Raw genomic sequence first — 56,275 nt, 5'->3', positions numbered from 1 at the left:
TTCACAGCAAAATCTACTTCTCGCCGCTTCACTACGAAGTATGGGAACTTGCGACACCGCCAACCCGGGCCGGCCGGACACTGCCGAAGCAGTTGGACGGTCCTTACGCAAGCCCCTGGTTCTGGATCGTCGACGTCACGGCGTCGAGCTGAGTGTCCAGTTTTCCGCCGGCACGCGTTGCGCCACGCTGGTTCGTGGGCTTGCCGGCGGAGCCCAAATCGTCTCGGCAACGACAGCCCAATGCCGCATCGCGGTACAATACGCGGTTAGTCCGGGAGGCGGCGCGTCAATCCTTGCGCAAGATTTGGCCGCCCGGCGTCATTGCCATTCGCTGGATCCATCTCATGCCGCACACTCCCTCTCCCGTCGCGCCGAGTTCAGCCGCGGCCGCGCCTGCCGCGCCCAAGGTCGGTTTCGTCTCGCTCGGCTGCCCCAAGGCGCTCGTAGACTCCGAGCAGATCATCACGCAGCTACGCGCCGAGGGCTACGAAATTTCGGGGACCTATGACGGGGCCGATCTAGTCGTCGTCAACACCTGCGGCTTTATCGACGAAGCCGTCCAGGAAAGCCTCGACGCGATCGGCGAGGCGCTCACGGAAAACGGCAAGGTGATCGTGACCGGCTGCCTCGGCGCGAAGAAAAGCGCGAGCGGCTCCGGCCTCATCGAGGAAGTGCATCCCAAAGTGCTCGCCGTCACGGGCCCGCATGCCGTGGGCGAGGTGATGCAGGCCGTACATAGCTATCTGCCCAAGCCGCACGATCCGTTCGTCGATCTCGTGCCCGCCGCCGGCATCAAGCTGACGCCGCGCCATTACGCCTATCTGAAGATCTCCGAGGGCTGTAACCATCGCTGTGCGTTTTGCATCATCCCGTCGATGCGCGGCGATCTCGTTTCGCGGCCCGTCGCCGAAGTCATGCTCGAGGCCGAAAACCTCTTCAAGTCCGGCGTCAAGGAACTGCTCGTCATCTCGCAGGACACGAGTGCTTACGGCGTGGACGTCAAGTTCCGAACGGGATTTTGGAACGGGCGTCCCCTCAAAACGCGGATGACGGAACTCGTCGGCGCGTTGGGCGAACTGGCGGCGCAGTATGGCGCATGGGTGCGGCTCCATTACGTCTATCCGTATCCGCACGTCGACGAAATCATTCCGATGATGGCGGAGGGCCCCCTCAAGGGCCACGTGCTGCCGTATCTCGATATCCCTTTCCAGCACGCCGATCCCGAGGTGCTCAAACGCATGAAGCGGCCGGCCAATGCCGAGCGCACGCTCGAGCGCGTGGCCGCTTGGCGCCGGATGTGCCCGGAGCTGACGATCCGCAGCACGTTCATCGCGGGCTTTCCCGGGGAGACGGAAGCGCAATTCGAAACGCTGCTCGAATTCATCCGCGCGGCGGAACTCGATCGCGTCGGGTGCTTTGCCTACTCGCCGGTCGAAGGGGCGAGCGCCAATGAACTCGACGGCGCATTGCCCGACGAAGTGCGCGAAGCACGTCGCGCCCGCTTCATGGAAGTCGCCGAGGAAGTCTCCTCGCGCCGCTTGAAACGCAAGATCGGCAAAACGCTCAAGGTGCTCATCGACGAGGTCAACGCCGATGGTGGAATCGGCCGAACGGCGTCGGACGCGCCGGAAATCGACGGTGTGGTCTACGTGGCCCCCGCGTCGAAGGCGTCCAAGCGCTACAAGGCCGGCGATTTCGTATCCGTGCGGATCACGGGGGCGGACGGGCACGATCTGTGGGGCGAGGTCTGAGCACCCCCCACGCGCGGCCTTGCGCGATTGGAGCGCGCCCGCGTCCGCAGAGGTACGGAGCAAGATGCGTGGAACAAGGAGCAACGCAACAATGAGCGCGGCCTATCGAGTTCGGCACGGACGTTTCGGTGCGGCGTGCCGCGCGCCGCGGGCTCGGGCGTTGTTCGTGGCGGCGCTTGCCGGCCTTTCGCTTCAATGCGCTTGGGGCCAGCAGGCGACGCTACCGGCCGCGGCGCTCGTCGAGCAATCCGACGACGCGGCCGCCTCGATCGCCACGGAGGCCTCGGATGCCGCCGCCGGCATCGCGCAGCAATCCGCCGATGCGGCGGCCTTCGCCGTGCCGCAGTTTCCGCGGCGCCTCGCTCCGAATCCCGAGTTCGCCCGTTTTCCGGCGTATGCAGGCATGCTAGGTGCACGGCGCATCGTGTTGCGTCTGGGCAGAAAACCGGGCGATCCGACGGGCGTCCATGGCGAATACCAATTTGCCGATACCGGCCAAGTCGTGCTCGTGGCGGGCGACTGGGACGGCGACGTCCTGGAGATCGAAGATTCCGGTGACGGTAGTTCGATCGCGGGCAACTGGGTTGGGCGCTTCATGAGCGACGGCTCCCTTGCCGGCGACCGCATGAATGCGGACGATTCCAACCCGCAGCCGTTCGTCCTCCATCCGTTGGCAGGTTCCTTATCCACTCGTTGACCATGACCGATTCCGCATCCTCTCGCGCACGCCAAACCCGCATCGTCCATCCGCAACTCGACCTAGCCCCTGGCTTCGAATCGTTCTCGACGCCCGTGATGCGGGCGTCCACGGTGGTCTTTCCCGATCTGGCCACCATGCGTCGCGCCGATTGGCGCAACGATTCGCAGTGGCGCTACGGACTGCACGCCACGCCGACGTCGGCCGCGCTCATGCAGCGGCTCGCCGACATCGAGGGCGGCAAGTACACGCTGCTGCAACCGTCGGGGTTGTCGGCGATCTCGAACGTGTATTTCGGCGTCACGAAATCGGGCGACGACGTCCTGATTCCCGACAACGTCTACTCGCCGAATCGCGAACATGGCAATTGGCTGGCTCGCGACTTCGGGTTGTCGGTGCGGTTCTACGATCCGATGATCGGTGCGGGAATCGCCGAACTGATCCAGCCGAACACGCGCTTGATTTGGATCGAGGCGCCGGGTTCGGTGACGATGGAAGTGCCGGACGTACCCGCGATCGCGGTGGCGGCGCGCGCGCGTAATGTCGTGACGGCGATCGATAACACCTATTCGGCGGGGCTCGCGTTCCGTCCGCTCGAACATGGCGTGGACATCTCGGTGCAAGCGCTGACGAAATACCAGTCAGGCGGCAGCGACGTGCTGATGGGCGCCACGATCACCGCCAGCGATGAATTGCATCAGTTGCTCAAGCTCGCGCGTATGCGCCTGGGAATCGGCGTATCGGTCGACGATTGCTCCCTCGTCTTGCGCGGTCTGCCGAGTATGAAGGCGCGCTTCGAGGCGCACGACCGCAGCGCGCTCGCGCTGGCGCATTGGCTCAAGGCTCGTCCCGAGATCGCGGCCGTCTTGCATCCGGCGTTGCCCGATTGTCCTGGGCACGCCGAGTTCATGCGCGATTTCTCGGGGGCGGGCGGGCTGTTCTCGGTTATCTTCGACGCGCGCTACAGCGCCGCGCAGGTCGATGCGTTCGTCGAAGCGCTCGAGTTGTTCGCCATCGGCTGGAGTTGGGGCGGCGCGAATAGTTTGGCGATGCCCTATGACATCGCTTCGATGCGGTCCGCGTCGAGTTGGCCCCACCGCGGCACGCTGGTGCGCTTTTACGTGGGGCTCGAGGAGGAGGCCGATTTGCGCGCCGATATCGAGCGCGCGATGGGGCTCGCGCTGCGCTAAGCGGCCCCGGTGTGCATGCGAGCGCAGTGGCCTGCGCTTGCTTCGAGGCCGGGCGCGAAGCCGCGCCCATGACGCGCGATTCGCGCGCGGTTCAGAATAGACGCAGCAGGCCGTCCAAACCGACGTAGTTGAATGCGACATCCGCTGCCGCGCGCACGACCGGTTTCGCGCGGAAGGCGACCGAGAGACCGGCTTCGGCCATCATGTCGAGATCGTTCGAGCCGTCGCCCATGACGATGGCTTGCGACGTGGCGATTCCGAGCTTGGCGCACGTTTCTCGAACGGTGCGCGCCTTGACGCTCGCATTGACGATTTCGCCCGTCACTTTGCCCGTCAATTTTCCGTCGACGATCTCGAGCGTGTTCGCATGCGCGAAATCCAGACCGAGCTGCGCTTTGAGCCGCTCCGTGAAAAACGTGAAGCCGCCCGAGACGAGCAACGTACGCAATCCCGCTGCCTTCGCACCAGCGAGCATCGCCTCGGCGCCGGGCGATAGCTTGAGCCGCTCGTTGAAAACGTGTTCGAGCGCCTGCGCGTCGAGCCCTTTGAGCAGCGCGACGCGTGCGGTCAAGCTCTCGTTGAAGTTTTTGATCTCGCCGCGCATCGAGGCTTCGGTAATCGCGGAGACCTCGGCTTTGAATCCGCAGAAGTCGGCGATCTCGTCGATGCATTCGATCGTGATCAACGTCGAATCCATGTCCATGGCCACGAGGCCGAAGTCGCGCAACGCCCGGCCCGGCTGCATGTACGCATAGTCGAGGGCGTGCGTCCCGCAGTAGACCTCGATATCGGCGCGCTGGGTGGGATCGGCGTCGGGGATGCGAAGCGCGCGAGGATCGATCGACTGCGCTTGCCCACCGCGCGCGAGCGCGACGAGCGGCTTGACGTGGGCGGCCGCTAACGGCTCGGGGCTTTGTACGACGAGATTCATGAACGATGCGCCAAGGAGTGCCGCCGGAGCCGGCGGGCGAAAAAATGCGGCTATTGTAGCCGGTCCGATCGACGGCAAGACGGGGCACGCAGCTTGCCGCGTCGTTGGGAGCGCCGATTTGCGCGATCGGTTGGCGCGTCAAATCGAGATGCAACCCTATAACGATGCCGTGCGCAAGCGGGGCAACCCCCGACAGGCGAACGCAGTCTTACGCGCGAGTTGGGATTAGACTGGCAGCGCGTCGTCGATATTGCTCCCATGCCGCGAAGGGCATGGGACGGCTAGCCAGGAGGTGCAGATGAGGGCTCGTTTGAAACCTGTAGCCGTTTTGGTTTCCGTTGCCGCTTTCGCGGCCGGGTTCGCGGGGCTTGCGCAAGCCGCGCCGCCTATCACCGTTACGTCGAAGACGCCGGCCGACGGCCCGATCAAGTACACGGTCAAGGTTGCCTCGAAAACGTACGGCAACGCACAGGACACGCGCACGATCCGTTCCGGCCAGACGGACGACTATACGTGGAAAAGCACGCCGCCCGGGAGCGCGGTGAACGCATCGGAGCAATGCCCCAACTATGCCTCGATGTCGCTCGACGCGAACGGCGTCGTGCAACGGCAGATGCGGATCCGGCTCGCGCCGACGGTCGATGCCGACGGAACCGCAGCCGTGCAGATGAGCGTGCAGGCGAGCACGCCGCATGGCAAACCGACGGCGGTCAAGGTGCACGGCAAGACGCTTCAATGTCCGAGCGTCGCGACACTGAGCCAAGTGGTGCGCTTCACCATGCCGACGAACGGCAGCGCGAAGACGGTCGGCCTCAGCGACGGCACGCAGGTGACCGTTTCGGCGCAGCGATAGCCGCGATGGCGTAGCCGATCGGTGGCGCTAGCCTCGGTCAGCGCCGGCCAGCGCGCTCGACGAGCCTTCCCGCGAGGAACATATGGTCGGCGCTGAACAAGCGCCGATACGTCAGCAACACAGCCCCGACCGTTCCCAGCGCCGATGCCGCGGCGATCAAGAACATGATGACGATCTGATAGCGCACGGCTTGCAGCGGCGATTGTCCCGCGAGCACCTGTCCGGTCATCATCCCCGGCAAGCTGACGACGCCCACCACGGCCATTTGATTGAGGGTCGGCAGCATGCCCGCGCGCACGGCTTGGCGCGCCGGGCCACGCGCAGCCTCCCAGCGCGTCGCGCCGAGCGCAAGCGCCATTTCGACGCGATCGCGGCGCGCGGTCAATTCCTCGCTCATGCGTTCGATGGCGAGCGAAACGCCCGTCAGCGTATTGCCCAGAATCATCCCGAGGATCGGAATCGCGTACTGCGGTTCATACCAGGGATGGATCCGCATCACGGCGAACAAGCCCACGGCCGCGATGAGCCACGCGCTGATCCAGATCGACACCAGCGCATCGGTGCGTTGTCCCGCGTAGGTATGCGCGCCGCGCGCTGCGCCGGCAAACCCCGCGATGATCGTCATCAGGGCCATCAGTGCAAGCACCACATACCAGCGATTGACCGCGAACACCCAGCCCAGGACATAGCCGACCAGCAACAATTGGATGACCGTGCGCACGGCGGCCAAGGCAAGTTGCCGGCCCAGCCCGAGCGCGAGCGCCATGGAGATGGCACCGTTGACGACGATGAGCAGCGCGGCGATCGCGACGTCGAGAAGGCTCAATTCATGGAGGGCGGACGTCACTCGTTGGCCTCCTCGTAAGCGGCAAGGGTGCCGGCGCGCATCGTCAGGCGCCGGTTGCCGACGCGTTCGGCTTGCGCCGGGTCGTGCGACACCCAGACGGAGGCGCGGCTCGCGCGGTCGGCATCGAACCAGTGGGCGACCAGCGCCTCGACGGCGCGGGCCGATTGCGGGTCGAGCGAGGCGGTGGGCTCGTCGAGCAGCAGCACTTCGGGGGCGAGTTGGAGCACGCGAATGAGCGCAACGACTTGTCCTTCGCCGCCCGATAGATCGCTTGCGCGTTTCGCGAGAAAATCCTCGCGCTTGCCGGCCGCATGGGCGAGCCGGGCGGCGCGTTCGCGATCGAAGCGGACATCTCGGTAGACGCGCAGCGTGTAGGGGTAGCGCAAATTCTCTTCGACGGTGCCGTCGATCAGCGCGGGCCGCTGCTGCACATAGACGACGCTGCGCCGGTAGCGTGTGATCGCTTGACGCTCGATGCGCCGGCCGTGCCACGAGAGCTCGCCACCGTCGATGGGATCGAGCCGAGCGAGCGCGCGCATGAACACGCTTTTGCCGGAACCCGACGGTCCCGTCAACGCAATGCGTTCGCCGGCGCACAGCGAGAAATCGACTGGGCCGACGAGCGTTGCCGCCGCGCGTGCATCGCGCCTGAGCAGGGCGCGTGCTTGGAGAAGGATAGGGCCGGTCATGGATTGGATCGATCGAGCGATGAAGCAAGCACGGCATTAGAACGGATGCGCGTCCGTTGCCGCAAGCCCGGGCCGGCGGGCGCGCAGCGCGAATCCGCATCATAGGTCAAGAGGCGATGCGGGGCACGGGGATTGCTTGGGCTTTGACCAGAAAGGCTGCGCTCGCCGCCGTCGCGGTGTCGCACCGCGCCGCTCAACGAACGATCGAGATCCTTTGCATGCCGTATCCCGCCACTGTCGCCCGTACCGTCGGCAAGATCCTCGCCTGGATCGTCGTTGTGGTGCTCGTTCTATGCGCCGCGCTCGCCGTCTTCATCATGACGTTCGACTGGAACCGGGCTCGTCCTTGGGTCGACGACAAGGTCTCTCAAGCCATCGGGCGGCCGTTCGCGATCAACGGCGATTTGCGCGTCGGCTGGCAACATCCGACGAACGAACATGGATGGCGCGCATGGGTGCCGTGGCCGCGCTTTTCCGCTTATGACGTGACGATCGGCAATCCCTCTTGGGCGGCCTCGGGGACATTCGCGAAAGTCGATTCGATCAGCTTCGACGTCGAGGTGTTGCCGCTGTTGACGCATGTGATCTCGATTCCGTCGATCGATCTCGCCAATCCGTCCATCGACCTCGAAAGGCTCAAGGATGGACGCGCGAACTGGATCTTCAATCTGCCCAAGTCGACGAGCCCGTCGCGCTGGACGCTACGCCTGGCCGATCTCGGCTTCGCCAAGGGCCATATCGCGCTGTCGGACGAAATGCAGCAGATCGCGCTGCAACTGGACGTGGACACGCTCGGCAAGCCGTTGCCGATCGGCGACGTCATGAAGCAGCAGGAGGCGGCCTCGCGCGGCTCGGCCGCCCAGGTCATCGGCGAGCACGGCGCGCGCAGGCTCGCAGTGCAGGAGCGGGCGGCATCGGGCGCGCGGCAAGCGTCGGCCGAGATTGCCGCCTCGAGCCCGCAGCCGGCGTCCAATGCGTCCGCGCCGGCCGCGCCCGCGTCGGCAGCCTCGGGGAGCGAGACGCGCGCACGCTCCTCGCTGACCTATTCGCTAGGCTGGCAAGCGAAGGGCCGTTATCGCAAGACCGATATCTCGGGTACCGGCAAACTCGGCGGCGTGCTCGCGCTGCGCGATGCGGCGCGTCCGTTCCCGATGCAAGCCGACGTGAAAATCGGCGATACGCGCCTCGCGCTCGTCGGCACGTTGACCGATCCGATGCATTTATCCGCACTCAATTTGCGGCTTTGGCTGCAAGGTCAAGACCTCTCGCATCTCTACCCGATCCTCGGCGTGACGCTGCCGCAAACGCCGCCTTACGCGACCGACGGGCACCTCGTCGGCCATGTGCAAACAGGCGCGAGCGAGTTCACCTACAGCGACTTCACGGGGCGCGTGGGCGGCAGCGACTTGGAGGGTACGTTGACCTACGTGTCGCGCAAGCCCCGGCCGTCTCTCACGGGTCATGTCGCCTCCAACTTGTTGCAGTTCTCCGATCTCGCGCCGATCGTCGGCGCCGATTCGAACGCCGACAAGGCGCGCCGCGAGGAGAGCGTCAAACAACCGACTGCGCGCGCGCTGCCGGTGGAGCCGTTCCATACCGACCGCTGGAAGGCGATCGACGCCGACGTGACGTTCAAGGGGCGGCGCATCGTCAAGGATCCGGCGCTGCCGATCACCGATTTGGACACGCACGTCATCATGAAAGACGGCGTACTGACGTTCAAACCGCTGAACTTCGGCGTCGCGGGCGGGACGTTGGCTTCCGATTTTTATCTCGACGGCTCGAAAGCGCCGCTGCAGGCGCGTATGAAGCTGTCGGCGCGCCACCTGAAGCTCAAACAGCTATTCCCGACGCAAAAGACGATGCAATCGGCGATGGGCGAGATCAACGGCGATGCGAGTTTGTCGGCGACGGGCAATTCGCCGGCCGCACTGGCCGGCACGCTCGACGGCGAGGTCAAGGCGCTCGTGACGCAAGGCAAGTTGAGCCGATTGATCATGGAGGCGGCGGGCTTGAACGTGGCGAACGTCGTCTACGAGAAGCTGTTCGGCACGCACGACGTCGACATCAACTGCATGGCGGCCGACTTCACCTCATCCGGGGGTGTGCTCGATACGCGCACGTTCGCGCTCGATACCTCGGATGCCGTCATCGGCATGGACGGCAAGATCAATCTGCAAGACGAGTCGATGGATTTGACGATCCATCCTCATACGAAGGGTTTCCGCGTTTTCACGCTGCGCTCTCCGTTGTACGTGAAGGGCACCTTCAAGCAGCCGGACGTGGGCGTGAGCAAGACCTCGATCGCTTTGCGGGCGGGGGCGGCGGTGGGACTCGGGTTGATCAATCCGTTCGCGGCGTTGATCCCGCTGATCGCGCCGAGCCACGCGAAGGCCACGCCTTGCGACACGCTCGTGTCGCAAATGCTCAAAGCCCCGAAGGCACCGCCGCCGGCTGCTGCCGCGGCGCACTGATCGGGTGCGCCGACCGTGGGCGCACGCCCCGATGCCGCTCGGGGTCGGAGCAGCGCATGGCTTCCGGCAGGTGGGATAGACGAAAGCTTGGTAAAATGCCAGGTTTTTCGCCGATCACCATTCGAAGGGACGCGCCGTGCTGTCTACCGCCAATATCACCATGCAATTCGGGCCGAAGCCCTTGTTCGAGAATATCTCGGTCAAGTTCGGCGAGGGCAACCGCTACGGTCTCATCGGCGCCAACGGCTGCGGCAAGTCGACGTTCATGAAGATCCTCGGCGGCGATCTCGAGCCGAGTTCTGGCAACGTCATGCTCGAGCCGAACGTGCGCCTCGGCAAATTGCGTCAGGATCAGTTCGCGTATGAAGACATGCGCGTACTCGACGTCGTCATGATGGGCCATACGGAAATGTGGGCCGCCATGACCGAGCGCGATGCGATCTACGCGAACCCGGAGGCGACGGACGACGACTACATGCATGCGGCCGAGCTGGAGGCGAAGTTCGCCGAGTACGGCGGCTACACGGCCGAGGCGCGCGCGGGCGAGCTGTTGCTCGGGATCGGCATTGCCATCGAGGACCACAACGGCCCGATGAGCAATATCGCGCCGGGCTGGAAGCTGCGCGTGCTGCTCGCCCAGGCGTTGTTTTCGAATCCCGACGTGCTGCTGCTCGACGAGCCGACGAACAACCTCGATATCAACTCCATTCGCTGGCTGGAGAACATCCTCAACGAGTACAACTCGACGATGATCATCATCTCCCACGACCGGCACTTCTTGAACCAGGTCTGCACGCACATGGCGGACATGGATTACGGCACGCTGAAGATCTACCCAGGCAACTACGACGACTACATGCTTGCGTCCACGCAAGCGCGTGAGCGGCAGGCCGCGGCCAACGCGAAAGCGAAGGAGCGTATCGCCGATCTGCAAGACTTCGTGCGCCGCTTCTCGGCCAACAAATCGAAGGCCCGTCAGGCGACGAGCCGTCTGAAGCAAATCGACAAGATCAAGATCGAGGAATTCAAGCCGTCCTCGCGCCAGAACCCGTTCATTCGCTTCGAATACGAAAAGAAGCTGCACAACATCGCCGTGGTGGCCGAGCGCATCACGAAGCGTTACGAGCGCACGATCTTCGAGAACTTCGATTTGAGCGTACAACCGGGCGAGCGCATCGCGATCATCGGCGAGAACGGCGCGGGCAAGACGACGCTGCTGCGCGCGCTGTACGGCAATATTGCGCTCGACGGCGGCACGATCAAGTGGGCAGAGAACGCGAACGTCGGCTATATGCCGCAGGATACGTACGAGGAGTTTCCGGACGACGTCACGTTGACCGATTGGATCGACGCCTACCGCAAGGAAGGCGACGACGATCAAATGGTGCGCGGCACGCTCGGACGGCTGCTGTTCAATGCCGACGACATCAAGAAGTCGGTCAAGGTGCTCTCGGGCGGCGAGAAGGGACGCATGATCTGGGGCAAGCTGATGCTCGGCCGCCACAACGTGCTCTTGATGGACGAGCCGACGAACCACATGGATATGGAGTCGATCGAGTCGCTCCAGATCGCGCTCGAAAAGTACGAAGGCACGCTGATCTTCGTCTCGCACGACCGTGAATTCGTGAGCGGTCTTGCCAATCGGATCATCGAAGTGCGTACGGACGGCACGCTGTACGACTTCGGCGGCGGTTACGAGGACTTCCTCGCTAGCCAGGGCGTGCAGTAACCTGCCTCAGAGCGGTCCGGACGGGGTGCATGGCGGATTGAGCAGGTGATCCGCCATCAGATCGAGTTTGACGATCGCCCAGCCGGACTCCTCGTGACGCAAGGTCAAGTAGTAACGCCCGGTGGCAATGACGTCGGCACGCCCTTCGGTCGGGAACGCGTCGCGCGTCTGAACGAGATTGACCGCCGTCTCGGGGGCGATCGCCGTTCACGTCGATTAACGGCGAGACGAGGTTGTGCCGCACGGTCCCGGTTTGGCTGGCGCTGAACAGCAGCGTCGCGAAACGCGCCAACTGATTCCGGCCATGAACGACGCGAACCGGATTGTTGTAATCCGGCTTGCCACCGTTCCAAAGATGCTCGGTCCCAGCCGCCCGCATCGAGCAACTTTTTGATCATCGACGATATAGTCGTACACAACTAGATCGCATGCGATATTAATTTTCGAAAGTGAGGCTAGGTTGCTTTCTGCACAGGAATGCGAAATGTTTAATCGCAATGCGCAATAAATAGACGTCCGCGGATCGAGACGAGGAAGAGGACGACGAGGGCGTGCGAACATGCTCGCGGCGAAGGCCGGCGGCCGTGGGTCAACAAAGGGGAAGGGGAGCGCGGTGAGGTCGGGCGCGCAGGCGCCCGTGGGGCAGGCGGCAGGACTTAGGCTTCTTCGGCCGAAGCGACGATCGAACTGAGGACGGCGTCGACGAGCGCCAGTTGTTCGGCCGATACGTCGTGCAGCAGCTTCGCCTTGATGCCCTTGACCATCGTGTCGATTTGTTGGCCGACCTTGCGGCCGCTTTCGGTCAGATAGAGCGTCTTGGCCCGGCGATCCGACGCGTCGTCGCGGCGCACGACGAGTCCCGCTTCTTCCAGTTGATCGAGCAATCGGACGAGCGAATGGCCCTCTAGACCAAGGTGTTCGGCCAATGTGCGCTGGCGTAGACCTTCGCCGAGCTTATAGATCAGCCAAAGCGGCGTGGAGGTCGCCTCCGACAGGTTCAGCTTGCTCAATTCGATGTCCGCGACTTTGCGCCACATGCGCGCGGCGCGCTGCAAGCGCAGGCAAAACGTATCTTCGGCGAGGGATAGCAGACTGGCAGACATTAAATTGGCGTAAGTAAAAATCGTGTCTCGATCGTTAGTATTCGATCGGCTCTTCCGCCCGCTTCGCGGAGAGGCGATCGGTCGTACGCTGCCGAATATGCGGCCAATATAGCACATGCTTTGTTGAAGATAGCGTCATTTGGCTGCGGCAATACCCCCGTCGGATAGCGATCCGGCGGGGACGGTTTCGGCTTTCCTGTCCATGCCCCCACTCGCATGCGCGCCGCGACTACGGTGCTCAGCTTATGAATCTACATGGATTCTCGAGCGCGCGTGGAAGCCCGCTTCGGGGGCGCTCGGGGTTGATGAATGTGATTGACGCCGCGTCCGTTCTTGCAATAATAGATCCCGTGCGAGTTATTGTCGTGAGATCTATTGGTGCCGCGCCGCAGAGCTTATGACGCGCCGCGGGTCAGGGTTCGCGCGTTCAGGAGCGGCAATGGAGCACCTCGGCGAGACGACGTGCAAGACAGGTACGGACAGAGTCATATTGGGCGAGCTGACGCAACGGCTCCTCTCGTTAAACGACGCATCGGACCGGCCGGCTGTCGGCCATGACGGATCGTTGCGGTGCCGATCGGACGTAACGCGACGCCATCCGATCGCGCGGCAAGCCGGCCCATCACGATCGTAGAAAGCTAGTGATATGCCAACCCATTCGTAGGATAGGAGCGCACCGTGTCCAACATTACCGCTGAACGCCAGTTTCGATCCCCTTATCTGCAGTCGTTTCGCTCGTATTCGACGCCGCTCACCGTCCTGTGCACGCTGCTCTCGCGCGCGGACGGTACGCCCTTGAACGAACGCCGCCGAGATCCCAATCTACTGCTGGATACGAAGGGCGAGTTGCTGAAGGATCCCGCCGCCGCGCCCAATGCGTTCGAAAACGACGCCAATATCTCCTTCGAGAAATGGACCGAATACTGGCGAAAGGTGCATGGGCCGCGGTTCATCTATGCCCAACCGCCGGAAGAAGGGGGGATTCGGCAGTTGCTGCGCTACGACCAGATCCACCGGTTGCCGGCGGGCCCCTCGAGCGGCTCGCCGTTGCCGTACGCCGCGCCTGTCGATGCGCACGGCAAGTTGTTCGATACCGTCATCGGGCATATCCCGGAGTATCGCCGTCCGCAGTGGGACGGCATCGCGTATCTCGGCTTCGAGAACGCGGACGGCATCAAGGCCGTCTTCAGCCAGCCCGATATCGCGGCCAAAATCATGCCGGAAGACCAGGCGATTTTCCGTGAGCTGTGTCCGGTGCTCGCCAAGCAACACATTATCGTGCCGAGCGCCACGCAGCGCGATCCGATCCTGCTCGTCAAGATCGTCAAGCGCAATGCGGATCTGTCGCGTGCGCAATTCCATGAGGCCTGGCTGAACCGGTACGCGCCGCTCGTGCTTCAGCAACCGGCGACGAGCCGGTATGTGAAGCGCTACGTGCAGTTGCATAACATTGGTCCGGTCGAGGCGGGGGAGCCGTTTTTCCATCCGGTCGCGCACACGATCGACGGTGTGTCGATTCAGGCGTTCGACAGCGTCAACGACCTCGAGGACTATTTGCTCGATCCGGGCGTGGCGCGCCTCATCGAGGAAGAAGCGGCGCTGGTCGCGGCCGATAGCGTCGAATATTGGTCTGCCGTCGCCTATCAGGTCGTCAATCAGATCTTCCCGGAAATCTCGACTACGTCGTAACGCGCGGCGATTCGGCGGATCCGGCACGCTCGGCACATTCGCGGCAACGCCCGATCGACGTGTACGTAGAGAGACGGCCGTTGCGCCGGCCCGCGTCGCGGGCGCTTGATGAACGCTTCGCGTTCAGAAATGGAACGAAGGGTTCGTCGCCACCGCGCCGCAAGGTGTGCGCTACCGCCAGATCGCGTGCCGCATCGTGCAGGCGCTGCGCTTTATGAATGCGTGCGGGGTGTCGCCCGACGCGGTGCAGCCGTTGCGCGAGACCGAACTTTATACGAGTCACGACGCCTTGTTGCTGCACTACGAGGAAGCCTTGACGCGACAAGACGCGCTCACGCGCGACTGGTACGACTGTTCGGCCCATATGCTTTGGATCGGCGAACGGACCCGCGGCGCGGACGACGCGCATGTCGAGTTTCTGAAGGGGGTGGCCAATCCGATCGGGCTCAAGTGCGGCCCGACGCTGGAGCCCGATGCGCTTCTCGAGCTGATCGACGTGCTCAATCCGGACAATGAGCCGGGCCGGCTCACGCTGATCGCGAGGATGGGCGCCGATACGTTGGCCGAGCGGCTGCCGCGGCTCTTGCGAAGGCACCTATGCCGGCGGCTTGCATCTGGAGATGACCGGGACCGACGTCACCGAATGTACCGGAGGCGGACAACGCATCAGCGACGACCAGCTAGGCGAGCGATATCACACGCATTGCGATCCGCGGCTGAATGGGACGCAGGCGCTGGAGCTCGCGTTCCTCGTATCGGAGAAGCTGGCGGCGCAACAGGATCCCATCGAGGAAACGCGCGCTGAGCCACTCGTCGAGAGACGTCCTGAGACACAGGTCGAGGCACACGCGTAAAACACCCGGTATGCATTCATTAATCAGCACGTGGGAATGGCGCGCGTTGTTTTTGGCGATCGCGGCGGCGTCCCTGTCGATTCTTGCCGTGGTGTTCAACAATATCGAGGAATCGCGCAACCCCGAGGCACGGGGCGTGGATCTGGCCGGGACCGTAAACTTCACGGCCGCGCTCGCGGTGATCTTCGTCAGTATCGTTCAAGGCCCCCACTTCGGCTGGGGCAGCGGCATGACGATCGGATTGATTGCCGCCGGTTGCTTGCTCCTATTGTTATTCGTCGTCGTCGAATCGCGGATCCGCGCGCCCATGCTCGACTTGTCGTTATTCGGCAATGCGCGCTTTCTCGGCGTGTTGCTGCTGCCGGTCGTGACGGGCTTCAGTTTCATCGCGCTGCTCGTCTATCCGCCGATCTGGTTCATCGGCGTCGAGGGCGATGACGAATTCCATGCCGGCCTGGCCATCTTGCCGTTGACCGCGCCCATGCTCATCGTGCCTTTTCTGGCCGGTATCCTATCGAAGCGGTTCTCCGCCGCGAGCCTGTGTAGCACGGCCCTGGCGTTTGCCGCCGTCGGCGTGTTCGGGCTCTCGAGGGTCACGGCCGCGAGTGCTTTCGTCGACGTGGCGTTGCCGATGCTCGCGATCGGGATCGGTAACGGCGTGCCATGGGGGCTCATGGACAGCTTGGCAATGAACGCGATCCCGAAGGAGCGGGCCGGGATGGCCGCCGGTATTTTCTCGACGATGCGCGTCACGGGCGAAGCCATTGCGATCGCGATCATCGGCGCGGCATTGGGGTGCTCTGGGTGACGCTGCGCAAGCCGGCTCCCGTCGAATTGGCGATGCCCGAGCCCGAGTCGGGTATCGATACCTGAGCGCTTTCCGTGTCTTGCGATCGGTAGCGGCCGGACGCTGAGTAAAATGGGCGAGTCGAAACCCACAAGGTGAACACTCGCATGAAAATCTACGATCGGCTCTACATCGGCGGTCAATGGCTGACGCCCTCGGGCACGGGCACCATCGACGTCATCGACTCGGGCACGGAAACGGTCATGGGCCGCATCCCGGAAGGCGCGACGGCCGACGCCGAGGCGGCCGTCGAGGCGGCGAAGCTCGCCTTCGATGGCTGGGCGGCGACGCCGGCGGCCGTACGCGCCGATTACCTCGAAAAAATCGCGGCGAACCTGAAGGCGCGTACCGACGCGCTGGCGGCCTCGATCTGCGGCGAAGTGGGGATGCCCCTCAAGCTCGCGCGCGCCATTCAAGTCGGTAGCCCGGTCTACAACTGGAATCTTTATGCCAAGCTCGCGCGCGAATTCGAATTCGAAACGCGCGTGGGCAATTCGCTCGTCGTGCGCGAGCCGGTGGGCGTGGTCGCGGCGATCACGCCTTGGAACTATCCGCTCAACCAAATCACGCTGAAGGTCGCCGCCGCCCTGGCGGCGGGCTGCACCGTCGTGCTCAAGCCTTCCGAAGTCGCGCCGCTCAATGCGTTCATGCTCGCCGAGGCGATCGACGAGGCAGGGCTGCCGGCGGGCGTGTTCAATCTCGTGAGCGGCTACGGTCCCGTGGTCGGCGAGATCATTGCCAGCCATCCGTTCGTCGACATGGTGTCGTTCACGGGTTCGACGCGCGCGGGCAAGCGCGTCGCCGAACTGGCGGCCGCCAGCGTCAAGCGCGTCGCGCTCGAACTCGGCGGCAAATCGGTCGCGTTGGTTCTCGACGATGCCGATTTGGCGACCGCCGTCAAAAGCACCGTCGCGGCGTGCTATCTGAACTCGGGTCAGACCTGTTCCGCGCACACGCGGCTGCTCGTGCCCGAATCGCGCTATGAAGAGGTGCGAGCGCTGGCCAAGGCCGCGGCCGAGGCATTCGTCGCGGGCGATCCGCGCGACGAGGCCACGCGGCTCGGGCCGCTCGCATCGGGCGCCCAGTTGGCCCGCGTGCGCGAATACATCCAACGCGGTATCGCCGAAGGCGCCGAACTCGTGACCGGTGGTGCCGATATGCCGGATGGTTTGATCAAAGGTTATTTCGTGCGGCCTACCGTTTTCGGCCGCGTCCACCCGAAGGCGACGATCGCGCAAGAAGAAATCTTCGGTCCGGTTTTATCTATTTTGACCTACAAGGACGAGGAAGAAGCCATCCGCATCGCCAACGATTCGATCTATGGTCTAGGCGGCGCCGTGTGGGCCGGCAGCGACGAGCGAGCAATCGCCGTGGCGCGCCGCATTCGGACGGGGCAAGTCGATATCAACGGCGGCGCGTGGAACATGCAGGCGCCGTTCGGCGGCTTCAAGCAGTCGGGCTATGGCCGCGAGAACGGCGTGTACGGCTTGGAGGAGTACCTGGAGTACAAGTCGATGCAGTTGAAGGCGCCGAAGCCGAACTGAAGCGTTGCCGGTGCGTTGGCCCAATGCGCGACCGGCTGTCGCACCGCGGCATGTGTTGGGCCCGGCTTGATTCGGGTCAACCCCTTTCGTCTGAAAGCCCCAAAGAATGTAGGGGTTTAGACGAGAGGGAATCGATATGCAAACCACACGCTGCACAAAAATCAAGCAACTCACTAGCGCGGCTTGCCTGATCGGCGCTTCGTTGGCCGCGTCCGGCGCGTTCGCGGCCGACGACGCATCGGCGGGGGCCGCGCCGGCCGCTGCCGCGCCCGGCTATTCGAGCAACGGCGCGCTGCATGCCGGCGATTGGCTCGTCCGGCTGCGCGCCATCAGCATCGAGCCGGCGGCTCGGACCACCGAAACGCTGTCGGCCCTGAACGTAGGGGTCAACAATGCGATCGTGCCCGAGCTGGACTTCACTTACATGATTCGCGACTACCTGGGCGTCGAGCTGATCCTGGCGACGTCGCGTCACCAACTGACCTCCAGCCTCGGCAACTTGGGCGGTGTGGGCGTGTTGCCGCCGACGCTCCTGCTGCAATACCACTTCAACCACCAAGGGCGCATCCGGCCCTATGTCGGCGCCGGCATCAACTACACGCTGTTCTACAACAACGGTCTCAACGCGGGCGGGCAGTCGATTTCGATCGATAACCATAGCTTCGGCCCGGCCGTGCAGGCGGGCGTCGACGTGCAGATCACGAAACGGCTCTACGTGAATGCCGACATCAAGAAAATCTGGATGAAGACTGGGGCGTCGCTGAACGGTCAATCGCTCGGGACGCTGCATATCGACCCGCTCGTCGTCGGGGTCGGCGTGGGTATGAAGTTCTAAACGGAACGCGGCGCGTGCCGCATCGCGTCTCGTCAGTCGAATCGGAACGCCGGGCCCGCCCGGCGTTTTTGCATTTCGGGGACCGCTTCAGAGCTTGTCGTTGCGAAAGCGCATGGCTGTGCCCTCGCGCTCGATGCGCGCCCAGACGGCGCGTTTTTCCGTGTCGGACATGAAGACCCAATTCGAGACTTCCGCGGCGGTACGGCCGCAGCCTTTGCAGACTTCGTCGAAAAGCGTCGAGCAGACGCCGATACAGGGGCTATCGGGCAGGGCATGAAGGTTTGAAGCCATGAAACCATTTCTCATAAGCGGGGCGAACCCGGGACGAACCCGGTACGAACCGTATGGTAGCCGACGCCGCGTGCCCCTTGCCGAACCCCATACGGCCCACGGGGCCGGCGCGCGCCGCGTTCGCCGTCCGCCGCAGGCTAGCCGAAAGGCTAACCGAGGTTTTTTTCAAGTGGACAAGGGCCTATAACCCGATAAAATTGCGCCCGATTCCGCAGTAGGCAGAGCGCGCGGTCATCTCGTCCGGAGAAGGCGAGGGCAAGCGTTTGTGCCGTTTGCGCGACAGCGGGTCCGAACGGCTCGTATTTTTGTGCCGCGGGTCAATGTTTGATGGTAGCTTTCGGGTTTTTCAGAGGAGCCGCGGGCATTTCGTCGCGGCACGGGCGGGGTTGAGGCCGGGCGAACCGGTCCGCATCGGAGAACGGGATGAAAAAACAGGTGATGGGCGGGCTCGCCGCACTGGTTTTGTGCGCGGCGCCGTGGGTGGCGTCGGCCAAGGATACGCAGCTCAATGTCTACAACTGGTCGGATTACATTGCCAAGGACACCATCCCGAACTTCGAAAAGCAGTCGGGCATCAAGGTCCGCTACGACAATTACGATAGCGACGACACGCTGCAGGCGAAGCTGTTGACGGGCAATTCGGGCTACGACATCGTCGTGCCGACGAGCAATTACGCGGGCAAGCAAATTGCAGCCGGCATTTTCTCGCCGCTCGACAAATCGAAGATCCCCAACCTCAAGTATCTCGATGCGCAGCTCATGAGCCTCGTGGCCGGCGCCGATCCGGGCAATAAATACGTGGTGCCCTGGGCTTGGGGCACGACGGGCCTCGGCTATAACGTCACGAAGGCCCAACAAATCCTGGGCAAGAACGTGCCGCTCGATAATTGGGACATTCTGTTCAAGCCCGAGAACATCTCGAAGCTAAAGGCTTGCGGCGTGTCCGTGCTCGATGCGCCCGATCAGTTCTTCGCGGCCGCGCTGCACTATATCGGCAAGGATCCGATGAGCACGAATCCGGCCGATTACGAGGCCGCGATGGCGATGATGAAGAAAATCCGTCCGTTCATCACGCAATTCAATTCGTCGGGCTATATCAACGACATGGTCGGCGGCGATATCTGCTTCGCCTACGGCTGGTCGGGCGACGTCGTCATCGCCAAGCATCGCGCGCTCGAAGCCAAGAAGCCGTACAAGGTCGAGTATTACATTCCGAAGGGCGGCGCACCCGTTTGGTTCGACGTGATGGCGATCCCGAAGGATGCTTCGCACAAGGATGCGGCGCTGCAGTGGATCAACTACATCGAGACGCCGCAGGTCAACGCCGCGATCACCGATGCGGTCTACTACCCGACGGCCAACGCGGAAGCGAAGAAGTTCGTCAATCCGAGCATCGCCAATGATCCGGCCGTCTATCCGCCGGCCGACGTCGTCAAGACGCTGTTCCTGTTGAAGCCGCTGCCGCCTGAAATCCAGCGTCTGCAGACGCGGCTGTGGACCGCATTCAAGACGGGCCGATAATTTCGTCGCCGCGCACGGCACGCAGTCATGAAGCCCCCGGAGCCCATGCCGGGGGCTTTGTACGTCCAACGAGTGGAGTCAAGCAGCAAATTATGAGCGATCAGTCGAGCTCGCAGCCGGCCGCCGGCGCGCGCCCCTCAGGTTCAACATCGGCCGAGAACTTTGTGCAGATCGTCGACGTCGTCAAGAAGTTCGGCGAAACGGTCGCGGTCAAGAACGTCAATTTGTCGGTCGCGAAAGGAGAGCTGTTCGCGCTGCTCGGCAGCTCCGGTTGCGGCAAGTCCACGCTATTGCGGATGCTGGCCGGGCTCGAATCGGTCACCTCGGGCAAGATCCTGATCGACGGCGAAGACCTGGCGCTCATGCCGCCGTATCGCCGTCCCGTCAACATGATGTTCCAGTCGTATGCGCTCTTCCCGCATATGACGGTCGAATCGAATGTCGCGTTCGGGCTCAAACAGGAGGGCGTGCAAAAGGCCGAACTCAAGGAGCGCGTGCATGCTGCGCTCGAACTCGTGCAGATGGGGCGTTTCGCCAAGCGCAAGCCTCATCAGCTATCGGGCGGTCAGCAGCAGCGCGTGGCGCTTGCGCGCTCGCTCGTCAAACGGCCCAAGCTGCTGTTGCTCGACGAGCCGATGTCGGCGCTCGACAAGCAGATCCGGCAACGCACGCAGATCGAACTCGTCAATATTCTCGATCGTGTCGGCGTGACTTGCATCATGGTCACGCACGATCAGGAAGAGGCGATGACGATGGCCGGCCGCCTCGCCGTCATGAGCGAAGGCCAGATCGTGCAACTCGGCACGCCGCATGAGGTGTACGAGTATCCGAACTCGCGTTTCTCGGCGGAGTTCATCGGTTCGACGAACCTGTTCGACGGGCACGTCGTCGAGGACGAACCGGATCACGTATTCGTTGAGACGTCCGAATTGCCGTGCCGTCTCTACGTCAATCACGGCATCTCGGGGCCGCTCGGGATGCCCGTCACCATTTCGGTCCGTCCCGAGCGGATCGCGCTGACGCGCAAGCCGCCCGAGGGTGCCTACAATTGGGGCCGCGGCACGGTCGCGAACATCGCGTATATGGGCGGCTATTCGCTCTATCACGTGCAGCTCGATTCCGGCAAGACGGTGGTGGCGAATGTGTCGAGCCTCGCGCTGACGGAAATCGAATCGCCCACCTGGGGCGACGAAATCTACGTGCGCTGGAGCGCGTCGGCCGGGGTGGTGCTGACGGCATGAAAGCGAATTTGCTCTCGCTCGCAACCTGGCCCGCCCGGCGCATGAAGCTGACGGGCGGCACCGCCGTCGTCGCGGGGCCGTTCATCTGGCTGCTGATGTTCTTCTTCGTGCCGTTCTTGCTGGTCGTCAAGATCAGCTTCGCGGAGTTGCAACTCGGCATCCCGCCGTACACGGAACTGGTCGCCCTCAAGGACGGCGTCGTTCAGATCTCGCTGAACATCGCGCACTACGCGTTTCTGTTCACGGACAGCCTGTACTTCGCCACGTACGTCAATTCGGTGCTCGTCGCGGGCGTCACCACGCTGTTGTGCTTGCTGCTCGGCTATCCGATGGCGTATTACATCGCGCGTTCGAATCCCGGTTCGCGCAACATCTTGATGATGGCCGTGATGCTGCCGTTTTGGACGTCGTTCTTGATTCGCGTCTACGCGTGGATCGGTATTCTCAAGAACAACGGGCTGCTCAATAACTTCCTGCTGGCGATCGGGCTCATTCACGCGCCGATCGAGCTCTATCGAACCAATACGGCCGTCTATATCGGCATGGTCTACTCGTATCTGCCGTTTCTCGTCATGCCGCTTTACGCGCACCTCGTGAAAATGGATCTGACGCTGCTCGAGGCCGCTTACGATCTTGGCGCGAAGCCGTGGAAGGCATTCGTCCAGATCACCTTGCCGCTCTCTAAAAACGGCATCATTGCGGGGTGCCTGCTCGTGTTCATTCCGGCGGTGGGCGAGTACGTGATTCCCGAGCTGCTCGGCGGCGCGGACACGCTGATGATCGGCCGCGTCATGTGGAACGAGTTCTTCAACAATGCCGACTGGCCGATGGCGTCCGCCGTCACCTGCGCGATGGTGTTGCTGTTGCTCGTGCCGATGGCGATGTTCCAGCATTTTCAGGCGAAACAACTCGAAACGCGGCGATGATCAAACCGAACCGTACATTGCAAGTGACGGCGCTCGGCGTCGGTTTCGCGTTTCTCTATATTCCGATCCTGAGCCTAATCGTTTATTCGTTCAACGAGTCGCAACTCGTGACCGTGTGGACGCACTTTTCCACGCGCTGGTACGCCGCGCTCGCGCAAGACGACGAGTTGATTGCGGCCTTTTGGCTGTCGCTGCGGATCGCCTTGTTGACCGCTTTCGCGTCGGTGTTCATCGGCACGTGGGCCGGTTTCGTGCTCGCACGGATGGGCCGCTTTCGCGGCTTTACGCTCTTTAGCGGGATGATCAACGCGCCGCTCGTGATTCCGGAAGTGATCCAGGGCATCTCGCTGCTGCTGCTGTTCATCGAAATGGGCAAGTGGCTCGGATGGCCCGAGCGGCGCGGCTTCACGACGATTTGGATCGGCCACGTCATGCTGTGCATGTCCTATGTGGCGATCATCGTTCAGTCGCGCGTGCGCGAACTGAATCCGTCGCTGGAAGAGGCCGCGCTCGACCTCGGCGCAACGCCGTTCAAGGTCTTTTTCAGCATTACGTTGCCGTTGATTTCGCAGGCATTGATGGCGGGTTGGCTGCTCTCGTTCACGCTGTCGATCGACGACCTCGTGCTGTCGGCGTTCTTGTCCGGGCCGGGTTCGACGACGCTGCCGCTCGTCGTGTTCTCGCGCGTGCGGCTCGGGTTGAATCCGGAAATGAACGCGCTGGCGACGCTGTTTATCGGCGTGGTGACCGTCGGCGTCATCGGTATCAACTTCTTCATGCTGCGAGCCGAGAAGCGCAGGCTGGCCGGGCTGGCCTAAAAAGCATTACGTTCGGCTGCGGTGAACGGTTAGCCGCTAGCGCGGCGGCGTCGATCGGCGCCGCCGCGCATCTCACCGTCAGTCGCCGATCATTGCGTGGGCTGGGGCGTTCCCATCGCCTGGTACAGCAGGGCCGTATCGCCGAGCCGTCGTCCCCTCGAGCGAATCGCGGCCAACCGTTCGTTCCAGTATTGCTGCTCGCTCGCGCGCACGACCGTATTGGCCACGGCGCCTAGCGTGCCCCGCGCGGCCGTTTCGTCGAACGCCTGACGGGCCGAGGAGGCGGAGCGCTCGCTTGCCTGCGCGGCCTGAGCGTCGTATTCGAGCGCCGCCAACGTATCGGCGACGTTTTGGAACGCCGATAGCACCGCGGCCTTGTATTGATCGGCAGCCGCTTCGTAGAAATCGATTGCCGCGCGCCGCTGCGCGAACAACGCGCCACCATGAAAGAGCGGCTGCGTGAGCGAGGCGCCCGCACTCCAGATCGCGCCCGCTCCCGATAGCGCCGCAGGCCAATTGAAGCCGGCTTGCCCCATTGACGCGCTCAGCGACAAACTCGGGAACAGTTGCGCCGTGGCCACGCCCACTTCCGCGGCCGCGGCCCTCAGTGCCGCTTCCGCGGCCGCGATGTCGGGGCGCGTATGCAACAGCGACGACGGAACGACGACGGGCACATGCTCGGGCAGTGTCAAGCTCGCGAGCGTGGGGATCTCGGGAACGGCGTCGGGCGTGCGGCCGATCAGCACCGCCAACGCATGACGGGCAGCTTGGCGCTGCTGCAAGAGGGGCGGCAAGCTCGCTTCGATATCGGAGGCGCTTTGTTCCGACGCGAGCGCTTGCGCGTGCGACGCCGCACCGAGGGCATATCGGCGCGCGTCATCGCGCGCCGATTCGCGGGCCAGGACCATGAGTCGCTGTGTGGCGTCCACTTCGTCGTTCAATGCCGAGGCGTTGATCGCCGTGGTCACGATGTTCGCGGCCAAGGTGCGGCGCGCGGCGTCCAGCTCGAACGCCTGCACGTCGACGCGCGCGTTAAGCGCGGCGTTCGCATAGCGCACGGCGCCGAACAAGTCGAACGTATAGTGCGCCTCGAGTTGCCCGACGAACACGTTGTAAAGCACGGTCTGCGGGCCGGCCTCGGGGATGCCGAGGGCGCGGTTGCGTGTGGCCTGTCCGCCCGCGTCGATCGAAGGCAGCAAGGACGAGCCGATTTGCGCGCGCAATTGCTCGCGTGCTCCGGCGAGCGTCTTCGCGGTGGCCGTCAGAGTCGGGCTGTTTTTCAGGCCTTCCTCGACGAGCGCGTCGAGTTGGGGCGAACGATAGAGCTGCCACCAGTTCGGCACCGGCTGCGCGCCCACGTCGAAATGCTGCGCGACGCCACCCGCCGTTGCCGTTTGCTCGGGCAGCGCCGTTTGCCCGTAGTGGGCCGGCGAGGGCATGGCCGGCGGCTGGCCGTTCGGTCCCAGCGAACAAGCGGCCAGACCCAGTGCCGCGGTAAGCGAGGTAAGCGAGAGAACGAGCGTGCGGCGTTCAGAAGCGATACGAGAGCCGTTCATGATTCAATTCCCCGTATGCGCGGTTGCGTCCGGCGGCGGATCGCGTTCGTCGAGCCGCACTCTGAACGACGTCGCATAGAGTGCGGGCAAATAAAAGAGCGTGAGCACGGTCGCGCTCGTGATGCCGCCCATCAGCGCGGTCGCCATCGGCCCGAAGAAGTTCGAGCGCAGCAGCGGAATCAGCGCGAGCACGGCCGCGGCGGCGGTGAGGGTGATCGGCCGGAAGCGCCGTACCGTCGCGCCGACGATCGCGTCGAATCGTCGATGTCCGGCCGCGATGTCTTGCTCGATCTGATCGACGAGAATGACGGAGTTGCGCATGATGATGCCGAACATCGCGATCACGCCGAGCATCGCGACGAAGCCGAACGGCTTGCCGAACAGCAGCAGCGTCAGGACGACGCCGATGAGCCCGAGCGGCGCCGTGAGCACGACCATCAACACACGCGCGAAGCTTTGCAACTGAATCATCAGCAGCGTGAGCACGGCGATGGCCATGAGCGGCATCTGAGCGTTAATCGACGCCTGGCCTTTCCCGCTTTCCTCGACCGAGCCGCCCACCTCGATGCGATAGCCGAGCGGCAGCGCTGCGCGTACGGGTGCCAGCGCGCGGTCGAGATCGTGCGTGACGTCGATGCCTTGGGCGTTGCCGCGCACGTCCGCTTGCACCGTGATGGTCGGCTGGCGATCGCGTTCCCAGATCACGCCGTATTCCAGCGTGTTGCGCATATGTCCCAGCGAGCCCAACGGAACGGGGCCGTTCGGTGTGGGCATCGCCAAGCCGAGCAAGCGGGCGGGATCGACGCGCTCGCGCTGGGGCGCGCGCAGATCGACGCTGATGAGCTTGTCGCGTTCGCGGTACTGCGTGACGGTGTAACCGGAGAGCGTCATCGCGAGGAAGTTCGAGACGTCCTGGGAACTCACGCCGAGCTGGCGCGCCTTGTTTTGATCGACTTCGAACGTCATCGAGCGTTCGGCCGGCTCGTCCCAGTCGAACTGCACGCCGTGCGTGCGAGCGTCCGAGCGTATCGTTGCCGCGACCTTCTCCGAGATCGCGCGCACGGTGCCGATATCGTTGCCGCTTACGCGAAATTGCACGGGGTAACCGACCGGCGGGCCGTTCTCCAAACGCGATAGGCGCGTGCGGACGGCCGAGAAGTCGGTCTCTAGGCGCGTCTCGAGCCACTGCGCCAGTTTCTCGCGCGCCTCGACCGATTTCGCGGTGACGACGAATTGTGCGAAGTTCGGCTGCTGCAACTGCTGATCGAGCGGCAGGTAAAAGCGCGGGGCGCCCGTGCCGACGAAATCGACGAAGTGATCGATTTCGGGGCGGCCGTCGAGCGTTTGTTCGAGCCGCTTCGCTTGGCGTAGCGTCGCCTCGAACGAGGCGCCTTCGGGCAGTCTCAAATCGATGAGCAATTCCGGCCGGTCCGAACTCGGAAAGAACTGCTGCGGCACGAGCGAGAAGGCGGCCATGGCGGCGACGAACAGTGCCGCCGTGATCCCAAGAACGACGAAGCGCCGCTCCACGCACCAGGTGATCCAACCGGCGAGCCGATGATAAAAGCGCGTGTCGTAGATATCGTGCTCGTGGTCGTGCGGCTCGTGGTGCTCTCGCTTGCGTTCCGGTAGCAGGTGGTAACCGAGCAGCGGAATCAGCACGACGGCCGCGAACCAAGACGCGATCAGCGCGATGGCCGACACTTCGAAGATCGAGCGCGTATATTCGCCCGTGCTCGACTTGGCCAGGGCGATCGGCAAGAACCCCGATACGGTCACGAGCGTGCCGGTCAGCATCGGGAACGCCGTACTCGTATAGGCGAAGGCGGCGGCGCGCGTGCGCTTCCAGCCCTGCTCGAGCTTCACCGCCATCATCTCGACGGCAATGATCGCATCGTCGACGAGCAGCCCTAACGCCAGCACGAGCGTGCCCAACGACACCTTGTGCAAGCCGATGTCGAACAGATACATCACGAGCGCGGTCACCGCGAGCACGATCGGGATGGAGATGACGACGACCATCCCCGTGCGCACGCCGAGCGAAACGAGGCTGACGATCAGCACGATCGCAACGGCCTCGCCGACCGCTTCCAAAAAGTCGTCCACGGAATGCGAGACGGCGAGCGGCATGCTCGACACTTGTTCGAGCGTGAGCCCGGCGGGCAGATGCGCCCGCAATTGGACGGCCGTTGCATCGAGCGCTTTGCCGAGGCGAATCACGTCGCCGCCGGGCTGCATCGTGACGCCGATGCCGAGCACCGCGTGACCGCGGCTACGCATCTCGGTGACGCGCGGGTCGTCATAACCGCGCTTGATCGTCGCGATATCGCCGAGCCGTACGCTGCGATGCCCGATCGGGATCAGCGTGTCGGCCAGTGCGCGCGTATCGTTGAACTGCCCGCTCGGGCGGACGAACACGCGATCGTCGGAGGTCGTGACCGTGCCTGTGGAGGCAACGGCATTTTGCGACGCGATGGCTTGCGCCAATTGCTGCGGCGAGATGTTCAGGCGCGTCAGTTGGGCGTTCGTGATCTCGACGAAGATGTGCTGATCGGGATCGCCGAAATAATCGACCTTGGCCACGCCGGGCACGCGCAGCAGGACGGTGCGTAATTCGTCGGCGTAGTCGTGCAGTTGCGCGGGAGAGAATCCGTCGCCTTCGAGCGTGTAGACGTTCGTGTAGACGTCGCCGAATTCGTCGTTGAAGAACGGACCGACCGCGCCGGGCGGCAGCGTCTGCGCGATATCGCCGACCTTCTTGCGGACTTGATACCACGTTTGCGGCACGTCCTTGACGGGCGCCGAATCTTTCATCGTGAAGAAGATCATCGATTCGCCGGGCCGCGAATAGCTGCGCTGAAAATCGATGTAAGGCATCTCCTGCAACTTGCGTTCGATGCGGTCCGTCACTTGATCCTGCACCTGCCGTGCGCTCGCGCCTGGCCATAGCGTGCGGATCACCATGACGCGGAACGTGAACGGCGGATCCTCGGATTGGGCGAGGCGCGTATAGGCCAGGATGCCCGCGAGCGTCGCGAGCGTAATCAAGAAGACGACGAGGGCCTGGTGGCGCAGGGCCCAAGCGGACAGATTGAAGCGTCCCTCTTCGTGCGCGCTCACCGGGGCCGGTGCGGCGGCAGGGGCGTGCGCCCCTGAAGGTTCGGACGAGGCGGCCGGATCGCGGCGATCCTGGCCACTCATGATGCGAAGTCCTCGGGGTGTAGCGGAGGCACCACACGCACGCGTTCTCCGGCGCTGACGGTATGCACACCTTGGTAGACCACGCGATCGCCGTCTTGCAGACCTTGCGTCACCGAGAACGTACGTTCGTCGTAACGTCCGACCGTCACGCGGCGCAGTTCGAGCGTGTCGGTGCCCGCGCGCACGACCCAAACGGCCGGCGTGCCGCCGCTATGAAAGAGCGAGGTGACGGGCAGCGTGAACGGGTGCTGGGTCGTCTGTGGCCGGGCGCCGGCAAACGCGATTTGCGCGGTCATGCCGAGCCGTACTTGCGGATCGGGCGCGGCGAGCGTCAGCTTGACGCGATAGGTGCGGCTTTGCGGATCGGCCGCCGGCGCGATCTCGCGCACACGCGCCGTGAAATGCTTGCCCGGCAAGGCGGGCAGCACGATGTCGGCGGTGGCGCCTGCGCTAAGCGAGCCGAGCGCGCTTTCGGGCGCGTCGCAGACGACGTCCACCTCGCCCGTCCACGCCAGGGCATAGACGGCCTGACCGGCCGAGACGTTCTGTCCGGTATCGGCTTGCTCCGCGGTGATGACACCCGCGTGGTCGGCGATGAGCGCCGCGTAGGCCAGTTGATTGCGCGCCAACGCGACCTGGGCCTGCGCCGCATCGCGCTGCGCCGCCGCGGACGCATAGGCGTCTTGCGTTTGTTCGAGCTGGGCGGGCGCGATCAGTTTTTCGTCGGCCTGAGCGCTGTCGCGCTCGAGTTGCTGCTTCGCGTAGACGTAGCGGTGCTGGGCGCTATCGAGCTGCGCCTGCGCATTGGCGAGGCTCTTTTGCAAGTCGGTCGGGTCGAGCCGGGCCAGCACTTGGCCGGCCTTGACCGTGTCGCCAAGCCGCACCTCGCGCTCGATGATCTTGCCGCCCACCCGAAACGAAAGCGGGGTGTTGTAGCGCGCTTCGATATCGCCCGGCAGGCTTTCGGCCGGCGGCGCACCGTCGGGATGAACCGCCACGGCGACGATAGGGCGCGGCGCAGCCGTAGCTGGAGCACGCTCGTGACAGCCCGCAAGCGCGAAGGCCGCGCATGCCGCCGCCGCGGCCGCGTAGCGCCGCACGGCGCCATGAGAGCGGGGTAACTGGAAGCTTATGACCTGCACGCGCGCCTTACTCGGCACGTTTAGACCGGGACGAATCACGATGACCCCACGCAAAAGAGGTGTGCGAACCAAGCAAGCGCGTGAGGCTCGCGAGGCAAGGGCCGCGGGGCGCGCCAAGCGCTCGCCGCCGGACCCGGTTTCAAACTACAGGGGCGGATTCTAATACAGGTATGTATCTGGATGCAAAGTCGGATGAAAATGAACGACGGTGCTAAACTGCGCGTTATGAAACGCAAACGCTTGACCCGTGAAGAGAGTAAAGAGCAGACGCGCCTGCGGCTACTCGATGCTGCTCAGACTATTTTTATGAAGAAAGGGTTCGTTGCCGCGAGCGTCGAAGACGTCGCGGAAGCGGCCGGGTACACGCGCGGCGCGTTCTACTCGAACTTTCGAAGCAAGGCCGAGCTCCTCATGGAGCTGTTGCGTCGCGACCATGAACGGATGCAGATCGACCTGCATTCGATTTTGCAGGACGGCGGCACGCGCGAGGAGATGGAGGCGCGTGCGCTCGCGTTCTATAGCCAGTTTTTTCGCGAGAACGACTGCTGCTTCCCCTTGTGGGCCGAGGCGAAACTGCTGGCGTCACGCGATGCGAAGTTCCGAGCGCACTTCAATGCGTTTTTGCGCGAGAAGCATGCATTCATCGCCGACTATGCACGGATGTTCGCCGAGCGCGTCGGCACCGCCTTGCAGATGCCGGCGGAGGTGCTGGCGCTAGGTCTGATCGGTTTGTGCGAGGGCGTGCAGTCGTTCCGAATGTGCGACCCGCAGTACATCACGGACGATTTGACCGAAGCGGTATTGGCCGGCTTTTTTGCCAAAGCCGTATTCGGCACGGGCACGCGCTGAACGCGCGACGGCCGGCGCCTATGGCTGGGCGGCCGGTCGCCGTGCTCCGGCCGTGCTCCGTTTATAGCCCGAGCCCCGGACCGTAGTTGCTGCCGATCAGCCGCGTCACGTCGTCGACGCCCGCATAATCTTGCTCGGGCAATCCGTCCAGGATCGAGAGCAACTCGTTGCTCGCGCCGGCCTCGCGTGCCGCGTCGACGATACGGTCTTTATTGGCCGGATAGCGAACCGCGGCTAGGACATCGGCGATCTGCAGGTCGATCGTCTCCGCCGGGACGGCCGACATATCGGGTGTCACGGCACCATCGGCGCTCGCGGCCGCCGCGTCGTCCGCCCGTTGCGGGCGTTGCTTGCCGGGCGCGCTCACGTGCGCGCCTGCCGTTCGTGCGCGGCGAAGCGGCTCGCCAACTCGTGCTGCTTGGGCAGCGCAATGCGTCGCCAGTGGCCGCGCAGGGCACTTGGATCAGTGGTGACCTCGGGGGCCGGCGGCGCGACCGGCGCCGCGTTGGCACGTGCCGCGGCCAACGCGGCGTGCGCCGTGGCGCTGTCGAATTTGCCGGTATGTATCGGTGCCGCGAAGCACGAAGCCGAGAGTAGGGCCATAGTTGTCAGTGTCGAGACTTTCATCGCTCGACCTCCTTTCGATAGGGCATGCGTCGATGCGTCCGGACCGGCCGATCGGGTCCGACGTCTCTTGCCTTTCCGACCCACGTCTGAGCACGCCTCGTGCCTAAGCCGCAACCCATGGCGGCCTTAACGCAGCACCTCAAAGCGCGTCCAGGGCCACGAGGGCCGGTCGCGCATGTAACCGTTCAACCAATTCCATTGCGGATGTCGCTTCATGAACGCCTGAGCGTCGAACGGCTTGCCGCATGGGTGGCCCCACCGGGCCCAGAACGCCAGATCGCGCGCCATGTCGCTATCGACCACCTTGCCGTCGCACGCACCCCAAGGATTGAACGGGCCTTGGTCGGCCGCGCCGGGACGGGTGTCGTCCAACTCCAGATGCCCGCAAATGGTGCGCGAAGACGGTGCGTCGTCGCGCTTCAGATAGACGTCGTGATGGTCGGCGATCATCTGTTTCGCCAACTCGAGATCGATCTTGCCGTGATGCAGCTCGGCGAGTTGCGCGAATCGCAGCCGTCGCGCGGCGTTGCTGCGCGCGTCGCTGTCGCTCTCGCCCGGATCGATGCATTCCTGGTCGCGAATCTTCAGATCGGCGGCGGCGTTATAGCCGCTGTAGAAGCCGTCCTTGGTGCTCTCGAACCCGGAATAATGGAGGCCGAGTTCGTAACGCGCGATCTCGCCCGTCTTCGTATCGCCGAGGAGCCAGCTATTGGCGTAGCCGCCGTTATTCGACAACGCGAACATTTCGCACCAGTCTCCGATGCTGTTCGCGTATTGCGTGGCGCGGCGCGAGCGATAGAACTCGGGGGCGCCCGCGCTGTTGTAGCCCGCGAAGTTCGAGACCGTCGTCTCGGTGACCATGAGGCCGGCCGAGGTTAGCCAAAAATCGGTCAAGCTCGAAATACAGCCCGGTAGACCCTGCATCAGGATTCGATTGCCGGAATCGGGCACGATATCGAACACCACGTTGAATGCATCGCCGGCGGCGTAGCGGTCCCACGAGTTGTGCGCCATGACGATGTGGCCGTCGCGCGTTGCGCTGCCCGTCGCGATAAAGGCGCTGCAATGATGCCCGCGTCGGCTGATGGCGGGCTTAGCGCCGAGTTGGGATTGGCGCTGCGCGAGTTGCGCCGGCCACCAGCTTTGCAGCAAATCCATATAGCCGTTCCAAGCAAGCACTTCGTCGAAGCGCAGCTTGGCGCCGTCGGCTATGCCTTGGATCTCGTCGGCGAACTCCGTGTCGAGCTTCGACCCGAATTGCGACACGGCCGCCTTCGTGAAAGTCTCGAAATCCTCCCCGGTCTCCCAACTCGCCAGATACTTCGCGGTTCGGATCGCATTCTTGATTTCGGTGGCGAGCAACTGACCGTGCTGCTCGCCGCGATCGTACGGTTCGCCTTCGATATGCACGAAAATCCAACCCGCGTGATCACGACGCACGGCGTCGAGGGACGGTTCACTCATCTTCGCTCCTGATCGGCTAGCGATCGAAAGGGCTGCGCTGGACGCGCCGGGAGGCGGCGCGCGGCGGGCTCGGCGGCCTGCTTTTCATTGTAGAAAATATGCGGCGCTTTGCCATGGCGGCGAAAACCGGTCGCCCAGCCCCCACGCGCGCGTCAGATAGCGGGATTCATCCGACGGTAGGCATCGAGCAGCGTCGTCTTGTAGACGGCGCCGACCAGCGTGGGTGTGGCCGCGCAGGCGACGACAGGCAAACGCTCGCCCTGAAAGGCGAGGAAATGCTGCAACGCGATGCCGATCGGCATATCGGGCGTCAGCACCGCGAACTCGGGCTGGAGGTAATCGGCCGCGGTGCGCGACGCGGTGTCGCGTTTTTCAAGCAGGTCGGACGTGATGTCCTTGAGTGCGACCACGCCGCGAAAGAGTCCGGCCTCGTCGATCACGTACAAATACTTGACGGGATATTCGAGGAAGACGCGCGCCATCTCCTGCACCGACGCATCGAGGCGAACGACGGTATCCGCGCTCTTGACGAGTTCGCGCACTTGGCTGCCGCGCAACCTTGTGCGTTCCTGCTCCTCCGCGTGGCGGCGCAGCGTCACCTCGTACATCGACGTTTTATTGATCGCGCGCGCGACGAAATAGGCGACGACGCACGAAAGCATCAGCGGCAGGACCACCTGGTAGCTGAGCGTCATCTCGAAGATCATGAGGATCGCCATCAGCGGGGCTTGCGTAGCGCCCGCGAGAAACGCACCCATGCCGACCATCGCATAGGCGAACGCACCGGAGGTGCCGTGCGGCCACCAGCCGTGAACGGCGAGGCCGAAGAGCGAGCCGAGCGTCGCGCCGACGAACAGCGTGGGGGTAAACACCCCGCCGACGGCGCCGGAGCCGACGGTCGCCGCGGTCGCGACGATCTTGCAGCCCAATACCACGAGCAGCGCGCTCCACGTCCAGGGCGAATGCAGAATCGAGTTGACGACGCTATAGCCGTTGCCCCAGACCTCGGGCACCCAGACGGAAACGATGCCGACGACGACGCCCCCGAGCGCAAGGCGCAAAGGCAGCGGCACGGGCAAACGCCGGAAGTACGCGCGGGACAACTCGATGAGATGCAAAAATTGCGGGGCCACGGCGCCGCATAGCAGGCCGAGCGCAACGAAAAGCAGTACTTCGGGACCCGCGATGGCCGGGAACACGGGCATCTCGTACGGCGGCTTATAGCCGGAGAACTCGCGCATGACGATGTTGGCGACCACAGACGAAACGAGCATCGGTCCGAAGTTTTCCATCGCGATCGATCCGAACACGATCTCGGTGACGAAAAACGCGCCGGCAATCGGCGCGCTGTAGGCCGACGTGATGCCCGCGGCCGCGCCGCAGGCGACGAGCAGGCGCAAACGAGGCGGGTCGAAGTGGACCCAGCGTCCAACGATAGAGCCGGCTAGCGCGGCCAATTGCACCATCGGACCTTCACGGCCGATCGAGCCGCCGAAACCGATCGTGAAAAGCGACGAGACGCTGCGCCAGATGCTGTGCCAAACGGGCACGACGCCATCGCCGATCGTAATGGCCTCCATGTAATCCGAATGGGCTTGCGGTACCGCGCTGCGGCGCGCGACGATCAGGAAGAACCCCGCTACGAGCCCGCCGGCGGCCGGCAGCCACCACCGGATCGACGAAGGCAGCGCGTGCGCCATGGCGACGAAGCTGCCGCTGCGTCCGGATAGCGCCCATTGAAATACGTCGATGGCATGCCGAAACGCGACCGTCGCGAACGCGCCGAGTACGCCGACGACGACGGCCCAAACGAGCATCGTATGGGCCTCGGACAAACGAAACAGGGATTGCGCGCGGGCGCGCAGTCGAAGCAGGAATGAAAGCACGGAGAAAGCGTCGGCTCGGGGTTCGAGGAAATCAGCGCGAGCGCAAGCATAGCATCGGCGGGGCTCGCCCCCGTCCGATCCCCATTCGTCGGCGCGGCAGGCGTTTCACGCATCGTTCAATGCGCCGCGCCATCCAATTCCGGGTAATGCCGGAAGATGCCCGTTTCATTGAACGGCAAGCGTCGCTCCGAGGCCAGATACGCTGCGATATTCGGGCGCGCGGCGACAGCCGCGTGCAACGCGGCGAGACGCGGATAATGCGTCGCGAAGCGGGCGGTGGCGCGTGGAAAGGCGTAATGCAGGCCCTCGATCAACTGAAACATCGATAGGTCGACGTAGGTCAATCGGTCGCCGACCAGATGGTGCGGCCCGTCCGGATTTTGAGCGAGGACGCGCTCGAAGTAGTGCATGAACTTGGGCAGCCGATGCGCGAGGAAGTCGGCTGCGCGCGCTTTGGCGGCTGCCTTTTGGTCCTCGTAATACTGCCCGCTGGCGATCGGATGATGGGTGTCGTGAACTTCGGTCACCATGTCGGCGATCGTCAATTGCAGGCCATGCACGACGTAGCGCAGGTCCGTCTCGGGCGCGAGGCCGAGCTTGGGGCCCAGGTAGAGCAGGATATTGGCCGTCTGCGACACGATCAGATCGCCGTCCCTCAGGAATGGCGGCGCGAACGGAATGAACGGTTCCGTCTTGCTGCCGAGCAGCGCCATCATCGCCGCGTCGCCTTGGCCTTGCTCCTCGCTGCCGCGCACGATATCGACGTAAGGCGCGCGGGCTTCTTCCAATGCGAGCCGCACGAATTCGCCGCGGCCTTGCAATCCGTTCCAATAATAGAGTTCGTATGGCATTTGCCTCTCCCAGTCAGGCGAATACGCGCTGAACGCCCCAAGTAATAGCCAAGCCGCCGGCGATCAGCCAAACATAGAGAATGAACCCCGTTGCCAGCGCACGCGGTCCGGCCTTGCGTACCTGCGACACGTGCGTCTCGATGCCGAGCGCCGTCATCGCCATGGTGAGCGCGAACGTATCGAGCGCATTGACCGTTTGCGTAGCCGGTGCCGGAAGCACATGCAACGAATTGACGATCACGCAGGCGAGAAACCCGAGCGCGAACCACGGTACCGCGACCTTGCGAGGAGCGTTCGCACGGCCCGGCGCGGCGCAGGCATCGGACCGGGGCGAGCGCGCGAGCCAAACACCGAGCAAGAGCAATACCGGCACGAGCAGCATCACGCGCGTCATTTTCACGATCGTGGCGATATGTGTGGCTTCGGGGCTGACGTTACTGGCCGCGCCGACGACTTGCGCGACTTCGTGAATCGTACCGCCGAAGAACAGACCGACGCCGAGCGTGTCGAGATGGAGCCAGCCGGCGCGATACATCAACGGATACAGGAACATCGACAAGGTACCGAACAGCACGACGCTGCCGACGGCCACGGCGCTCTTTTCGGGTTTGGACTGCAGCGTCGATTCGAAGGCGAGCACTGCAGCCGCGCCGCAGATCGCGCTGCCGGCCGCGTTCAGAATCGCCGTATCGCGATCGAGCTTCATCAGCTTCATGCCGAGCCAGGTGCCGAATAGCAGCGTGCTGACGACGATCAGCACGGACTCGGTCAACCCGGGCAGGCCGACTTGCGCGATCTCTTGCAGACTGACGCGCAGCCCAAAGAACGCCACGGCGATACGCAGCAGCTTGCGCGCCGAGAAGTTGACGCCGGCCGCCCAGTGCGCGGGCATCCCCGCGCGCAGCGTATTGCCGTAGATCGCGCCGCCGACGATACCGACGATGAGCGGACTCACGCCCAAGCCCGCGATGACGGGCAGCGCCGCCAAGCGAATCACGGCCGCCGCGAATAACGCGACGAACAAAATGCCGTTGAGCTGACCGTACGACGGAACGGGCGAGGAATGGGGCAGAGCGGGCGAGTGGGACATGGGAGCGCCTCTTCATGGGCTGGGTTTTGACGATCCAATCCTATTCTGCTTATAAGCTTATGAAAAATCGTCATTTGTGAGGTAAAATATCGGACTAGCCGATATTTCTCTTTCATGACCCCCGAACAACTGATAACTTTCGCGGCCGTCGCCGAGCGCTTGAACATCAGTCGAGCGGCCGAGGCTCTGCATTTGTCGCAACCGGCCGTCTCGGGGCAATTGCGCCAATTGCAGGAAGAGTTCGGCGAGCCGCTCTACCGGCGCGAGGGGCGGGGTGTTCGGCTGACGCCGAGCGGCGCGCAACTGGCCGAGTACGCCCTCAAGGTGCGCGATTCGTTCCGTCAGGCGCAGGCCTATCGCGACGCATTGCGCGGCGTGGCGCGCGGCACCTTGCGCATTGGGGCGAGTACGACGATCGCGAGCTATTTGCTGCCCTATCTGATTGCCGACTTTCAGCGCCGGTATCCCGATGTCGAAATCCAAACCGTCGGCGGCAATACGGGCGATATCGTTGCCGCGCTCGGCGCGCTCGACATCGCCATGATCGAGGGCCCGGTCGGCTCTCATCTACCGGAAGGCACGGGCGTCAGGATGTGGCGCGAGGACACGGTCGTGGCGATCGTGCCGCACGCTCATGCGCTGGCGCAACGTGCTGTCGAATACGGCGTAAGTCCCGCGTTGGCGGATGTCGCAAACTACCCGCTCGTCATGCGCGAAGAGGGCTCGGGCGTGCGGCAAGTCGTCGAGCACTCGTTCGAAGCGGCTGGCGTCGCCATGCAAGTCGCGCTGAACGTCGCGGGTGTCGAGGGAGTGAAGGAAGCCGTGCGCGCCGGGATGGGCGTGGGATTCGTTTCCGCGATGTCCATGCGTCACGAGGACGGCGCGCTCGTGCAGTTGTCCATCGAACCTCATCCGCTCACGCGCAACTTTTCTATCCTGATTCCGCATGAAGCGGCGCCCTCGCGCGTGGCGGCCGGCTTCTTGGCGCTGTGCTTGGGATCCCAAATCGTCTCGTCGGAATGACGCGGCCCGGTGCGCGTAGGGATTACCACGATGGCGCGCCAACGGATCGGAAGGGCAATATTAAAACGGTCGAGCCGCTGCTCGATTTTTTTCCCGAAAAACTGGAACCGGTTCCATATGATCTCGAAAGCACCAGCGACGCATTGCGGGCCCGATGCCGTTCAGATCGCCGTCGTCGCGAGCGCCTTCGGTCCGCAGGCAGTGCGACGCACGGGGCACGAGGCATGGGTCGATACCGTCGAGCTTGCCGGCGCGAGCGGATACGAAGTACGGCGCGAGCTGTTCGCCCATGAAGCCGAGGCGTCGTTCGAGGCGCTCAGTGCGCTCGGGGCCGCGATTGCCGAGCGCGGTTTGTGGTCCGTGTATTCGACGCCGGCCACGCTCTATCGCGACGACGGTGCATTGGACGCCCCGGCGCTGGCCTCCGCGTACGCGGAGGCGGACGCCCTCGGTGCGCGCTGGGTGAAGTTGCAGTTGGGTGGATTTTCGGGTGAGGCGGACGGCGCGAGAATTGCCCGCCTAGCTGCAGGGCGCCGCGCGCGACTCGTCGTCGAGAACGGCCAGAACGCGCGCGACGGAGAGATCGCACGGTTCGTCGCGCTATTCGCGGCGTTGGAGCGCGAGGGCGCCGCAGGCGTGCTCGGCATGACGTTCGATATCGGCAATTGGGATTGGGCCGGCCAAGCGCCGCTCGATGCAGCCCGCGCCCTGGCGCCGTACGTCGAGTATGTTCATTGCAAGTCGTCCGAAGGAGAGGGCGCGAGGCGTTTTCCGGTGGCGCTCCAGTCCGACGATCCGGCCATCCGAGCCATTTTCGATACCCTCCCACGCAGCGCGCCCCGAGCGATCGAATTTCCGCTCGACGAGCGCGCGCCACGAGACGACGCAACCCGGCACATCGCCTGGCTCGCGGCGGCATGAACCCGGATGCGCTGCGCTGTTACGAAGTGACGAAAGATGGTGAGCCCCGAGCCTGCTCTCGAGATGATTAGGATAAACAAGGAGCCAGATATGTCTTGCGCGATCGACGTGTTGACCTACGGTGAGGCGATGGCGCTTTTCGTGGCGGACGATGCGGGCCCGCTGGCCTCCGTCGGCCATTTCACGAAGCGTATCGCCGGTGCCGACTTGAACGTCGCGATCGGTCTATCGCGGCTCGGTTTCCGGGTGGGATACATCAGCCGCGTCGGCGCCGACTCGTTCGGCCGTTATGTGCTGGATACGCTCGCGGGCGAAGGCATCGATGCCAGTCATGTCAGCATCGACCCGCGCTACCCGACCGGTTTCCAGTTGAAGTCGAAGGAGATCGACGGCCGCGATCCGAGCGTGGAGTATTTCCGCAAAGGCTCGGCCGCAAGCCACCTCTCGGTCGACGATTTCGACGCCGAGTACGCCGGGACCGCTCGCCATCTGCACTTGACTGGCGTGGGCCCGGCTATTTCCGCGTCGTCGCGCGACCTGGCCTTTCGGCTCGCGCAATCGATGCGCGCCGCGGGCAAGACGATTTCATTCGATCCTAATTTGCGTCCGACATTGTGGCCCTCGCGCGAAGTCATGGTCGCCTCGTTGAACGCGCTTGCCGAAGTGTCGGACTGGGTGCTGCCCGGCGTGGGCGAAGGCTTGGTGCTGACCGGATACGAGGCGCCAGAAGACATCGCTCAGTTTTATCTCGATCGCGGCGCACGCGGCGTCGTCGTCAAGCTCGGCGCGCAGGGCGCATACTTTCGCACGGCCGATGCGTCGGGCTATGTGGCCGCACAACCGGTGGCACGCGTGGTCGATACGGTCGGCGCGGGCGACGGGTTTGCCGTCGGAGTCGTCAGTGCGCTGCTCGAGGGGCGCGACTTGCCGAGCGCCGTCGCGCGCGGCAACCGGATCGGCGCGTTGGCCATCCAAGTGATCGGCGACTCGGAAGGGTTGCCCACGCGCGTCGAACTAGACCGGTTGGAGACAGCGAGCATACCGGTCTAATCCGAACCCCTCGCCGGTGCTCATTTCAAACGCAGCATAGGAGGAGACAACCATGCCCGCAACGATTGCACCTCGCCGGTGGTGGATGATCATGCCGATCGTTTTCATCACCTACAGCCTCGCCTACCTCGACCGCGCGAACTTCGGATTCGCTTCCGCCGCGGGCATCAACAAGGATTTAGGCATCAGCCCCGCGCTGTCTTCGCTGATCGGCGCGCTGTTTTTTCTCGGCTATTTTTTCTTCCAGATTCCCGGAGCGATTTACGCCGAGCGGCGCAGCGTGCGGCGACTCGTATTCGTGAGCTTGGTGCTTTGGGGCGGATGCGCCGCGCTGACCGGCATCGTGAGCAACATCGCCTCGCTGATCGCGGTGCGATTCATGCTCGGCGTGGTCGAAGCCGCCGTTATGCCCGCGATGCTCATCTTCATCAGCAACTGGTTCACGAAAGCGGAACGCTCGCGTGCCAATACGTTCTTCATCCTCGGCAACCCCGTCACCGTGCTCTGGATGTCGGTCGTTTCGGGCTACCTCGTTCATGCGTTCGGATGGCGCGAGATGTTCGTCGTCGAAGGGGCGCCGGCCATCGTCTGGGCGTTCTGCTGGTGGTTCGCTGTGCGCGATAAGCCGAGCGAGGTCGGCTGGCTCGCGCCGCAAGAAAAGCGCGCGCTAGAACAAACGCTGGCCGCCGAACAAGCGGCGATCAAGCCCGTGCGCAACTATGCCGAGGCATTTCGCTCGCCCGCCGTCGTGAAGCTGTGCGCGCAGTACTTTTGCTGGAGCATCGGCGTCTACGGCTTCGTCTTATGGCTGCCGTCGATTTTGAAGAGCGGTTCCGCGCTGGGCATGGTCGCCACAGGCTGGCTTTCGGCGCTGCCCTATTTGATGGCCACGATCGCGATGCTCGCGGTGTCATGGGCGTCCGATAAGCTCAACGTCCGCAAGGCGTTCGTCTGGCCGTTCTTGCTCGTGGGCGCCGCCGCATTCGCGCTCTCGTACATGCTGGGCTCGACCCATTTTTGGTGGTCCTACGCGCTGCTCGTCGTGGCCGGCGCCGCGATGTACGCGCCGTACGGACCGTTCTTCGCCATCATTCCCGAACTGTTGCCGAAGAACGTGGCGGGCGGGGCGATGGCGCTCATCAACAGCATGGGCGCGCTCGGTTCGTTCGTCGGTTCGTATGTCGTCGGCTATTTGAACGGCTCGACGGGCTCGCCGGCGGCGTCGTACGCATTCATGAGCGCGGCGCTGGTCGCGGCCGTCCTGCTCACGCTGGCCGTTAAAGCGCAGCCCTCGGGCGATACGATGCTCGCGGCGCGCGCCGCTGCCCACGGGAAATAAATCGAATGACACCGAAGATCGTCGTCTACAAGGCATTGCCGCAAGACGTGCTCGATAATCTGCGCCGCCACGCGCAAGTCGTCGAATTGGAGGGCCCGCCGGGCCATGACCGCCGGGCGCTTGCCGAGGCGCTCGGCGCCGCGCTGGCCGATGCCGACGGGGCGATCGGCGCAAGCATCAAGGTGACGCCCGAAATGGTTGCGCGCGCGCCCCGGCTCAAAGCGATCTCGACGATCTCGGTGGGCGTCGACAATTTCGATCTCGCGGATCTCACACGGCGCGGCATCGTGCTCGCCCATACGCCCGACGTGCTCACCGAATCGACGGCCGATACCGTATTCGCCTTGGTGCTGTCCACCGCGCGGCGCGTGGTCGAGCTCGCCGAGTGGGTGAAAGCCGGCCAATGGCGAGGCAGCATCGGCCCCGAGCAGTATGGCGTGGATGTGAACGGCAAAACGATCGGGATCGTCGGCTTAGGCCGCATCGGCGGCGCGCTTGCGCGGCGAGCGGCGCTCGGCTTCAACATGCGCGTGCTGTATACGAATCGGCATCCGAACGAGGGCGCCGAGCGGGCATACGGCGCCAAGCGCGTCGAGCTGAGCGAGTTGCTTTCGCAATCGGATTTCGTCTGCCTGCAGGTACCGTTGACGCCGCAGACGCGCCACCTGATCGGCGCTGCCGAGTTACGCGCCATGAAACGCGGCGCGATTCTCATCAATGCGTCGCGTGGCCCGATCGTCGACGAAGGGGCCTTGATCGCCGCGCTGTCGGCCGGCACGATCGCGGGTGCCGGGCTCGATGTGTTCGAACACGAACCGGTCTCGGCCGATTCGCCGCTGCTTGCCATGCGCAACGTCGTGGCGTTGCCGCATATCGGGTCGGCCACGCACGAGACGCGCCACGCGATGGCGCGCTGCGCCGCGGACAATCTGATCGAGGCCCTCGCCGGGCGCCTCACGCGCAATGTAGCGAATCCGGAAGTGCTGGCACGCTGAACTGCGTGTGCCTACTAGAATCCGTCGTAGGTGCGCGCCGTGTCCTTGCACGGGTGGTGCGGCGTGAAGGCCTGCGCTATGATGCCGCCACCGAACGAATTGCAAAGCGCGCCCCGGCGCGCTTTTCTCTATCCGCCGTGCCGCGGCGAGGTTGCCCGGCATGGGTCTTTGACGAGGAGGTTTCCCTTGGTTTCCGTCTCTTTCGACACGCGCGTGGCGCGCGCCGCCGGGCAATGAGCATCGGCCCCATGGGCATCACCCGCCGAGCGACCATCAGTGACGTGGCGCGCGAAGCCGGCACGGGCAAGACGAGCGTCTCGCGCTACCTCAACGGCGAGACGAACGTCCTGTCTTCCGACCTGCGCGCGCGGATCGAGGCGGCGATCAAACGGCTCGACTACCGACCCAATCAAATGGCTCGCGGCCTGAAACGCGGACGCAATCGTCTCGTGGGCTTGCTCGTTGCCGATATCACGAACCCCTATACGGTAGGAGTGGTGCGCGGTGTCGAGGCCGCGTGCCATGCACTGGGCTTGATGCCGCTCGTATGCAACGCGGCCAACGAAGTCGAGATGGAGCGGCGCTATTTGCAATTGATGACGACTTACCGCGTGGAAGGCGTCATCGTGAATGCCCTCGGCGTCGAGGAAGAAACGCTCAAGCCCGTCGGGGAGGCCGGCACGCCCGCCGTGCTCGTCGATCGTTCGATCGACGGTCTCTCGGCCGATATGGTCGGGCTCGACAATACCGATGCCGTGGCGCTCGGCATGCGGCATCTGCTCGAGCAGGGATTCGACGACATTCGCTTTGTCGTGCAGCCGTACGAGCGCGTCAGTTCGCGGCGCTTACGCGAAGCGGCGTTTCGCGCGGCGCTCGAGCAGGCGAGGCAGGAGCGCGACGCCGGTGCCTCGCCGCTGCTCGGCGAAACGATGGTGCTCGATTTGGCCGATGCGCAAGCCGTGGCGCGCACCCACGAAGCCGTCGACCGGCATCTGGAAGCAGCCTCGCAACGGGGCGGCCGCCGCGTGGCATACTTCGCGGCGAACGGCCCGGTCGCGCTCTCGCTCGCGTTGCATCTGCACGCTCGGTATGGCTCGCATTGGCAGGACCGGGTGGCGTTGATGTCGATCGACGACTCGGAATGGGCCGAGTTGATCGGCGTCACGGCGATTCGGCAACCGACCTACGCCATCGGCTATCGCGCCGTGGAATTCCTGCACGAGCGCATCGAAGGCGGCGTGGAGCCGGCACGCGAGGCGATGCTGCCCGGCGAATTGGTGGTACGCCGTTCGACCGACTGGCGTGAAGACGATTGATACGATGGAACTTTACCGATTCGAATGCCCGAGCGCCGACGTCGAGGCGCTCGCTCAAGCTGCCAGCGACTTATTCCCGGAACAGACGGTGTTTGTCGAGCGCATGGGCGAAAACGGCACGCCGTCTTTGGATGTGCAATGGGTGGCCATGCGCTTTGGAACGGCCGCGCGTCGCATGACGCTGAGCGTTCGGTTCGCTGCCCCGGCGTTCGCTCGCTATCGCGCATCGCCGCCGCGCGCGCGGGCGCGCAGTTTCGCGGTGCTGCGCGCCTATATCGAAGCCGAGCTCGGTTCGCTCGAGGAGCAGTACGCGGCGGGGCAGGCCGTGCCGCGCGAGGTGACGATCGAACTCGGCGACGAATTCGCGTAGGCCGGCCGCGCGCGGTAGTCCAAACAGTCGGCTACGCGGGCCGATAAACCTGCGCGAATCGGTCGGCACGCACGACGCCGTAATCGCCGGGCGCGTATTGCAGCACCCAGTCTCCGGCGCTCCCGGTCAGAACGTCGCCTGCCGCGCGGCGGGCCATGGCGAACGGCGCATCCATCCGCTTGGCCAGCACGATGGCGGGGCGGTTTCGATAGCGGCCCGGCGCGCCGTGCGCGAGCCCGGGGTCGGCCGGAACGTATTTATCGTCGAAACGGGTGCGCTCGACAACCCAGCGAGCGCCGCCCGTGCCGGTGATCAAGGCGTCGCCGGCTGTATATCGATTTGCCCCTTCGAGGCTCATCAATTCGCCGTTCGCCTGGGCGAACTCGACAGCGACCACCTCGTCTTTCACGTACTTACCCGCGGCCGGGTCGTCGCGCAGATCGATGTCTTTCAATTCGTTCATGGAAGCAAAGCCAAACGTCGAGAAGGCGTGAGCGTAGCGATAAATCGCGCGCCGCGCACGCCTTTCGTTCGGCTAATGGCCGTTCGGCCTAGGCCGGCCGCCGAGAGCGATCGCTCAGTGCGGTTACTCCTTTGCCGGAGCGGCCGATTTGCCGCCGCGCTCGCCGTGGTCACCCACTTGCCTGAACGTCGTATCGGCCAGCTTCTTTTGCTCGGGCGAGAAGCTGTCGTAGAGCGGCTGGAACGCGTCGACCAATTGCTTCATGTCGTCCGCGTGCGCTTGGGCGATTTCGGCGTATTGCTTCATATTGTCGAGCGCCGATTGCGATTGTTCGGCCTGCGTGCGCTGGCGGAACAACCGGCTCATGTTTTGGCCGTTGGAGCGCATGACGTCCGCGAACGCTTTCCACTGCGGCTCTTGGGCTGCCGTGATTTTCAGTTGCGAGTGCAAATAGGCGATGCGCTCTTCCACGCGCGCCTCGCGTTTGGCCGCGCGAGCATCGGCCGTCGCGCTAGCCGCCATACCCGGCGCCGCTTGCGGCGCCGACGCTTGGGCGAACGCGCCGCTCGTTGCGAGCGCGCACGCGAGAATGACGATTGTCCGTTTCATCAAACCTCCTGCAGTCGTGTGGACGAAGTCTTAAGCCGGCCCTCGTGGGCTCCGGCCAGTAGGATCCTGCATGCTTGGCGCATGTTCATTGATCCGCGCCTAGTTTAACCACGCGGGTATGCTCCATCGGCGTTATGAGACATACGCTTACATCTGAAACCGATCTGTTGTGCGGGCGGGCGCGGTGGGCCGGTCTGTATTAGAGTGGCAGCCGCAACAGATGAGTCCGAGCGATTGAGGAGATCGATGATGCGTATTTTGGTCGTGGGCGCCGGCGCGGTCGGCGGGTACTTCGGTGGGCGGATGGCGTTGGCGGGTCAGGACGTGACCTTTCTCGTACGCGAGGCGCGCGCCCAGGAATTGGCCGAGAACGGCCTCGTCATCAAAAGCCCGCGGGGCGACGCGACGCTCTCCGACGTGAAGACCGTCTTGAGTTCGCGCATCGACGGCCCCTACGATGTGGTCTTGCTCAGTTGCAAGGCTTACGATCTGGATAGCGCCATGGCGTCGTTCGCGCCGGCTGTGGGCCCGGGCACGGCAATTTTGCCGCTGCTCAACGGCATGCGGCACCTCGACGTGTTGCGTGATCGCTTCGGGGCAGCTAGCGTGCTGGGCGGCGTGTGCCTGATTGCCGCAACGCTCGACGCCTCCCGCGCCATCGTGCAGATGACGAACATGCATGCCATCGTGTTTGGCGAGTTGGACGGCGCGCGGAGCGCACGCGTCGAGGCCATCGCCGCGGCCTTGCGCACCGGCGGCTTCGACGTGGACGCGACCGATGCGATCGTGCAGCAGATGTGGGAGAAATGGGTGTTTCTGGCGACGCTCGCGGGAAGCACGTGTCTGATGCGCGCGAGCGTCGGCGACATCCTCGCCGCTCCCGGGGGGGAAGCGGCGATGCAAGCGCTGTTCGACGAATGCGCGGCCGTCGCCGCCGCTCATGGCCACCCCATGCGCGAGCCGTCTGCCGAACGCTCGCGCGCGATGCTGTTCGCACAGGGTTCGGCGCTGACGGCATCGATGCTGCGCGACATCGAAAACGGGCTGCGCACCGAAGGCGATCACGTGCTTGGCGATCTCATCGCGAGGCGCGGCGCCGAGAAGACCGGCGGCGCCGCGCCTACGTTGCTCGAACTCGCGTACACCCATGTCAAAGCCTATGAACGGCGGCATGGGCGATAATCGTCCGCTTTCGTTCATCCCTGGGCCGCTTTAAATCGATGAGACCGCCGCGCCTCGACCAACTCGACGAACTCGACCGTAATCTGCTCTCGCTCCTGCAGGAGAACGCCCGCGAGAGCGTGGCCAACTTGGCGCGCCGGTTGAGCGTGGCGCGCACGACCGTGCTCGCGCGCATCGAGCGGCTCGAACGCATGCAGGTGATTGCCGGTTACGGCGTGCGGCTCGGCCAAGATGTGCTCGACGCCAGCATCAATGCCTATGTCGGCATCATCCTCGCGCCGAAGTTCGGTCCGAGCGCGCTCAAGCGGCTCGAAAAGATGGCCGAAGTGCAATTGCTGTGCGCTGTCAGCGGCGAATACGATTATGTGGCGTGGCTGCGCGCGGCCTCGCCCGATCGCCTGAACGAACTGCTCGACCAGATCGGCCAACTCGAAGGCGTCGAGCGCACGACCACCTCCATCATCCTCGCCCGCAAAATCGATCGCGGCGCCTTCGGCAGCTAATTTTCCGGGCACGGCTGCGGCTTACGGCAGAACCTTGTTGTGCGCTTCGACAAAACGTAGCGTTCGATCGTCGTTTCGTCGAAAACTCACGTCGAAACGCAGCATTTTGGTCCTATATTCTGTTTTTACACCTTCCTAAACTGTTTCGAACGCGACGGCGCGCTCACGCGTCGGCCAGCGCATAACGATCACGACAACTCGAAACATGAAACGAAGGAGAAGCGCATGAAAGTAGCCATCGTCGGTGCAGGGCTGATCGGCCATACCATCGCCCATATGCTGCGTGAGACCGGCGACTACGAAGTCGTGGCGTTCGATCGCGACAACCACGCACTCGAGAAGCTGGCCGCGCAGGGTATTGCGACGCAGCGCGTCGATTCCGCCGATTCGAACGCGATTCGCGCGGCCGTGCAGGGCTTCGACGTCTTGATCAATGCGCTGCCGTATTACCTCGCCGTGAACGTGGCCGCCGCCGCCAAAGCAGCGGGCGTCCATTATTTCGATCTCACGGAAGACGTGCGCGCCACGCATGCGATTCGCTCGCTCGCGGACGGCGCTTCGCAAGCGTTCATGCCGCAATGCGGCTTGGCACCGGGGTTCATCGGCATCGCCGCCCACGAACTGGCCAAGCGTTTCACGGAAGTGCGCGAAGTGAAGATGCGCGTGGGTGCGCTGCCCGAGTTTCCGACCAATGCGCTCAAGTACAACTTGACGTGGAGCGTCGACGGTTTGATCAACGAATACTGTCAGCCGTGCGAGGCGATTCGCGATTCGCGCACGCAGTGGGTGCAGCCGCTCGAAGGGCTCGAACATTTCTCGCTCGACGGCACCGAATATGAAGCGTTCAACACGTCGGGCGGTTTGGGCACGCTGTGCGAAACGCTGGCGGGCCGCGTGGAAACGCTCGATTACAAGTCGGTGCGCTACCCGGGCCATCGCGACCTCGTGAAGTTCTTGCTCGAGGATCTACGGCTTGCGAGCGATCGCGACACGCTCAAGACGATCATGCGCCGCGCCGTGCCGTCCACCTCGCAAGACGTCGTGCTGATTTTCGTGACGGTCACCGGCATGCGTGACGGGCAACTGGTGCAAGACGTGTTCACGCGCAAGATCTTCGCGAAGACCGTTTGCGGCATGCCGATGAGCGCGATTCAGATCACGACGGCCGGCGCGATGTGCGCGGTGCTCGATTTGTTCCGTGAAGGCAAGCTGCCGCAGAGCGGCTTCGTGCGGCAAGAGCAAGTTTCGCTTGTTGAGTTTCTCGACAACCGCTTCGGCCGTTTGTACGAAGGTGCAACGCTCGACACGATGGTTACGGCCTGAGGCAGGCGGGCAGGGGGACGATCGCCCGGCCGGCGCAACGCCGGGCCGAGGGCGGCCTGGGAGAGCGGCGGCGCCGTGGGGCGCGCCGCATTGATGAAGCGGCACTGAGCTGGGCCTCGAGAACGCCGCTCGAAGAAGAGGGCAGCCACGCATGCGCGGGTGCATGCGTGGCGAACCTCCCGCACCGCGATTCAACCGCTTGCGGCCGGTTTCAATATATTGCGCAATAGCACATCGAATTCGGCCGCCGTCGGCGCGGTGTTGTCGAACATGATGAGCCCCTCGCGCGAGGATCCGCTCGGCACGAAGCGGCGTTGCCGGTACTCGTCCCAATGAGCAAGCTTGTAGGCATCGTTCGGATTGTGACGGGCGACAATGCGGGCGTGCGCCGTTTCCTCCGATGTATAGACCCAGACGATTCGAATGTGGACGTCGGCGCCGATCCCGAGCCAGGCACGATCGAAAAGTTTGCGCTCGCGCACCTCGCGCGAGAGCGGTCCGATCACGATAACGCCGACGCCCAACTCCAAGTTTTCGCGTGCGGTATCGAGCAGGCCTTGGTACTCCGGTTCGCGCAGATGTTGGAGATACAGAGGGCTATCGCGGTCGTTCGGATCGCCCGTCAAAGCGCCCATCGCCGCCGCGCTGTAGCGCCCATAGAGCGTGTCCTTGTCCAGTAGACAGAAAGCTTCGCCCGTCTCGCGCATCAGCGGGCCGACCAGGCGTTTGGCGATCGTCGTTTTCCCCGTGCCGGCGTGGCCGCAAATAAAAACAAGGTGTGTCACGAGCCCGACTCCTTGAGCAAAGAGGGCGCAAGCGCATCGCCGGTTTCCTGACCGGCCGGCACCGCTTCGATCAGCGTGTCGAGACGGCGGTACATGTCCTCGAGCATAGGCTGCCCCAAGCGGGCTTCGAGCAGCGCGTACTGCGCATCGACCCGTGGCCGGATTTGCGCGATCATCGCCCGGCTTTTCGTAGTCAAGCGAACGATCCATTTACGCTGGTCTTCAGGCGGGCGCTCACGAAAGACGAGCCCATCGCGCTCCATTCGATCGAGCACGCCGGTAAGGCTAGGGCTCAGAATGCATGACGACTTGGCGATCTGACCCGCTTCGAGTTCGTTGTTCGGCGCCTCGTCGAGGGTACGCAGAATCCGCCATTGCTGCTCGGTTAATGAAAAATCCTTCAGGATCGGCCGAAAAACGCCCATGAGCGCCTCGCGCGCCTGCAGCAACAGCATGGCCAGGTTCCGGTGTTCGAACGTACGCGTCATGGTGGCGAAGAAGGGAGTGGCGTGTGGGCATATTAACAGCGAGCCGCACGCGCAGGTCCCCGCGCGAGTTCGCGCGCGCGTCCGGGCACGGGCCGTGCATCAAGCGCTGACGCCGCGCCGATAACGGTTCGAGCGCGGCCCATTCGTTCGATGCGGAGGCCTATCGATGCGCATTGCCCAAGTCGCGCCGTTGTACGAATCCGTTCCGCCTTATGGATACGGGGCCACGGAACGCGTGGTGCATTACTTGACCGAGGCGCTGGTCGCACTCGGTCATCACGTCACGCTGTTCGCCACCGCCGATTCGACGACGTCGGGTGAACTCATCCCCATCTGCGAGCGGGGCCTATGGCGCGACTCGGGCGTGTGGGACACCCTGACGCATCATGTGCGCGAAATCGAGGCCGTCGTGCAACGGGCAGGGCGTTTCGACGTCGTGCATTTTCACACCGACCCGCTTTATTTCCCCTCGGCGCGACGCTTGCCTTGCGCGTACGTCACCACCATGCACGGACGCTTGTTGCCGGCCGACCATGGACCACTCTTGCGGGAATTCTCGGAGGCGCCGCTCGTATCCATATCGGACTGCCAGCGACAGCCGATTCCATGGGCGAACTGGCAGGCGACGATCCAGCACGGATTGCCGGAAAACGCTTTCGCGCTTCGAGAAGATGCTGAGGATTACTTATTGTTTCTGGGCCGGATGATGCCCGAAAAGCGGCCGGATCTTGCGATCGAAATCGCTCGCCGTGCGGGGCTGCGGTTGAAGATGGCGGCGAAGGTGCATCCGGGCGAACAACGGTACTTCGAAGAGCGCATCGCGCCGTTGATCGACGCGAACCGCGATACGGTCGACTACTTGGGCGAGGTGGGCGGACAAGCGCGCGTCGAATTGCTCTCGAGGGCGCGCGCGTTGATTTTTCCAATCCAATGGCCTGAGCCGTTCGGCATGGTCATGATCGAAGCGATGGCTTGCGGCACGCCGACGGTTGCCTTCCGCTGCGGTGCCGTGCCTGAAGTGCTCCAACACGGCGTGACGGGATATATCGTCGATAGCGAGGAGGACGCGGTCGATGCCATCGGGCGTCTGGACGCTATCGATCGACGCCGATGCCGGACCGTGTTCGAGACGCGCTTTACGAGTATGCGGATGGCGCGCGAGTACGTCGACGTCTACGAGGGGCTGCTGGAACGCGGCAGCGCTAGCGATGGACGCGTTCGGGCGCTTCCTCGGCGAGGGTAGGGCAATTTCGGGCGAAGAGGCATGCTACGGCGGGGATCCGTCGGATGCGCACCTCGTCAGGAGCGCGTCATGAAGGTATTGATATGCGGGGCAAGCGGATTTATCGGTCGTGCGATTGCGAGCCGGTTGGTGCAAGACGGACATGAGGTCGTTCACGGCGTGCGGCGGCCGCGGCGCTCCGGAGACATTGCAATCGACTATGTGACCCATCTGTCGGCAAACGACTGGGTCGATAAAGTGCGGGATGTCGATGCGGTGATCAATGCCGTGGGCATCATCGTCGAGCGGGGAGCGCAGACCTTCTCGCGCATGCATGCCGAAGCACCGATCGCGCTATTCGAGGCCTGCCGCGTGCAAGGGGTACGGCATATCGTTCAAATCTCGGCCCTGGGCGCGCACACGCGCGAGACACCGTACTTCGCAAGCAAGTGCAAGGCGGACGAGTTCTTATTGTCGAATCACGGAGACGGCGCGGCGCACGTCATTCGTCCGGCGCTGGTTTATGGCGCGGCGGGGGCATCGGCTCGCTTGTTTCGCGTTTTAGCGAGCGTGCCGATCCACTTTCTGCCTGCCGGCGGCGAGCAGATATTGAGACCCGTCCATATCGACGATCTTTGCGATCTCGTCTCGCGCTTGTTGACTCGCCATGGCGAAGCGTCGCGTTCGTGTATCGACGCGGTGGGCGCGACGGAGATCACCTATCGCCAAATGTTGGGTACCTATCGCACGTCGATGGGCCTACCGGCGGCCTGCCCGATTCCGATCCCGTCGGCGCTGATGCGGGTGAGCGCGGCCGTGTACGCCAAGGTGCCGGGCGCCCCGCTCACACCGGATACGTGGCGCATGCTTCAGCGTGGTAACACCGCCGAGCCCGGGCCGTTCTCAACGGCACTAGGCCGAGCGCCGCGCGGCATCGAGACGTTCATCGGTGCAAACGAATCGAGAAGTCTGCGCATGGAGGCGTTGGCGACCTGGCACTCGCTATTGCTCCGTATTTCACTCGCGATCGTATGGATCGGCACCGCATTCGTGAGCGCGGTCGCCTACCCGAAGGCGGACAGCCTCGAACGCTTAGGGCGATTCGGCCTGCACGGCCTTACCGCCGACATCGCGTTGTATGGCGCGTGTGCGCTCGATCTGGCCTTCGGCATCGCGACCTTGGTGAAGCCGGGACGGGCGTTATGGCTCTCACAGGCGGTGCTGATCATCGGATACACCGTGCTGATCGCGGCCGTCATGCCCGAGTTCCTGATCGAGCCGTTCGCGCCCATTCTCAAGAATGTGCCGATCCTCGCGATTCTGTTTGTTCTCTTCAGTGAGGAGACGCGCGCATGAACGCGTATTTGCTCGTCAAGACATTGCACATCCTTTCATCCGTACTTCTTGTCGGTACCGGGTTCGGCAGCGCTTTTTATTTGTTTTTCATCAACCGTACGGGGTCGGTTCAGTCGATCGCCGCGGTGTCCCGATTGGTTGTGCGCGCCGATTGGTGGTTCACGACGCCGGCCGTTATCTTTCAGCCGCTGTCGGGGTTTTGGCTTGTACATGCCGCGGGTTGGTCGTTGAATACGCCGTGGGTCGTCGCCTCCCTGGCGCTCTACGTGATTGCGGGTGTGTGCTGGTTGCCGGTCGTATGGATCCAGGTCCGAATGACGCGCATCGCTAGCCGCTGCGCGGCGCAAGGCGATTTGGCGCTGCCGCCGCTGTATTGGAACTATGCGCGGGTATGGGAGTGGCTAGGGTACCCGGCGTTTGTGGCGATGGTGATCGTGTACTTTCTCATGGTTGCAAAGCCGGCGCTGTTGTAGCAGCGCCAGCCTTTCAGGCGTTCTGCCGGTCAACCGTGCCCTTGTTCCTTCGAACGATCGACTTCGGTTAGATCGTCCTCGCGCACTTCTGCTTCGCGGACGGTCGTGCCTTCATCGTCGGTTTCGGAGACGTCGGTCTTGAACGTGCCGCCCGTTTCGTCTTGCTCCGAGCCGGGTTGCCCGGTTGAGGTGCCAGGTTGATTCGGCGCTTGCTTATTTGCCATGGTGCGACTCCTTTCGATATGTTTTCGCGAGGAACGGCAGCGGCGCTGCCTGCATGCACAACTGAGCAAACCCCGTGCATGTGATGGGAGTCGCAGCGTTGACTTCACTATGATAGATAGAACTGACTTCATTGCTAGCATAGCTGGAGAATTGATTGTGGCCGTTCTAACTGTACGCAACGTGCCTGACGAGGTACATCGCGCCCTTAGGCTTCCGACTGCTCAGCATGGACAAAGTACCGAGGCGGAGATCCGGGAGATTCTCGCGAGTGCCGTCAAACCCGAAAAACGTGTTCGCTTGGGCGACGCTCTGGCGGCTCTAGGACGTAAAGTGGGGCTGACAAATGAGGATGTCGCGGCCATGGATCAAACGCGAGAAAAGAAGCCGGCGGAACCGATGAGGTTCGAATGATCGTCCTGGACACCAACGTGGTTTCGGAAGCCATGAAGCCGCAACCGGACTCGACTGTTCTCGCATGGCTTAATGAGCAAGCGGCTGAAAGGTTGTGTTTGTCGAGCGTCACATTGGCCGAGTTGCTGTTTAGTATCGCCGCACTGCCGAGCGGCAAGCGTAAAAACCTCTTGACTGGCGCACTCGATGGGTTGCTTGAGCTTTTTGAGGGACGCGTATTGCCGTTCGACGTCGATGCAGCAGGGCATTATGCCGAGCTTGCTTCAACCGCAAGAAGCTGCGGCCGAGGTTTTCCCACACCGGACGGCGATATCGCTGCTATTGCTGCCTGTCGGGGACTCATAGTGGCATCCCGAGATACGTCACCCTACGAAGCGGGCGGGCTCAGTGTCATCAACCCGTGGGAGACTGCGAGTTGACGATCCAGGAATCGGGTCGTCGTAGGTGCCAATTCCTGGGCCGCGGTCCATTATTTGTCAGTCGTTAGTGCCCTGTCGGGTAGATCGTCGAGTTGCGCGGCTGACGAGCGAAGGATGACGAACGCCTGAATTGCGAATGCGGCGACCGCCACGACAAGACATGGCCGCGCGCCCGCCGCGCCTCCCAACGTCGCGCCGATCAAAGCGCCGACCGGACGCGAGCCGTAGGTCGCGGTACTAATCAACGCCGAAACGCGGCCCAGCATGGACTGGGGCGTGATTGCCTGCCTAAGCGTAGTGGAGCTGATCACCCAAAGTATCGGTCCGAAGCCGAGTTCGAAATAAGCGGCTGCCGCGATCCATGGCGAAGGGACGAAAAGCGTGACGCATAAGGTCAGCGATGCTGCGAGGCCGCATAACGGCCCCACGATCAGCATTCTGCCGAACGGCAGTAACGTCGCTATTTTCGGAGCGCATAACGCGCCGACGATCATGCCTACACCATAGGCGGCTAGCGTTGCGCCGACTTCCGCCGCCGAGAGACCGAGGTGCGATCTGGCGTACGGAACATACACCGCTTGGATAACGAAGAAGCCGATATTAAAGAAAACCGCGGTAGAGACGACGGCTCGCAAGAGAGCGTTGCCCGCCACGAATGTTGCGCCGTCGCGCAATTCCGGTAGGAATCGTCGGCTTGGCGTGGGCGGGCGGACGGGTTCTTTGATCTTTGTGAGTAGCAGGACCGCCATGGCGGAAAGGCCCGCGGCAGCGAGGAAGGCGGCGGGAGCGCCGGTTACGCCGACCAGCAGGCCACCCATCGCCGGGCCGGCGGAATATGCGACGCTACGAGCAAGCTCGATTCGCCCGTTCGCTGTGGCCCATGCGCTGCGTGCGACCAAGGCGGTGACGAGCGATGGCGCAGCGACGTTGTAGGCGACCGTGCCGCATGCGCCTATGAATCCGCAAATGGCCAGCACCGGTAACGACAAGCTGCCGGTGACGAGCGACGCGAGAACAGCGAGGAGGGCGGCGCAGCGCACGGCTTCGGCGCGCGCCATCAGCTTTTGGCGTGAAGTTTGATCGGCCCAAACGCCTAGCACAACCGACAGAACAAGGAACGGCATGGTCTGGGCCGTTTGCAGCCAACCCGTTTGACCGGCTCCGGCTCCAAGCGAGAACACAGCGACGATCGGTGTTGCGGCGAGGCCGATTTGCTCTGCGCATTGGGCTGCGAGATTCGACCAAGCGAGGCGATGAAAGGCCGCAGGCAGCGATGCGGCGGATGGGGGAGTTGCGGTTTGGACTGGCATTGCGTTGGAGGCCTGCTTCGAGAGTGGAGTCAGGCGTATGGTGTCCAACGCGGCTCACGCGGGCTAACCGCATCTTGCGGTTTCGTTGAGTGCGGTCAGGGGACGAACTCGGTTGCGGATGGGATCTAACGCTGTTCGTCCCTGTCGGCGGAGGCGTCCGTGACGGTCCGCAGCGTCCACGTATCCGCGTATTGCTGGAAGCTGACTATCCTACCGCCATGAACTCCCCATATGTGGCAGGCTTGAGCATCGATTCGCCGACCGGTTCGTCGATGGATCCCGATATATCTAACTTCGGCCACGATTGTTTCGTTGGATGCGTAGAACCGCAGAGGCCGAATTGAAAATGTTTGCCAGTCGACCGAAATTCGGTCCAGCAAGTTCTGCTTGATGGATGCCGCGCCATGCCATTGCTGTCCATTCGAGTACGGGCTGCTTTCCGCTTCGTTCCAGGTAATCGCAGGGTCAAACAGCGCGAGCAGCTCCGAAATGGTGCCCTCGGCAAGGTGATGATAAGCAATCTTGATCGTGTCCAACGTATTCATATTTTGCTCACTCAATGCAGGAACGGCTGAAGGGATATCCGGTTAGAGCAGCGCGACGGGGCCTCGGATGGAGCCGAGGTGTCAGTTGCTATACGGTGGGCAATCGTAGCCAGGGACAGCGTCTTTGGTGCAGCCTGCCGTCGCGACTGTCGGATGTTCCGAGAGATGCGGGGAAATCGCAGGCATGGGTATATGGAGCGTATCGCCGAACTGCGCTAGAAATTCGTCCGCCCTTTGCTGGTTCCGACTTACATCCAGTATGGCGGCCAGTTCTTCCCGAGGACGAACATTTAATTCGGCGACTCGACATACGAAATTGAAATACGCCTCATAATCTCCAGAGCGAACGGTTCGATAAGTGCGCAGCGCTTCGCCGAGGGGAATCTCCCCGCGCAGTGCCCTATCGATATGAAAACTGATTAATTCAGCGTCTCGGAACGCATGGGTGATGCCCATCGCCGTTACCTGATCCTTGAAGCTTCCCGCGTCGCCGATCAATGCCCAGCTATCACCGATATTCGCGCGCTGAAACGCCGGCATGGATCCACATGCCTTAAACGGTTCTTCACGTTTGCTGGTGCGGATTCTTTCAGCGGAATCAGCGTCGCAAAAATCGTATGTCCTCAAGAAGCTCGCTTCCGGATCGCGCCGGAAGTGGTCCCACCATGCGCTGGGACCGTATGCGAGAACCATATGCGTTCCGTCCGACGTCGGGAAAATCGCCGTTCCTAGGCGGCCGCGATTACGGATTGTCAGCCCCTGTTTGTCGATACCGGAAAAATACCCAAAGTAGGCGAATGTCGAAGTCTCGCGGTAATCTATCGTTTCGGCGCGTACCGCTTTAGCAAACTGCGAAAACCGACCGTCGGCGCCGATCACGACGGGCGCGGTAGCTTGTAGCTGTGCGCCTTGCTCAGTCACCGCTTGAATGCCGATAATTTTGGAATTTTCGGTGATCGGTCGCGTGAATGTCACGCCCTCGCGGATGTCGGCCCCAGCGGTCGCAGCCGCTTTAACCAGGATATGGTCCAATAGCAACCGCCGTGGGCCACAATACGTGTTGGTCGCACCAACGCTGTCGCCATGCAGCTCAAGAAATCTTTGCTCGATAGCGGGGAGGGGGATCGAGCCGACGATGCTGATTCCCTCGACTGAAACTTCCATTCGCGTGAAATGCGGTGTCTCAGATAGAATTGAATCGGCTATACCCCAGCGTTTGAGATAGGACACCCCTCGTGGCCAAATGAAATGGGTCGACAGCGTATCGCGCGGAAAATGCTTGCGATCTATCAGCAGAACCTTATAGCCACGCCGCGCGAGCAGCATGGCTGTCGGCGCGCCGGAAACACTGGCGCCGACAACAATGACATCAAACCGTTCCACGAACCGTTCCTCCGTAGCAGTTAGGCGCTTAACGTGCGACCTACGCCTGTGCCGAGCGCATCGTACTTGCCGGCGAGTTCAGTCAACGAATCGACCGTGCGATCAATTTGCTCGAGGGTATGCCGAACGTTGACGATGAATCGGATACGGCCGTCGTTCGCCGCTACCATGGGGTAGGCGACCGGCACCGAAAACACCCCACGTTTATACAATTCGAAGCAGATCTTCAGCAGTTTTTCGGTGTCTGGAATATAAATCGGAATAATCGGACTCTCGCTATTTCTTAAATCGAAACCGGCATCGCGTAGCCTAGTGCGCATGTACTGATTTTTTTTATGCAAGTCAAAAGCTATAGTCGGGTCGCTTTCGATGACTTCGAGGGATGCCAGCACGGCTGCTGCGTCTGCGGGTGTAAAGCAAGCCTGAAATGCATAGGCGTTGGCGCTCCATTGAAAATAGGAAGCGAAGCGACGCTCCGTTGCAACGAAGCCGCCAATGGATGCAGTTGCCTTGGAGAAAGTCGACGCAAGAAAGTCGACGTTTTCCAGAATATTCTCTTGATGGCAAAGACCCTTGCCACCCGCGCCATAAAGGCCGAAAGAATGTGCTTCATCGACAAATAGAAGAAAATCGTAACGTTGCTTTAGCGCGGAAACTTGCGCGAGCGGGCATATGTCGCCGCTCATGGAGTAGACCGATTCGACTACGACGATTATTTTTCCTGTACATTCGCGTTGCGATACTTCAAGTTTTTCCTGTAAATCCTTTACCGAGTTATGTTGGAATGCTATCCATCTTCTTGCCGGTGAGAGCCTGATGCCGTCCCGAATCGAGGCGTGAGATTCGCTGTCGATCAGCACATGATCGCCTTCTTGGCACAGTGCCGCGAGCGCTCCCATATTCGCAGTAAAGCCTGTAGGAAAAAGCAAAACTGATTCCTTGCTTAACCAATCTTGAAGTTTTGCCTGAATTTTTCGGTGTAAAATATTCATGCCGCCGGAGATCGCCGAAGTTCCACAACCTGTCCCCATGCGATAAACCGCTTCGACAACCTGATCAATTACCTTG

54 protein-coding genes and 1 pseudogene (2 of these 55 cut by a window edge) are annotated in these 56,275 nt (G+C 63.2%); 32 read left to right on the top strand and 23 right to left on the bottom strand.

What is annotated here, in order from left to right; genetic code table 11:
- From DXT59_RS26145 to DXT59_RS26130, 4 genes are all read left to right on the top strand, one after another.
- A protein-coding gene (locus DXT59_RS26145) for a hypothetical protein (protein WP_116140671.1) crosses the window boundary here: on the top strand, nt 1-152 show its end. Its footprint begins 499 nt before the window's first position; only the last 152 of its 651 coding nucleotides appear in the window; its start codon lies off the left edge, out of view; its stop codon occupies nt 150-152.
- Between the two features lie 192 nt (nt 153-344).
- Nucleotides 345-1,751, top strand: coding sequence for a 30S ribosomal protein S12 methylthiotransferase RimO (gene rimO, locus DXT59_RS26140; RefSeq protein ID WP_116140788.1), 1,407 nt, complete (start codon nt 345-347; stop codon nt 1,749-1,751).
- A 91-nt stretch (nt 1,752-1,842) separates the two neighbouring features.
- Nucleotides 1,843-2,448, top strand: coding sequence for a hypothetical protein (locus DXT59_RS26135; protein WP_420823432.1), 606 nt, complete (start codon nt 1,843-1,845; stop codon nt 2,446-2,448).
- A 2-nt stretch (nt 2,449-2,450) separates the two neighbouring features.
- Nucleotides 2,451-3,638 carry a cystathionine beta-lyase gene (locus DXT59_RS26130; protein ID WP_116140669.1) on the top strand — a complete coding sequence of 396 codons (1,188 nt, stop codon included), beginning with the start codon at nt 2,451-2,453 and terminating at the stop codon, nt 3,636-3,638.
- A gap of 91 nt (nt 3,639-3,729) precedes the next feature.
- On the opposite strand, the gene serB is transcribed toward DXT59_RS26130, so the two are convergent.
- Nucleotides 3,730-4,569: a phosphoserine phosphatase SerB gene (serB, locus tag DXT59_RS26125; RefSeq protein WP_116140667.1), complete on the bottom strand. Its 840-nt coding sequence runs from the start codon at nt 4,567-4,569 to the stop codon at nt 3,730-3,732.
- Nucleotides 4,570-4,867: 298 nt separating this feature from the next.
- On the opposite strand from serB, the gene DXT59_RS26115 reads away from it, so the two are divergent.
- Nucleotides 4,868-5,422, top strand: coding sequence for a DUF6013 family protein (locus tag DXT59_RS26115; protein ID WP_116140663.1), 555 nt, complete (start codon nt 4,868-4,870; stop codon nt 5,420-5,422).
- Between the two features lie 37 nt (nt 5,423-5,459).
- On the opposite strand, the gene DXT59_RS26110 is transcribed toward DXT59_RS26115, so the two are convergent.
- Nucleotides 5,460-6,269: an ABC transporter permease gene (locus tag DXT59_RS26110; protein WP_116140661.1), complete on the bottom strand. Its 810-nt coding sequence runs from the start codon at nt 6,267-6,269 to the stop codon at nt 5,460-5,462.
- The gene (locus DXT59_RS26105) at nt 6,266-6,958 is read right to left on the bottom strand and encodes an ABC transporter ATP-binding protein (RefSeq protein ID WP_116140659.1); all 693 of its coding nucleotides are present in this window, start codon (nt 6,956-6,958) and stop codon (nt 6,266-6,268) included. The genes DXT59_RS26110 and DXT59_RS26105 overlap by 4 nt, the downstream gene beginning before the upstream one ends.
- Nucleotides 6,959-7,176: 218 nt before the next feature.
- On the opposite strand from DXT59_RS26105, the gene DXT59_RS26100 reads away from it, so the two are divergent.
- Both DXT59_RS26100 and DXT59_RS26095 read left to right on the top strand, forming a co-directional pair.
- Complete coding sequence (locus DXT59_RS26100) at nt 7,177-9,432, top strand: AsmA family protein (RefSeq protein WP_116140786.1); 2,256 nt, start codon at nt 7,177-7,179, stop codon at nt 9,430-9,432.
- Between the two features lie 136 nt (nt 9,433-9,568).
- Nucleotides 9,569-11,161 (top strand): ABC-F family ATPase, encoded by a 1,593-nt coding sequence (locus DXT59_RS26095; RefSeq protein ID WP_116140657.1) that lies wholly within the window; start codon nt 9,569-9,571, stop codon nt 11,159-11,161.
- A gap of 656 nt (nt 11,162-11,817) precedes the next feature.
- On the opposite strand, the gene DXT59_RS26090 is transcribed toward DXT59_RS26095, so the two are convergent.
- Entirely contained in the window at nt 11,818-12,264 is a 447-nt protein-coding gene (locus DXT59_RS26090; RefSeq protein WP_240324674.1) for a MarR family transcriptional regulator, read from the bottom strand.
- Between the two features lie 678 nt (nt 12,265-12,942).
- Between DXT59_RS26090 and DXT59_RS26085 the strand changes: the two genes are divergently transcribed.
- From DXT59_RS26085 to DXT59_RS26065, 5 genes and pseudogenes are all read left to right on the top strand, one after another.
- Entirely contained in the window at nt 12,943-13,953 is a 1,011-nt protein-coding gene (locus tag DXT59_RS26085; RefSeq protein WP_116140654.1) for an EthD domain-containing protein, read from the top strand.
- Nucleotides 13,954-14,119: 166 nt separating this feature from the next.
- A pseudogene (locus DXT59_RS26080) lies at nt 14,120-14,807 on the top strand (3-deoxy-7-phosphoheptulonate synthase).
- Nucleotides 14,808-14,817: 10 nt separating this feature from the next.
- On the top strand, nt 14,818-15,615 hold the full coding sequence (locus DXT59_RS26075; protein ID WP_162878245.1) for an MFS transporter: 798 nt from the start codon (nt 14,818-14,820) through the stop codon (nt 15,613-15,615).
- A gap of 146 nt (nt 15,616-15,761) precedes the next feature.
- Nucleotides 15,762-17,198 carry an aldehyde dehydrogenase family protein gene (locus tag DXT59_RS26070; protein ID WP_116140650.1) on the top strand — a complete coding sequence of 479 codons (1,437 nt, stop codon included), beginning with the start codon at nt 15,762-15,764 and terminating at the stop codon, nt 17,196-17,198.
- Nucleotides 17,199-17,334: 136 nt separating this feature from the next.
- Nucleotides 17,335-18,033: an OmpW/AlkL family protein gene (locus DXT59_RS26065; RefSeq protein ID WP_116140648.1), complete on the top strand. Its 699-nt coding sequence runs from the start codon at nt 17,335-17,337 to the stop codon at nt 18,031-18,033.
- A gap of 87 nt (nt 18,034-18,120) precedes the next feature.
- On the opposite strand, the gene DXT59_RS26060 is transcribed toward DXT59_RS26065, so the two are convergent.
- Nucleotides 18,121-18,324, bottom strand: a complete 204-nt coding sequence (locus DXT59_RS26060) for a DUF1289 domain-containing protein (protein WP_116140646.1) — start codon at nt 18,322-18,324, stop codon at nt 18,121-18,123.
- Nucleotides 18,325-18,747: 423 nt separating this feature from the next.
- On the opposite strand from DXT59_RS26060, the gene DXT59_RS26055 reads away from it, so the two are divergent.
- From DXT59_RS26055 to DXT59_RS26040, 4 genes are all read left to right on the top strand, one after another.
- A complete protein-coding gene (locus tag DXT59_RS26055) occupies nt 18,748-19,845 on the top strand; it encodes a polyamine ABC transporter substrate-binding protein (RefSeq protein WP_116140644.1) in 1,098 nt (365 codons plus the stop codon).
- Nucleotides 19,846-19,937: 92 nt separating this feature from the next.
- Nucleotides 19,938-21,086, top strand: a complete 1,149-nt coding sequence (locus tag DXT59_RS26050; RefSeq protein WP_116140642.1) for an ABC transporter ATP-binding protein — start codon at nt 19,938-19,940, stop codon at nt 21,084-21,086.
- Nucleotides 21,083-22,012, top strand: coding sequence for an ABC transporter permease subunit (locus DXT59_RS26045; protein ID WP_116140640.1), 930 nt, complete (start codon nt 21,083-21,085; stop codon nt 22,010-22,012). The genes DXT59_RS26050 and DXT59_RS26045 overlap by 4 nt, the downstream gene beginning before the upstream one ends.
- Nucleotides 22,012-22,830 carry an ABC transporter permease subunit gene (locus DXT59_RS26040; protein WP_116140782.1) on the top strand — a complete coding sequence of 273 codons (819 nt, stop codon included), beginning with the start codon at nt 22,012-22,014 and terminating at the stop codon, nt 22,828-22,830. The genes DXT59_RS26045 and DXT59_RS26040 overlap by 1 nt, the downstream gene beginning before the upstream one ends.
- A gap of 89 nt (nt 22,831-22,919) precedes the next feature.
- Here DXT59_RS26040 and DXT59_RS26035 read toward each other — a convergent pair whose 3' ends face one another.
- From DXT59_RS26035 to DXT59_RS26025, 3 genes are read right to left on the bottom strand one after another with little or no spacing between them, the layout of a single operon-like run.
- The gene (locus DXT59_RS26035) at nt 22,920-24,386 is read right to left on the bottom strand and encodes an efflux transporter outer membrane subunit (RefSeq protein WP_116140638.1); all 1,467 of its coding nucleotides are present in this window, start codon (nt 24,384-24,386) and stop codon (nt 22,920-22,922) included.
- Nucleotides 24,387-24,389: 3 nt separating this feature from the next.
- Entirely contained in the window at nt 24,390-27,587 is a 3,198-nt protein-coding gene (locus DXT59_RS26030) for an efflux RND transporter permease subunit (RefSeq protein ID WP_116140635.1), read from the bottom strand.
- A complete protein-coding gene (locus DXT59_RS26025) occupies nt 27,584-28,720 on the bottom strand; it encodes an efflux RND transporter periplasmic adaptor subunit (RefSeq protein WP_116140780.1) in 1,137 nt (378 codons plus the stop codon). The genes DXT59_RS26030 and DXT59_RS26025 overlap by 4 nt, the downstream gene beginning before the upstream one ends.
- A 234-nt stretch (nt 28,721-28,954) precedes the next feature.
- Here DXT59_RS26025 and DXT59_RS26020 point away from each other — a divergent pair, with 234 nt between their 5' ends.
- A complete protein-coding gene (locus tag DXT59_RS26020; RefSeq protein ID WP_116140634.1) occupies nt 28,955-29,578 on the top strand; it encodes a TetR/AcrR family transcriptional regulator in 624 nt (207 codons plus the stop codon).
- Nucleotides 29,579-29,639: 61 nt separating this feature from the next.
- On the opposite strand, the gene DXT59_RS26015 is transcribed toward DXT59_RS26020, so the two are convergent.
- The 6 genes from DXT59_RS26015 to DXT59_RS25990 all read right to left on the bottom strand — a co-directional run bounded on the left by DXT59_RS26015 (nt 29,640) and on the right by DXT59_RS25990 (nt 35,496).
- The gene (locus DXT59_RS26015; protein ID WP_116140778.1) at nt 29,640-29,864 is read right to left on the bottom strand and encodes a DUF2795 domain-containing protein; all 225 of its coding nucleotides are present in this window, start codon (nt 29,862-29,864) and stop codon (nt 29,640-29,642) included.
- A 77-nt stretch (nt 29,865-29,941) separates the two neighbouring features.
- Nucleotides 29,942-30,205, bottom strand: coding sequence for a hypothetical protein (locus tag DXT59_RS26010; protein ID WP_116140632.1), 264 nt, complete (start codon nt 30,203-30,205; stop codon nt 29,942-29,944).
- Between the two features lie 126 nt (nt 30,206-30,331).
- Complete coding sequence (locus DXT59_RS26005) at nt 30,332-31,669, bottom strand: C45 family autoproteolytic acyltransferase/hydrolase (protein ID WP_116140630.1); 1,338 nt, start codon at nt 31,667-31,669, stop codon at nt 30,332-30,334.
- Between the two features lie 152 nt (nt 31,670-31,821).
- Entirely contained in the window at nt 31,822-33,555 is a 1,734-nt protein-coding gene (locus DXT59_RS26000) for a ClcB-like voltage-gated chloride channel protein (protein ID WP_116140628.1), read from the bottom strand.
- A gap of 116 nt (nt 33,556-33,671) precedes the next feature.
- On the bottom strand, nt 33,672-34,406 hold the full coding sequence (locus tag DXT59_RS25995) for a glutathione S-transferase (protein WP_116140626.1): 735 nt from the start codon (nt 34,404-34,406) through the stop codon (nt 33,672-33,674).
- A gap of 13 nt (nt 34,407-34,419) precedes the next feature.
- Nucleotides 34,420-35,496, bottom strand: coding sequence for a YeiH family protein (locus tag DXT59_RS25990; RefSeq protein WP_116140623.1), 1,077 nt, complete (start codon nt 35,494-35,496; stop codon nt 34,420-34,422).
- 114 nt (nt 35,497-35,610) lie between these two features.
- On the opposite strand from DXT59_RS25990, the gene DXT59_RS25985 reads away from it, so the two are divergent.
- The 7 genes from DXT59_RS25985 to DXT59_RS25955 all read left to right on the top strand — a co-directional run bounded on the left by DXT59_RS25985 (nt 35,611) and on the right by DXT59_RS25955 (nt 42,510).
- The gene (locus tag DXT59_RS25985; protein WP_116140621.1) at nt 35,611-36,519 is read left to right on the top strand and encodes a LysR substrate-binding domain-containing protein; all 909 of its coding nucleotides are present in this window, start codon (nt 35,611-35,613) and stop codon (nt 36,517-36,519) included.
- Nucleotides 36,520-36,636: 117 nt separating this feature from the next.
- Entirely contained in the window at nt 36,637-37,440 is an 804-nt protein-coding gene (locus tag DXT59_RS25980; RefSeq protein ID WP_116140619.1) for a TIM barrel protein, read from the top strand.
- Nucleotides 37,441-37,530: 90 nt separating this feature from the next.
- Complete coding sequence (locus DXT59_RS25975) at nt 37,531-38,490, top strand: sugar kinase (RefSeq protein ID WP_116140617.1); 960 nt, start codon at nt 37,531-37,533, stop codon at nt 38,488-38,490.
- A gap of 52 nt (nt 38,491-38,542) precedes the next feature.
- The gene (locus DXT59_RS25970; protein WP_116140615.1) at nt 38,543-39,829 is read left to right on the top strand and encodes an MFS transporter; all 1,287 of its coding nucleotides are present in this window, start codon (nt 38,543-38,545) and stop codon (nt 39,827-39,829) included.
- A 5-nt stretch (nt 39,830-39,834) separates the two neighbouring features.
- Nucleotides 39,835-40,824 (top strand): NAD(P)-dependent oxidoreductase, encoded by a 990-nt coding sequence (locus DXT59_RS25965; protein ID WP_116140613.1) that lies wholly within the window; start codon nt 39,835-39,837, stop codon nt 40,822-40,824.
- Between the two features lie 233 nt (nt 40,825-41,057).
- Nucleotides 41,058-42,140, top strand: a complete 1,083-nt coding sequence (locus DXT59_RS25960; protein WP_116140611.1) for a LacI family DNA-binding transcriptional regulator — start codon at nt 41,058-41,060, stop codon at nt 42,138-42,140.
- A 4-nt stretch (nt 42,141-42,144) separates the two neighbouring features.
- On the top strand, nt 42,145-42,510 hold the full coding sequence (locus tag DXT59_RS25955) for a DUF3022 domain-containing protein (protein ID WP_116140609.1): 366 nt from the start codon (nt 42,145-42,147) through the stop codon (nt 42,508-42,510).
- Nucleotides 42,511-42,541: 31 nt separating this feature from the next.
- On the opposite strand, the gene DXT59_RS25950 is transcribed toward DXT59_RS25955, so the two are convergent.
- Together DXT59_RS25950 and DXT59_RS25945 are read right to left on the bottom strand one after the other, a co-directional pair.
- Nucleotides 42,542-42,973: a PGDYG domain-containing protein gene (locus tag DXT59_RS25950; protein ID WP_116140607.1), complete on the bottom strand. Its 432-nt coding sequence runs from the start codon at nt 42,971-42,973 to the stop codon at nt 42,542-42,544.
- Nucleotides 42,974-43,096: 123 nt separating this feature from the next.
- Nucleotides 43,097-43,582 (bottom strand): Spy/CpxP family protein refolding chaperone, encoded by a 486-nt coding sequence (locus DXT59_RS25945; protein WP_116140605.1) that lies wholly within the window; start codon nt 43,580-43,582, stop codon nt 43,097-43,099.
- 249 nt (nt 43,583-43,831) lie between these two features.
- On the opposite strand from DXT59_RS25945, the gene panE reads away from it, so the two are divergent.
- From panE to DXT59_RS25930, 3 genes are all read left to right on the top strand, one after another.
- The gene (gene panE, locus DXT59_RS25940; protein WP_116140603.1) at nt 43,832-44,764 is read left to right on the top strand and encodes a 2-dehydropantoate 2-reductase; all 933 of its coding nucleotides are present in this window, start codon (nt 43,832-43,834) and stop codon (nt 44,762-44,764) included.
- A 38-nt stretch (nt 44,765-44,802) separates the two neighbouring features.
- Nucleotides 44,803-45,267 (top strand): Lrp/AsnC family transcriptional regulator, encoded by a 465-nt coding sequence (locus DXT59_RS25935; RefSeq protein ID WP_116140600.1) that lies wholly within the window; start codon nt 44,803-44,805, stop codon nt 45,265-45,267.
- 225 nt (nt 45,268-45,492) lie between these two features.
- On the top strand, nt 45,493-46,590 hold the full coding sequence (locus DXT59_RS25930; RefSeq protein WP_116140598.1) for a saccharopine dehydrogenase family protein: 1,098 nt from the start codon (nt 45,493-45,495) through the stop codon (nt 46,588-46,590).
- A gap of 191 nt (nt 46,591-46,781) precedes the next feature.
- Here the strand turns inward: DXT59_RS25930 and DXT59_RS25925 are convergent, their stop codons facing one another.
- Entirely contained in the window at nt 46,782-47,375 is a 594-nt protein-coding gene (locus DXT59_RS25925) for a P-loop nucleotide/nucleoside kinase family protein (RefSeq protein WP_116140596.1), read from the bottom strand.
- Nucleotides 47,372-47,863, bottom strand: a complete 492-nt coding sequence (hpaR, locus tag DXT59_RS25920) for a homoprotocatechuate degradation operon regulator HpaR (RefSeq protein ID WP_116140594.1) — start codon at nt 47,861-47,863, stop codon at nt 47,372-47,374. The genes DXT59_RS25925 and hpaR overlap by 4 nt, the downstream gene beginning before the upstream one ends.
- Before the next feature lie 166 nt (nt 47,864-48,029).
- Here hpaR and DXT59_RS25915 point away from each other — a divergent pair, with 166 nt between their 5' ends.
- The 3 genes from DXT59_RS25915 to DXT59_RS25905 all read left to right on the top strand — a co-directional run bounded on the left by DXT59_RS25915 (nt 48,030) and on the right by DXT59_RS25905 (nt 50,914).
- Nucleotides 48,030-49,106, top strand: a complete 1,077-nt coding sequence (locus tag DXT59_RS25915; protein WP_116140592.1) for a glycosyltransferase family 4 protein — start codon at nt 48,030-48,032, stop codon at nt 49,104-49,106.
- Between the two features lie 69 nt (nt 49,107-49,175).
- The gene (locus tag DXT59_RS25910; RefSeq protein WP_116140590.1) at nt 49,176-50,441 is read left to right on the top strand and encodes an SDR family oxidoreductase; all 1,266 of its coding nucleotides are present in this window, start codon (nt 49,176-49,178) and stop codon (nt 50,439-50,441) included.
- Nucleotides 50,438-50,914: a DUF2269 family protein gene (locus DXT59_RS25905; RefSeq protein WP_116140588.1), complete on the top strand. Its 477-nt coding sequence runs from the start codon at nt 50,438-50,440 to the stop codon at nt 50,912-50,914. The genes DXT59_RS25910 and DXT59_RS25905 overlap by 4 nt, the downstream gene beginning before the upstream one ends.
- Before the next feature lie 29 nt (nt 50,915-50,943).
- Here DXT59_RS25905 and DXT59_RS25900 read toward each other — a convergent pair whose 3' ends face one another.
- Nucleotides 50,944-51,138 carry a hypothetical protein gene (locus DXT59_RS25900; protein WP_116140586.1) on the bottom strand — a complete coding sequence of 65 codons (195 nt, stop codon included), beginning with the start codon at nt 51,136-51,138 and terminating at the stop codon, nt 50,944-50,946.
- 157 nt (nt 51,139-51,295) lie between these two features.
- Between DXT59_RS25900 and DXT59_RS31300 the strand changes: the two genes are divergently transcribed.
- Nucleotides 51,296-51,550 carry a FitA-like ribbon-helix-helix domain-containing protein gene (locus DXT59_RS31300; RefSeq protein WP_116140776.1) on the top strand — a complete coding sequence of 85 codons (255 nt, stop codon included), beginning with the start codon at nt 51,296-51,298 and terminating at the stop codon, nt 51,548-51,550.
- The gene (locus tag DXT59_RS25890; RefSeq protein ID WP_116140584.1) at nt 51,547-51,969 is read left to right on the top strand and encodes a type II toxin-antitoxin system VapC family toxin; all 423 of its coding nucleotides are present in this window, start codon (nt 51,547-51,549) and stop codon (nt 51,967-51,969) included. The genes DXT59_RS31300 and DXT59_RS25890 overlap by 4 nt, the downstream gene beginning before the upstream one ends.
- A gap of 50 nt (nt 51,970-52,019) precedes the next feature.
- On the opposite strand, the gene DXT59_RS25885 is transcribed toward DXT59_RS25890, so the two are convergent.
- The 4 genes from DXT59_RS25885 to DXT59_RS25870 form a co-directional block, all read right to left on the bottom strand.
- The gene (locus DXT59_RS25885; RefSeq protein WP_116140582.1) at nt 52,020-53,279 is read right to left on the bottom strand and encodes an MFS transporter; all 1,260 of its coding nucleotides are present in this window, start codon (nt 53,277-53,279) and stop codon (nt 52,020-52,022) included.
- A 125-nt stretch (nt 53,280-53,404) separates the two neighbouring features.
- On the bottom strand, nt 53,405-53,824 hold the full coding sequence (locus tag DXT59_RS25880; protein ID WP_116140580.1) for a nuclear transport factor 2 family protein: 420 nt from the start codon (nt 53,822-53,824) through the stop codon (nt 53,405-53,407).
- Nucleotides 53,825-53,905: 81 nt separating this feature from the next.
- Nucleotides 53,906-55,207: an NAD(P)/FAD-dependent oxidoreductase gene (locus DXT59_RS25875; protein ID WP_116140578.1), complete on the bottom strand. Its 1,302-nt coding sequence runs from the start codon at nt 55,205-55,207 to the stop codon at nt 53,906-53,908.
- Between the two features lie 20 nt (nt 55,208-55,227).
- Nucleotides 55,228-56,275 carry the 3' portion of an aminotransferase class I/II-fold pyridoxal phosphate-dependent enzyme gene (locus tag DXT59_RS25870; RefSeq protein ID WP_116140576.1) on the bottom strand. It continues 296 nt past the right edge of the window, so only the last 1,048 of its 1,344 coding nucleotides appear in the window; the start codon falls outside the window, past its right edge — the gene reads right to left on this strand; it ends in the stop codon at nt 55,228-55,230.

Source organism: Trinickia diaoshuihuensis, from assembly GCF_003390925.1.
Classification (GTDB): Bacteria; Pseudomonadota; Gammaproteobacteria; order Burkholderiales; family Burkholderiaceae; genus Trinickia; species Trinickia diaoshuihuensis.
Note: the sequence above shows the minus strand (reverse complement) of the source record. Positions and strands in the feature narration are given on the sequence as shown.

What these genes read in the sequence shown, in the direction of transcription:
- rimO (WP_116140788.1), top strand. Translation starts at nt 345, where the DNA reads ATGCCGCACACTCCCTCTCCCGTCGCGCCGAGTTCAGCCGCGGCCGCG.
- DXT59_RS26135 (WP_420823432.1), top strand. Translation starts at nt 1,843, where the DNA reads ATGAGCGCGGCCTATCGAGTTCGGCACGGACGTTTCGGTGCGGCGTGC.
- DXT59_RS26130 (WP_116140669.1), top strand. Translation starts at nt 2,451, where the DNA reads ATGACCGATTCCGCATCCTCTCGCGCACGCCAAACCCGCATCGTCCAT.
- serB (WP_116140667.1), bottom strand. Translation starts at nt 4,569, where the DNA reads ATGAATCTCGTCGTACAAAGCCCCGAGCCGTTAGCGGCCGCCCACGTC.
- DXT59_RS26115 (WP_116140663.1), top strand. Translation starts at nt 4,868, where the DNA reads ATGAGGGCTCGTTTGAAACCTGTAGCCGTTTTGGTTTCCGTTGCCGCT.
- DXT59_RS26105 (WP_116140659.1), bottom strand. Translation starts at nt 6,958, where the DNA reads ATGACCGGCCCTATCCTTCTCCAAGCACGCGCCCTGCTCAGGCGCGAT.
- DXT59_RS26100 (WP_116140786.1), top strand. Translation starts at nt 7,177, where the DNA reads ATGCCGTATCCCGCCACTGTCGCCCGTACCGTCGGCAAGATCCTCGCC.
- DXT59_RS26090 (WP_240324674.1), bottom strand. Translation starts at nt 12,264, where the DNA reads ATGTCTGCCAGTCTGCTATCCCTCGCCGAAGATACGTTTTGCCTGCGC.
- DXT59_RS26075 (WP_162878245.1), top strand. Translation starts at nt 14,818, where the DNA reads ATGCATTCATTAATCAGCACGTGGGAATGGCGCGCGTTGTTTTTGGCG.
- DXT59_RS26070 (WP_116140650.1), top strand. Translation starts at nt 15,762, where the DNA reads ATGAAAATCTACGATCGGCTCTACATCGGCGGTCAATGGCTGACGCCC.
- DXT59_RS26065 (WP_116140648.1), top strand. Translation starts at nt 17,335, where the DNA reads ATGCAAACCACACGCTGCACAAAAATCAAGCAACTCACTAGCGCGGCT.
- DXT59_RS26060 (WP_116140646.1), bottom strand. Translation starts at nt 18,324, where the DNA reads ATGGCTTCAAACCTTCATGCCCTGCCCGATAGCCCCTGTATCGGCGTC.
- DXT59_RS26055 (WP_116140644.1), top strand. Translation starts at nt 18,748, where the DNA reads ATGAAAAAACAGGTGATGGGCGGGCTCGCCGCACTGGTTTTGTGCGCG.
- DXT59_RS26050 (WP_116140642.1), top strand. Translation starts at nt 19,938, where the DNA reads ATGAGCGATCAGTCGAGCTCGCAGCCGGCCGCCGGCGCGCGCCCCTCA.
- DXT59_RS26045 (WP_116140640.1), top strand. Translation starts at nt 21,083, where the DNA reads ATGAAAGCGAATTTGCTCTCGCTCGCAACCTGGCCCGCCCGGCGCATG.
- DXT59_RS26035 (WP_116140638.1), bottom strand. Translation starts at nt 24,386, where the DNA reads ATGAACGGCTCTCGTATCGCTTCTGAACGCCGCACGCTCGTTCTCTCG.
- DXT59_RS26030 (WP_116140635.1), bottom strand. Translation starts at nt 27,587, where the DNA reads ATGAGTGGCCAGGATCGCCGCGATCCGGCCGCCTCGTCCGAACCTTCA.
- DXT59_RS26020 (WP_116140634.1), top strand. Translation starts at nt 28,955, where the DNA reads ATGAAACGCAAACGCTTGACCCGTGAAGAGAGTAAAGAGCAGACGCGC.
- DXT59_RS26015 (WP_116140778.1), bottom strand. Translation starts at nt 29,864, where the DNA reads ATGTCGGCCGTCCCGGCGGAGACGATCGACCTGCAGATCGCCGATGTC.
- DXT59_RS26010 (WP_116140632.1), bottom strand. Translation starts at nt 30,205, where the DNA reads ATGAAAGTCTCGACACTGACAACTATGGCCCTACTCTCGGCTTCGTGC.
- DXT59_RS26005 (WP_116140630.1), bottom strand. Translation starts at nt 31,669, where the DNA reads ATGAGTGAACCGTCCCTCGACGCCGTGCGTCGTGATCACGCGGGTTGG.
- DXT59_RS25995 (WP_116140626.1), bottom strand. Translation starts at nt 34,406, where the DNA reads ATGCCATACGAACTCTATTATTGGAACGGATTGCAAGGCCGCGGCGAA.
- DXT59_RS25990 (WP_116140623.1), bottom strand. Translation starts at nt 35,496, where the DNA reads ATGTCCCACTCGCCCGCTCTGCCCCATTCCTCGCCCGTTCCGTCGTAC.
- DXT59_RS25985 (WP_116140621.1), top strand. Translation starts at nt 35,611, where the DNA reads ATGACCCCCGAACAACTGATAACTTTCGCGGCCGTCGCCGAGCGCTTG.
- DXT59_RS25980 (WP_116140619.1), top strand. Translation starts at nt 36,637, where the DNA reads ATGATCTCGAAAGCACCAGCGACGCATTGCGGGCCCGATGCCGTTCAG.
- DXT59_RS25975 (WP_116140617.1), top strand. Translation starts at nt 37,531, where the DNA reads ATGTCTTGCGCGATCGACGTGTTGACCTACGGTGAGGCGATGGCGCTT.
- DXT59_RS25970 (WP_116140615.1), top strand. Translation starts at nt 38,543, where the DNA reads ATGCCCGCAACGATTGCACCTCGCCGGTGGTGGATGATCATGCCGATC.
- DXT59_RS25965 (WP_116140613.1), top strand. Translation starts at nt 39,835, where the DNA reads ATGACACCGAAGATCGTCGTCTACAAGGCATTGCCGCAAGACGTGCTC.
- DXT59_RS25960 (WP_116140611.1), top strand. Translation starts at nt 41,058, where the DNA reads ATGAGCATCGGCCCCATGGGCATCACCCGCCGAGCGACCATCAGTGAC.
- DXT59_RS25955 (WP_116140609.1), top strand. Translation starts at nt 42,145, where the DNA reads ATGGAACTTTACCGATTCGAATGCCCGAGCGCCGACGTCGAGGCGCTC.
- DXT59_RS25950 (WP_116140607.1), bottom strand. Translation starts at nt 42,973, where the DNA reads ATGAACGAATTGAAAGACATCGATCTGCGCGACGACCCGGCCGCGGGT.
- DXT59_RS25945 (WP_116140605.1), bottom strand. Translation starts at nt 43,582, where the DNA reads ATGAAACGGACAATCGTCATTCTCGCGTGCGCGCTCGCAACGAGCGGC.
- panE (WP_116140603.1), top strand. Translation starts at nt 43,832, where the DNA reads ATGCGTATTTTGGTCGTGGGCGCCGGCGCGGTCGGCGGGTACTTCGGT.
- DXT59_RS25935 (WP_116140600.1), top strand. Translation starts at nt 44,803, where the DNA reads ATGAGACCGCCGCGCCTCGACCAACTCGACGAACTCGACCGTAATCTG.
- DXT59_RS25930 (WP_116140598.1), top strand. Translation starts at nt 45,493, where the DNA reads ATGAAAGTAGCCATCGTCGGTGCAGGGCTGATCGGCCATACCATCGCC.
- hpaR (WP_116140594.1), bottom strand. Translation starts at nt 47,863, where the DNA reads ATGACGCGTACGTTCGAACACCGGAACCTGGCCATGCTGTTGCTGCAG.
- DXT59_RS25915 (WP_116140592.1), top strand. Translation starts at nt 48,030, where the DNA reads ATGCGCATTGCCCAAGTCGCGCCGTTGTACGAATCCGTTCCGCCTTAT.
- DXT59_RS25910 (WP_116140590.1), top strand. Translation starts at nt 49,176, where the DNA reads ATGAAGGTATTGATATGCGGGGCAAGCGGATTTATCGGTCGTGCGATT.
- DXT59_RS25905 (WP_116140588.1), top strand. Translation starts at nt 50,438, where the DNA reads ATGAACGCGTATTTGCTCGTCAAGACATTGCACATCCTTTCATCCGTA.
- DXT59_RS25900 (WP_116140586.1), bottom strand. Translation starts at nt 51,138, where the DNA reads ATGGCAAATAAGCAAGCGCCGAATCAACCTGGCACCTCAACCGGGCAA.
- DXT59_RS25890 (WP_116140584.1), top strand. Translation starts at nt 51,547, where the DNA reads ATGATCGTCCTGGACACCAACGTGGTTTCGGAAGCCATGAAGCCGCAA.
- DXT59_RS25885 (WP_116140582.1), bottom strand. Translation starts at nt 53,279, where the DNA reads ATGCCAGTCCAAACCGCAACTCCCCCATCCGCCGCATCGCTGCCTGCG.
- DXT59_RS25880 (WP_116140580.1), bottom strand. Translation starts at nt 53,824, where the DNA reads ATGAATACGTTGGACACGATCAAGATTGCTTATCATCACCTTGCCGAG.